This is a genomic window from Kitasatospora sp. NBC_00240 (assembly GCF_026342405.1).
Lineage (GTDB): Bacteria > Actinomycetota > Actinomycetes > Streptomycetales > Streptomycetaceae > Kitasatospora.
The window spans coordinates 1431310-1488980 of record NZ_JAPEMU010000001.1 but is presented as its reverse complement, the minus strand read 5'-3'; the positions used below and the strand labels follow the sequence as shown (position 1 = coordinate 1488980).

Here is a 57671-nt window from a genome sequence, read left to right as displayed (position 1 = left end):
CAGCCAACTCCGGAGAGTGCCCGAATACTGGCTCATACTCCCCATTTATCCCGCTTTGGTGGGGTGCTGGCAAGGAGCGGCCCGGTCGCCGGGACCGCGCGATCGGGTTCATTGATGCACCGGCGGGTGGGTCCTCGACGCGGCCGCCGGCCGGCCCGGCTCGGCCGGCAGGGCTGTCACCAGGCACGATGCGCCGGTGCGGGCCGGCGCCGGTGGCGGCGAGCGCGCTTGCGCGGCCGGGCCGCGGCCGGCGGATTCCTCGGGCAGCGCAATGCCGGAGACCGCGGGTACGTTGCGTGACCGCGGTCTCCGGACGGGGGTGTTCCGGTGCTCCGAACCGGTACCGGAACCCGGGCCCTGGGGCCGGCATCCGGGCTCCCGGACCGAGGTTCCGGGAAATGGGGCCGGGGAGCGGGCCCGGGGAGTGGGCCGGGGAGTGCGTCCGGCTACTCCTCGGTCGGCCCGAGGTCGGGGGCCTCGCGCAGTTCGACGGTGAGGGCGCGGTGGGCGGCGTGCAGCTCCAGCACGACGATCTCGTTCGACCCCTGGCGCAGGACGGGGCCGGGGACGTAGAGCGAGCGCTGGGGGCCGCGGGACCAGTGGCGTCCGAGGTGGAAGCCGTTGACCCAGACGTTGCCCTTGGTCCACCCGGGCAGGTGGAGGAAGGTGTCGGCGACCTCGTCGAGCTGCACGGTGCCGCGGTGGAACGTCGGGCCGACCTGGGCGGGGCCGTCCTCGGTGAAGGAGAGCCCGTCGAGGTCGCCGAGCGGCAGCGGCCGGCTGGTCCAGCCGGTCAGCTCGACGCCGTCCAGCAGGACCCGGCCCAGCAGCCCCTTGCGGTCGTGGATCCCGCTGCCGTAGTTGACCCGGCCCTGGTTCTCCACCAGCAGGCTCAGCAGGCTGCCCTCGCCCGGCACGGTGAAGGCGATGGCGCGCTCGTGGTTCTCGCGCTCCAGCACGCCCACCGGCTGGCCGTCCACGAAGACCTGGGCGCGGTCGTGGACCGTCCCCAGCTCCAGCAGGACGGGGCCGGCGGCCGGCAGGGTGCTCTCGTAGAGGACGAAGCCGAAGTCCTGGCCCAGCTGCTCCATGGTGAGCGGCCGCTCGGAGACGACGGCGGTGCCGAGCGCCGGCAGGTTGGCGAAGAGCGGCGCGCTGGAGTCCAGCCGGATGCCGGCGGCCGCGGTCTTCGGGCCCGGGGCGGGCACCGGTTCGGCCGGGACGGGCGCGTACTTGGCGATGACCTGGCGGAAGGCCTCGTACTTCTCGGTGGGGTCGCCGGCCTCGTCGAGCGGGGAGTCGTAGTCGTAGGAGCCGACGGTCGGCCGGTAGGTGTGCTTGTCGTTGGCGCCGTTGGTGAAGCCGAAGCTGGTCCCGCCGTGGAACATGTAGAGGTTCACCGAGGCACCGGTGGCGAGCAGGGTGTCGAGCTCCTGCGCGGCCTGGGCGGGGTCGCGCACCACGTGGTGGCCGCCCCAGCGGTCGAACCAGCCGATCCAGAACTCGGTGCACATCAGCGGGCCGGCCGGCTGGTGCGCGCGCAGGGCGGCGAGGCCCTGCTCGGAGCGGCTGCCGAAGTTGGCCGTGGCGAGGAAGCCGGGCAGCGAGCCACGGGCCAGGTCGGTGGGCTGGTCGCAGGTGAACAGCGGGACGTCGACGCCGTAGCGGCGCAGCAGCTGGGCGAGGTGGGCCAGGTGCGCGGTGTCGTCGTCGTAGGCGCCGTACTCGTTCTCGATCTGTACGGCCAGCACCGGGCCGCCGTTGGTCGACAGGTGGCGGCGCAGCGGCGGCAGCAACCGTCCGAAGAAGCCGTCCACCGCGGCCAGGTAGCGGGGGTCCTGGCTGCGGAGCAGGATGTCGGGATCGGCCAGGAGCCACGAGGGCAGGCCGCCGCCCTCCCATTCCGCGCAGATGTAGGGGCCGGGACGCAGCAGGACGTGCAGCCCTTCGGCGGCGGCGAGGTCCAGGAACGCCGGCAGGTCCAGCTCGCCGTCGAGGCGGAACTCGTCGGGCCGCGGCTGGTGGAGGTTCCAGGGGACGTACGTCTCCACCGTGTTCAGGCCCATCAGGCGGGCCTTGCGCAGGCGGTCGGCCCAGAGATCGGGGTGGACGCGGAAGTAGTGCAGGCCGCCGGAGATGATCCGGAAGGGCTGGTCGTCGAGGCGGAATCCCTCGTCGGTGATCTGCAGGACGGGCATGGTGCTGGTGCTCCTGGGGGAAGTGGGTGCTCGGCGGGACCGTTCCCGCGGGCGCTCGCGGGGCGGGCTCCGGCCGGCGCCGGCGCGGGGTGGGTCGTACCCCGCGCCGGCGCCGGCGTCGGGTCACGGCGAGGTGACCTTGAAGCCCTGCTGGTTGCCGTAGTCGGTGATGCGCTTCTGCCAGGCGGTCAGGCCGGTGCTGATGTCGGTCGAGATGTTCGGGCCGACGGTGTCCTTGAAGACCGAGTTGGCGTAGAGCTGGTAGGGCAGGTACTGCCAGCCCTTGCCGACGCCCGCGGAGGAGTCGGCGAAGACCTGGTTGGCCTTCTGGCCGCCGAGGCCCGCGACCGGCTGGTCGAGGAACGCCGGGTCCTTCAGCAGTTCGCTGGTGGCCGGGAAGAGGCCGTTGGCCGAGAGCGAGCGGACGGCCTCGGGGTCGGAGTCCAGCCAGATCGCGAAGGCCGCGGCGGCGGCCTTGTTCTTGCTGGTGGTGGGCACCGCGACGGCGGAGCCGCCGTTCTCGGAGGAGACCGTGTCGCCCGCGTTCCACTGCGGGATGGGCGCGGCGCGCCAGTCCTTGGAGGTGTCCGGGATGGTGGAGCCGATGTTGCCGGGGGCCCAGGCGCCGATGATCCACATGGCGTACTGGCCGCTGCCCATCGACTGCCACCACTCGTTGGTCCACCCGGGGGCGGTGTCGACGAGCTTGCGGTTGATCAGGGAGGTCCAGAAGTCGGCGGCCTTCTTGGCGCCGGCGTCCTGCAGGTTCACCGAGACGGAGGAGGCGTCCTTCTGCTGGAAGGGACGGCCGCCGGCCTGCCAGATCAGGCTGTCCACGCCGCCGGCGTCACCGGGGTCGATGGAGGTGATGAACCGCTTCGGGTCCGATTCCTTGATCTTGACGGCTGCGGCCTCGAACTCGGCCCAGGTCTTCGGCGGCTCGATCTTCAGCTCGTCGAGGATCTTCTTGTTGTAGAACATCGCCATCGGCCCGGTGTCCTGCGGGATGGCGTAGACGCCGTCGGCGACCGCGACCTGCGACCAGGCGGAGGCGGCGAACTTGGGCTCCAGGGCGGCCGCGCCGAAGTCCTTCAGGTTGACCAGGCGCTTGGACATCGCCAGCTCGGGCAGGGCGAAGTACTCGACCTGGGCGACGTCCGGGCCGCCGCTGCCGGCCTTCACGGCGGTCTGCAGCTTGGTGTACTCGGCCGCCGACTGGCCGGCGTTGACGATGTTCACCTTGACCTTCGGGTACTTCTTCTCGAACAGGGCGACCGTCTTCTCCATGTTCGGGGCCCAGGTCCAGAAGGTCAGGGTGGTCTCCGTGTCGAGTGCGGCACTCGGGTCGGCGGAGACCACGGGGGCGGCGTCCGAGCCGCAGGCGGTCAGCGTGAAGGCGAGCGCTGCCGCCGGCACGAGTGCCAGGAGTCTGCGGCGCGAGGGGATGCTTGCACGGGTCATGGCAGGACTTCCTTGCTGAGGTGGTGGGGAGGGCCGGAGCTGAGGGTGGAGCGCGTCACTCCTTGACGCTTCCGGCGGCCAGACCGGACTGCCAGAAGCGCTGGAGGAAGAGGAACGCGACGACGAGCGGGATGATCGCCAGCACACTGCCGGTGACCACGAGGGGGTAGAACCCGGTGGTGGTGGCGCCACTGCCGGCCGCCCCGGTGGCCAGGGCGTTCCACTGGTTGAGGCCCACGGTGAGGGGGAACCACTTCGGGTCGCTCAGGACGATCAGCGGCAGGAAGTAGTTGTTCCAGGTGGCGACCAGCGAGAACAGCAGGACCGTGACGAAACCGGGGGCCAGCAGGCGCAGCGAGATGGTGAAGAAGGTCCTGATCTCCCCGGACCCGTCGATGCGGGCCGCTTCGAGCATGGAGTCCGGGACGGCGCCGATGGCGTAGACGCGCATCAGGTAGACGCCGAAGGGGCTGACCAGCGAGGGCAGCAGGACCGCCCAGGGGGTGTCGACGATACCCATCTTGCTGAAGAGCAGGTAGGTGGGTACGGCCAGGGCGGTGCCGGGGATGGCGATGGCGCCGAGGACCACGGCGGCCAGCACGTTGCGGCCGCGGAACCGGTACTTCGCCAGTGCGTACCCGGCGGCGGTGGAGATGAAGGCGGCACCGCCGGCGCCGACCACCGCGTAGAGCAGGGTGTTGGCGAACCAGCGCAGGTAGATGCCGTGGTCGTAGGTGAGGACGTTCCACACGTTGTCGAAGAGGTGGAACCCGTGGCCGAACCACAGTCCGAAGCTGGTGCTCAGGGAGTTGGAGTCCTTGGTGCTCGAGAGCAGCAGCCAGACCAGCGGCAGCAGCGCGTAGAGGAGCATGAGACCCATGGCCACGGTGAGCGCCGTGCTGGATCGCCGGGCGCGCCCTCGGCCGGCCGCAGGGGTTTTGACGCTCACAGGCTCTGTTCCTTCCGCATCGACCTGGCCTGTACGGCGTAGGCGACCACTGCGGTCACCCCGCCCAGGACCACGGCGACGGCTGCCGAATAGTTGAACTGCTGACCGTTGAAGGCCAGGTTGAAGGCGTACATGTTGGGCGTGTAGCTGGTCGAGATCACGTCGGGCGCCAGCGACTGCATCACGTTGGGCTCGTTGAAGAGCTGGAAGGTGCCGATGATCGAGAACACCGTGGCCAGGGCCAGCGCGGGCCGCAGGGCGGGGAGTTTGATGCTCCAGGCCTTGCGGAGTTCGCCGGCGCCGTCGACCTCGGCCGCCTCGTACAGCTCCTGCGGGACGGTGCGCAGCGCCGCGTACAGGATGAGCATGTTGTAGCCCATGAATTCCCAGGTCACGACGTTGCCGATGGAGGCCAGCATCCAGTTCTCGCTGAGCAGCCGGGGTACGTCGACGTGCAGGGCGTCACCGACCTGGCGGATCAGTCCGAAGCGGTCGCCGTAGAGGTAACCCCACATCAGGGACGCCACGACGGCCGGGACGGCGTACGGGACGAAGATGCCGATGCGGAACAGGGCGGGCCAGCGGAGCCGCCCGCTGTCGATGGCCAGTGCGGCCAGCAGGGCGAGGGCCAGCATCACCGGGACCTGCACGAGCAGGAAGAGGGTGACCCGCCACAGGCCGGCCCGGAAGAGTTCGTCCCCCAGGGCGCGGGTGTAGTTGTCGAACCCGACGAAGACGTTCCCGCCGACCAGCCGGTCCTGGAAGAAGCTCAGGTAGGCGGCGTAGCCGAGGGGGGCGGCGATGCCGATCACGAAGACGACCAGGAACGGGGCGAAGAAGACATAGCCGAAGGACCCGTGACCGAGCCGACCGGATCGCGGTGCCGGCCGGGACCGGCTTGTCGGCCGGGCCGGGGTGGACTGGGCGGGGGGATGCGTCGTGCTCACGGGGGTGCCCTTCACGGCTGATGTTTACGCCAACATGAAGCTGGCGTTGAGTCTTGACCGCCGACGGCGGGGGAGTCAAGTGCTCGTCACGGCGTGATGCGCCTTCGTGATGAAACCCGCCGGTAGCTCAGTGCAATCACCAACGACCCACGGCGGCCGGCTCGGAGGAGGGGTGGCCCGGCGCCCGCGTGCGGGGGTTCGCGCTGGTGAGCGGCCCGGGGGAGGTTGTGGGCGGCGGTGGACGAGTCCTTCGTGGACGCTCCTGCCGGGTGGTGCGGTCGCTGACCGTGAGGGCCGCCCGCGTCCGGGTGACCGGCGGGGGTCCGGAGCGGCCAAGTCGAAGGTTACGAGCGGATATCAGTCCGTTTACCGGCTTGACGCACGAGCGCGGGGCGAGTGTCATTGTTCCAACGCGTTGGAATGTGTTTAGTTCTGATCGTTATTTTGGCTCCCTAGCTGGCTCCCCGATGTTCGGCCAGTCCGGTCGCCCGGCCCTCCGGGGCTCGTCCCCGCCTTCCCCTTCACCGTGCAAGCACCACATCCGGTGTGCGCGCTAGGAGTGTCCCCATGTTCCGTACGTATGGCAGCCGGGCTGCCGGCGCCGCCGCCCTCCTTCTGACGCTGGGCCTGGCCACCGCCTGCTCCACCGGTCAGGAGACGAAGTCCGGTTCGGACGCGTCGGTGGCGCCGGTGAGCGGCAAGATCTCGATCACTTACCTGCAGAAGCAGGGCGACCAGGAGTACTTCGTCGGCGAGGCGGCCGGTGCGAAGGCGAAGGCCGCGGAGCTGGGGGTGGACCTGAAGGTCGTGAACCTCGGCAACGACGCGAACAAGACGATCAGCGAGGTGCAGTCGGCGGTCGCGCAGAAGTCCAACGGCGTGATCATCGTGGTGCCGGACCCGGCCGTCGGCCCGCAGGTCGTGCAGACCGCCAAGGACGCCAAGGTCGCGCTGCTGACCTCCGACGACCAGATCTGTGCGACCGGCCCGGACCCGTCCTCCTGTGCGAAGGAGAGCCTGGTGCCGCGGATCGGCTTCAGCGGTGCCCAGATGGGCGGCGAGGTCGGCAAGCGCGCGGCCGAGGAGTACAAGAAGGCCGGCTGGTCGGCCGCCGACACCCGGATCGTCTCGGCCTGGAAGCAGGACGTGACGGTCTGCGGGGACCGCGTGAAGGCCGCGAAGGACGCCTTCAACGGGGCCGTCCCGGGTGTGCAGAACATCGACGTGGCGACGGACAACACGCCGACCGGTGCGCAGGACAAGATCGCCGCGACGGTGACCGCCAACCAGGGTGTGAAGCACTGGGTGGTGTGGGGCTGCAACGACGAGAACGTCCAGGGCGGTGTGACGGCCCTGCAGAACGCGGGCGTCTCGGCGGACAACGTGATCGGTGTCGGCCTCGGTGCCTACCTGGCGTGCAAGAACTGGAGCGGTGACAAGCCCTCGGGCATGAAGGCCGCGCTGTTCATCAACGGCAAGGACGTCGGCGCGCTGGCCGTCCAGACCATGTACGACAAGCTCAAGAACAGCAAGGACTTCCCGGCCGAGGCCTTCGCGCCCACCACCATGGTCGACGCCTCCACCTGGAAGAGCGCCGGAGTCACCTGCAGCTGAGACCAGCCGGCCCCGACGCCCCCCATGCGGGGCCGGCTCCCGTCGCCTCCGACCCACGGCCCCCCGTCCGGGGTCGGAGGCGGCACCCCCGTCCTCCGGCATTCCGTCCCGTACCACTTGTCATCGAGGTGATCTGTCATGACCGCAGCGCACGGCCCATCCAGTCCGGGGTCCCGGCCACCGACCGGAGCGGCCGCCGTCGTGGGGGTCACCAAGAGCTTCGGCGCCGTGCAGGCCCTGCGTGGCGTGTCCCTGGAGTTCCCGGCCGGGCAGGTCACCGCCCTGATGGGCGAGAACGGCGCCGGCAAGTCGACCCTGCTGAAGATCCTCACCGGTGACCACCAGCCGACCGAGGGCCACGTCGCCCTGGACGGCGCCCGCCTCGCGCTGGGCTCGCCCGCCGAGGCGCGGGCCGCCGGCATCCGGATCATCCCGCAGGAACCCGAGATCATCCCGCACGTCTCGGTCGCCGAGAACGTCTACGCCGGCGCCCTGCCCCGCAAGGCCGGCCGCCGCCTGGACCGCGCCGAACTGCGCCGCCGCGTCACCGCCGACCTGGAGCGCCTCGGCTTCGCCGGCGTCCTCGACCCGGACCTGCTCGGCTCCGAGCTGACCCCCGCCCAGCGCCAGCTGGTGGAGATCATGCGGGCCGTCACCGGCGAGGCCCGGGTGATCGCCTTCGACGAACCCACCTCCTCACTCTCCGAGCACGAGGTCGACGCCCTCTTCTCCCTCATCCGGCGGCTGCGCGACCAGGGCATCGCCATCATCTACGTCTCCCACCGGATGAAGGAGATCTTCCAGCTCGCCGACCGCATCGCGGTCCTGCGCGACGGCGCCCTGGCCGGCGTCCAGGACGCCCACGCCACCACCGAGGGCGCCCTGGTGCGCCTGATGGTCGGCCGCGACCTCTCCGCCATGTTCGTCCGCCAGGACGTCGCCACCGACCGCGTCGTCCTCGACGTCCGAGGCGTCACCACCGACGCCGTCCACGGCATCGACCTGCAGATCCGCGCCGGCGAGGTCGTCGGCCTGGCCGGCCTGATCGGCGCCGGACGCTCCGAACTCGCCCTCGCACTCGCCGGCGACCTCCCCATCCACCACGGCACCGTCACCCTGGACGGCGTGAAACTGCGCTCCGGACGCCCGGGCGAGGTCATCCGCGCCGGTCTGGGCCTGGCCCCCGAGGAGCGCAAGGCCCAGGCCCTGCTCCTGCACCGCACCATCCGCGACAACACCTCCCTGGTCGTCCTGGAGCGGCTGCGCCGGCTGCGGTTCGTGCGCCGCGGCGCCGAGCGCGCCCTCGCGCAGGAGTACACCGACCGGCTGCGGGTGCGCACCCCCTCCATCGAGCACGAGGTCCGCAAGCTCTCCGGCGGCAACCAGCAGAAGGTCGTCCTCGCCCGCTGGCTCGCCCGCAAGCCCAAGGTGCTGATCCTCGACGAGCCGACCCGCGGCATCGACGTCGGCGCCAAGGCGGAGATCTACCAGATCATCGCCGACCTCGCCAAGGAGGGCGTCGCCCTGCTGGTGATCTCCTCCGAACTGCCCGAGGTCCTCGGCCTGGCCGACCGCGTCGTCGTCATGCAGAACGGCCGGATCACCGGCGAACTGGGTCGCGCCGAGGCCTCCGAGGAGGCCATCCTCGCCCTCGCCATGGCCGACGACCTCGCCGCCACCACCCCCGCCGTGACCACCACCCTCCCTGGAGCATCCTCATGAGCACCATCACCCCCTCCCAGGCCGTGAAGGACACGCCCGCGGCCAAGCCGGCCCGCAAGCGTTCCCCGCTGGCCTCCCTGGGCGGTCAGAACCTCAGCCTGATCGGTGCCCTGGTGCTGGTCCTGGGCCTGTTCGGCGTGCTGAACGACAACTACCTCAGCGTCTCCAACATGCAGGTCATCGCCGAGGCCGCCACCATCACCGGCCTGCTCGCCGTCGTCCAGACCGCCGTCATCATCTGCGGCGGCCTCGACATCTCCGTGGGCTCCCAGGCCGGCGTCGCCTCCGTCGTCTCCGCCATGGCCTTCACCTCCGCCGGCTCCAACGCCCTCGCCGGCATCGCCGCCGCCGTCGGGGTGGGCCTGCTCGTCGGCATCCTCAACGGCGTCATCATCGTCTACGGCCGGGTCAATCCCACCATCGCCACCCTCGCCGGCCTCGCCGCCTACAAGGGCCTCGCCCAGCTCATCTCCGACGGCCGGGCCCAGGGCTACGTCCTCAACAACGACGTCTTCGTCTTCCTCGGCCGCGGCAAGATCGCCGGCCTCCCCGTCATGGTGTGGATCCTCATCGTGGTCGCCCTCGCCGTGCACCTGCTCCTCAAGTACACCGACATCGGCCGCAACGTCTACGCCATCGGCGGCAACGACACCGCAGCCCGCCTCGCCGGCATCAACATCAACAAGTACCTCGTCGCCGTCTACGCCCTCATCGGCGTCGTCGCCGCCGTAGCCGGCATCCTCCTCACCGCCCGCACCGGCTCCGGCCAGCCCACCTCCGGCAGCGAGGGCCTCGAACTGAAGGCCATCACCGCCGCGGCGCTGGGCGGCGCAGCCCTCAAGGGCGGCAAGGGCGGCATCGGCGGCACCCTCCTCGCCGTCGCCCTCCTCGGCTGCCTGGAGAACGGCCTCACCGTCCAGGGCATCAACGCCTTCTGGCAGAACGTCGCCCAGGGCGCGCTCCTCGTCGTCGCCGTCGTCATCCAGCAGCGCCGCAACGGCGAACGCCGCATCGGCCTCCCCGCCTGACCCCCCACCCCGCGCTTCCGTTCCCCGCCGAGCCGTCCAGGGGCCACCCCGTAGTCGTGGTGGTCCCGGCCGGCGGGGGGACGGATCGGCGGTAGGCCGCCGAGGGTCGGCCGTACCGCCACAGGCTGCCGGTTTTCCCGTCCGCACAGACGGGGAGGCCGGCAGCCTTCCCTTTTGGCCCGCCCACCCGCATCGTGGTCCTTCGCATCCCACCGCTACGATGTTCACGCAGACACGCGAGGAAGGACCGGCATGGAACGAAGAGCGACGACGCCCGGCGACGGCACCCGAGGCAGGCAGCGCCCTCCATCCCAGGCCGATGTCGCCGCCCTCGCCGGTGTCTCCTCGCAGACCGTCTCGCGGGTCGCCAACGCCCGCTCCAACGTGGAGCCGGAAACCCGGGAGCGGGTCCTGTCGGCGATGCGGATGCTCGGCTACCAGCGCAACAGCGCCGCCCGGGCGCTCACGCTCGGCCGCTTCCACGTGCTCGGCGTGGTCACCTTCGACCTCGCCGCCCAGGGCAACGCCCGCACGCTGGCGGCCATCTCGCACGCGGCCCAGGCCGCCGGCTACTCGGTGAACGTGGTCTGCGCGGAGGCCCAGACCGAGGACGCGGTGCAGCAGGCCGTCCGCCAGCTGACCGAGCAGGCCGTGGACGGCCTGATCGTCGTCGAGGCGCAGATCCTCGACCGGCGGGGGTTCACCGTCTCCGGCGGGGTCCCGGTGGTCGTCGCGGACGGCGACCCCGAGCGCCGCTTCCACTCGGTGGACACCGACCAGGCGGCCGGCGCGACGGCGGCGACCCGGCACCTCCTCGGCCTCGGCCACCGCACCGTCTGGCACATCGGCGGCCCGCAGGACTCCTACGCCGCCCGCCGCCGCGCCGCCGCCTGGCACGCCACCCTGAAGGACGCCGGCGCGCCCGTCCCGCCGCTCGCGATGGGTGACTGGACCGCCGCGTCCGGCTACGAGATCGGCAAGGACCTGGCCGCCCGCCCGGACGTCACCGCGGTCTTCGCCGCCAACGACCACATGGCGCTCGGCCTGATGCTGGCCCTGCGCGACGCCGGCCGCAGGGTGCCCGAGGACGTCAGCGTCGTCGGCTTCGACGACGTGCCCGAATCCGCGTTCTTCGCCCCTCCGCTGAGCACCGTCCGGCAGGACTTCGAGGAGGTCGGCCGGAGTTGCGTCGCGCTCCTCCTGGACCAGATCGAGGCGCCGGCCGGCGAGCGCCCCGCCACCCGGCTGATCTCCGTCACCCCGGAGCTGGTCGTCCGGGCCAGCTCCGCCCGCGCCCCGCGGGAGGCGAACGCATAACTGCGGCGCACCCCCCTCGGGGGGTACGCCGCAGTCCGGGACGGCCGGGCCGGGGACGGGGACTCCGTCCGCGGCCCGGCCGTCGCCGTCAGCCGACCTTGATCTGCTGGCTGGTGCTCCCGCTGCACGGGCTCTGGACGAGCGGGGCGTTGTTGTTCAGGGAGCCGCCGGAGACGTCCAGGCACTTGCCGCTGTGCCGGGCCAGCAGGGTCACGTAGCCGGTGGCGGTGGTGCGCACCGACCACTCCTGGTTGGTGCCCCCGTTGCAGCCGTAGAGGAGTACGGCGGCGTTGTCGGCGGTGGAGGCACCCGAGACGTCCAGGCACTTGCCGCTCTGCAGGCCCACCAGGTTCACGTAGCCGGGGCTCGCGGCCCGCAGGGACCACTTCTGGTTCGAGGCGCCGGCGCAGTTGTACTGCAGGGTCGGCGCGCCGTCCGCGGTGGAGGAACCCTGGACGTCGACGCACTTGTTGCTGCTGCGCACCCGCAGAGCCTTCCAGGCGTCGGGGGCGGCGCTGCGCACGTTCCAGGACTGGTTGCTGCCGGTGGTCGCCTTGTACACGCCGACCGTCGCGCCGTCGGCCGTGGAGGCACCCGAGACGTCCAGCAGGGAGCCCGTCGCGCTGTTGATCAGCGTGCTGTGGCCGTTACCGGTGGTGGAGAGCATCCAGCGCTGCTGGGTGGACGTGCCGGAGGTGGCGAAGCCGAGCGTGCCCGCGTTGACGTTGAGCGCCTTGCCGGTCTTGACGTTGGTGACACGGTAGGCGGTCGTGCTCTCCCAGGTGCCCGAGACCTTGGTGAACTTCCACTGCTGGGCGGTGTCGGTGGGGTTGGAGGGGTGCTGGACGGGCGCGGCGGTCGCGGTCGCGCCGGCCGACAGGGCCAGGCCGCCGTTGTCGTTCAGCAACTGCCGGACCTGGGTGGTCGGATCCGTCGAGACCGAGCTGTCGACGCCGGTGGCGCCCGGGATGACGAAGGTGGTCACCGAGCCGGGGCTCACCGTCGCGGTGAGCGTCTTGGCGGCGGTGGCCGTCAGGTCGCCGTCCCGCTGCAGGTTCTTGCCGGCGTCGGTGGTCCACCGCTGCACCGGGGTGGCGGTGTCGACGGTCTGGAAGGCCCCCAGGTCGAGGGTGACGGTCTGGTCGGCGCCGGTGGAGTTGGTGTAGACGGCCACCGCGCCCGCGCCGCCGGGCCGCAGTGCCGCGAGCGTGTTCGTGGAGTCGCTCCCGATCACGTTGGCGCCCGGCCGGATGAACCGGCTGTAGTTGGCCATCGCCCAGTACTTCTTGTTCAGGCGCAGGGGCTCGGCGGCCGGATCGGTGGACTTGAGGTCGGTCTGGATCAGGCCCCAGTTGGAGTCTTCGTGACCGGGCGTCATGTTGGTGTAGTCTTCGACGGCCTGCCACATCACCCAGGCGCTGGGCTCCAGCTCCCTGATGTCGTCGTTGATGTGCTGGGCGAAGGTGAGGGCCGGCGACATGTCGGTGAAGCTCTGCGGGACGCCGCCGCCCAGGTCGACCTCGGACATCCACAGCGGCTTGCCGGTGCCCTTGGCGATGTCGCGTGCCCCGGTTCTGCCACCGGTGCTGTACGTGTGGGTGTTCAGCTTGCCGACGGCGGCGCGGGCCGGGGCGCTGTAGGCGTCCCAGTCGTCCCGGAACAGGTTCGAGTTGGTCTCGTCCATCGCCGACACCGGTGTGCTGAGCCCGGCACCGGTCAGCGCGGTGCGGACGCTGGTGATGATGTGCTCCTGGGAGGCCGCGTCCCAGTGGGAGCCCTCCTGCCCGCCGCCGGCGCCCCAGTAGGACGTCCCCGGCTCGTTCACCGGGGAGAGGGCGTTGAAGGTCACGCCGGTGGCGGCCTGCGCGCGCTGCACGGCCCCGGTCAGGTAGGCGGCGAAGCGGTCGTACTGGTCGGGGCGGAGGTTGTCCTGCCAGCTGTTGGTCGCACCGGAGACCAGGCCGCTGTTGGTCATGAAGTACGGGGCGGAGTTGGAGAACGCCTCGAAGGTGTCGGCGCCGCGGGTCTTGGCGGCCTTCAGCCACCAGAGCTGGTTCGGGTCGGGGTTGGCGTTCCAGTTCGTCGGGTCGGCCGGGTCCCACCAGTTGGCGGGCTCGGTGCCGCCGGGCGGCGGGGCGTCGGCGGCGGGGCGGTTCCAGTACCCCGGCACTGCGGCGCCCGTGCGCAGGTACGGCTGGGTCTCGGGGCTGTCGCCGCCGCCGATGTTGTACCGGGCGAGGGTGAAGCCGAGGCCGTCGGCGCCGTACAGGGCGTCGGCCAGTTCGTTGCGCTTGGCGTCCGGCCAGCCGCCGGTGACGTTGGCGAACCAGGCCAGCGCCGTCCCCCAACCCTGGAAGGGCTGCTGCTGGTAACTGGGGTCGAGGCGGACGGTGACGTGTGCGGCCGCCTCGGCGGCGGTGGCGGGCGGAGCACCCAGGGTGCCGGCCGTGAGGGCGGCGATCGCGACGGCGGCGGCGCCGACTGCGGCTCGGCTCCTGCGGCTACGGGCGGGCGACTGCTTGCGTGGGGACACAGGTCCTCCTGGGCTGGGGGCGGGCGGGTACGACGACGCCCCTCCGCCGTACGGGGGGTGGAGGGGCGTCGGTGGGGGCGGGGCGGCCGGTCAGGGGGTGACGCGGGTCAGGGGGTGACGGTGCGCAGCCACTGCTGGTTGGTGCCGGTGCCGCAGGTCCACTGCTCCAGGGCCGTGCCGTTGGAGGTGGACTGGTTGGTGACGTCCAGGCACTTGTTGCTGTGCCGGGCGATCAGGCGGACGTAGTTGGTGCCGGTGACCTTCTGGACCTGCCACTGCTGGGAGGTCTGGCCGTTGCAGGTGTTCTGCACGGCGAGCGCGCCGTCGGCGGTCGAGGCGTCGCTGACGTCCAGGCAGAGGCCGCTGTGCCGGGCCATGATCTGCACGTAGCCGGTGCCGAGGTTCTTCAGCCAGAAGTTCTGGTTGGCACCGTTGCCGCAACCCCACTGCAGGACCTGGGCGTTCGGGCCGTAGGAGTAGTTGCCCACGTCGGCGCACTTTCCGCTCTGGCGGCCCGTCAGGCTCTCCCAGGTGGCCTTCATCGGGGTGATGACGCCGGTGGCGGCGTTCACGTTGATCTGCGGCGAGGCACCCATGGTCATGGTGGTGTCGGTGGGGAAGGACAGCGGCAGCCAGACGTACTGGGAGTCGTTGACCGTCTTGCCGAAGGAGCCGCCCCAGCGGTCGCCCATGTACAGGTAGCTGGTGGCTCCGGTGCCCTGCACGGGCAGCACGTACGCGGTCTGGGTGCCGTAGGTGACGCCGTCGCCGATGTCCGTCAGGCCGCTCCAGGTGCCGGTGATACTGGTGGCGGTGCCGTACCGCTGCTGGTTGGGGTCCCAGTTGCTGGTGGTGGAGCTGAGCAGGAAGTACACGCCGTTGCGCTTGAACATCGCCGGCGCCTCGCGGGACTGGCCCGCCCAGAGGTTCTGCACCAGGGAGTCGATGCCGGTGTAGTCGGCCGTCAACTTGTAGACGTGCAGGTCCCGGTTCTCGTTGGCGGCGGAGATCATGTAGCCGGTGCCGTCGTCGTCCACGAAGGTGGTGATGTCACGGGACATCTCGTCCAGCGGCCGGAAGCTGCCCTTGTAGCTGTAGTTGCCGTCGACCGTGCTGGAGACGGCCACCGCGGCGCGGGCCTGCCCGTAGTCCGAGCCGTTCTCCTTGTGCATCCACATCACGAACTGGTGCGTCGTGGCGTTGTACATGACCTTGGGGCGCTCGATGATGGCGTAGCCCAGCTCCGGGTCCGCCGCCTGGGTCAGGGCGTGGTTGCGGAACTCCCAGGTCTTCAGGTCCTTGGACCGGTAGACCGAGACGTAGTGGAAGGTGTTGTCGGCGTTCCGGTCCTCGCCGAACCAGTAGTAGTACTGGCCGACCTTGATGACACCGCCGCCGTGCGCCTGGACCGGATTGCCGGCGGTGTCGCTGAACTGGGTGCCGTTGGTGATCGTCACCGTGGCCGCGTGGGCGGTGCCCACTCCCTGAAGGAGCGGAAGGACCAGCGCCAGCACGGCGCTGAACAGGATCGTTCGCAATCTCGGCACGTTCTCATACCTTCGTTCTCCGGTGCATGCGCCGGACGAGCTCCTGGCCGTGGCATCGCAAACATGACAGGGCGGTGGAACTGCTCCGCGGCGTGGGGGAGTGCTGCCCGAATCCCTGTCTCCCGGGCCAGGGAACGAGGTGGGGCGCGCTCCGTGCATGCAACGTGGGTGGGGGTGGGGTTCACTGCTCAAGTCGGGGGCGTGGGGCGGACCTTCTGGTACGGCGCTAGGGAGGGCGGACGCCCTCGTGGGGAGGCCGCGCTTGCCGAACCGGTCGGGTCCGGGCCCACTTCCTGGCAGCCCCCGGTCATCCACCGCCCGCTGAGGCGGGGGATGACCGGGGTGAGTGGCCCCTTGCTGCGTCCGTACGGCCGTCCCGCCATGTTGGCGCAAACAAGTGGTCGACCGAGAGTCTCGAAGCGCGCCCCCGCGATGTCAAGAGATTCGTCAAACTTGGACAAAGTCCGGCAGTACTACCCGTCGGTGTGCGCGGCGCGTGACCAGGCCGACGCAATCAGCCACGGATTGTGGGCCAGGGGGCAGCCGGAAGGTTACGTAGGGATATCGGCGCCGTTGCGGGGCTTGACGCCGAGACTGGATAGCGAGTGTCATTGTGCAATCGGGTTTGAATATGTTCGCTTCTGGTGAATCGCCCGACCGGTCGCAGTTCCCCAGCACCGTCGGAGCACACCATGTCCTTCTCGTCCGGCCCGTTCGTCCCGCGAGCGGAGCACCACCTGTCGCTCCCCGGCACCGCCTACGCGGACCGGCCGACCCGACGGGCCAGCCCCGACGGTTGCTCGCCGTGGATCGTCACCCTGCACATCCGGCACAGCGACGGCCGCGCCGGCACCCACAGCTTCGTCGAGTGGGCGCTGACCTCACCGCAGGCGATCGCCTCCGCACTGCGGCGGGCCTCGACCCCGGCCGCCCGCCGGCACCGCCGGGACGCGGTGGTCGAGGCGGGCGCCACGGCGGTGGCCGAGTTCTGGCAGGACTTCCGCTCACCCGCCCACCCCGCCGAACCCTGCGCCGCCGTGCAGGGCGGCCTCCCCCACCCCCGCCCGGCCGCCGTCGGCGGGGCAGCGCGGGACCACGGCGACCCCCGGCGGTACTGGGCGGGGGGCGCGAACGTGTACGCCCTCTACGCCCGGGCCGGTTCCTGGGCGGAGCCCGGGGGCCCCGGTGGTAAGGGGGCACCCGGGGAGCCGGGCGCGGTACGGAGCACGCGGGGCACGGTCGGGCCGATCGCCCACTGCTGAACCCTGCACCTCTGAATGCCGTACCCCTTGACGCCGCGCCCCTGAACACGGCCCCTCTGAACGCCGCACCTCGGAGCGGCGGGCCCGGATCCCCTGGTCGCCGTCGCTGGGTGGGCCGCCGCTCCGGTGCCGGGGTTGCCCGGCCACGGGGGCCTGGGGGTGCGGTTGCGCGGCAGGGCCTCGCCGGGTGGAGCCCCTGGGCGCGTTCGGACCACCCCCGCCGCGTACGGCAACAGCCCCTCGACCGCCTGACGTTCACCTGCGTACCGGGGGCCACGACCGGCGCTCTCCGGCGACGGGGCTTCGTCCGCGCCCACCCTTCGGCGGGCGGGTCCTGCCCCGTCCCACGACCCGGACCCATGGCCAGGGCGTCGGACGGGGCGGTGCCCGCCCTGCTGGACCTAGCGTCCGTCGAAGAGGTGGGCCAGCCGGGTGGGGCCGAGGCGGATGTCGTCGAACTCGACCTGGCAGCCCTCGCCGACCGGCGACTGGACCTCGACACCGACCCGGGTCACGCCCTGGCCGGTGAGGGCGAACTGGCGGACCAGGCGCCAGGAGGAGCCGTCGTCCGAGACATGGAAGGCGAAGGCCTCGTCGATCCGGCTGATCCGCAGCCACAGCGCGTCGCCCGCGACGGGCCCCGCCACCGCGTCGTCCGACCGCCCGCGGGTGACGACCGAGAAGACGCTCGGTGCCCCGTCCGGCGCCTGCTCGAAGTTGAGCTTGGCCCAGTGCTCCTCGTCCGACCGGACGATCAGGGCGCCCGCGTCCCACGGAGCCTTGAACCCGACCCGGACCCGCGCCGAGAACTGCCAGTCGCCCTCCGGCGGGTCGACCAGCGCCATGGCGGCGTTGCGCTTCACCTCACCGCTCATCGGGTTGGTGAAGATGTCCGTCCGGGCGTCGGCCTGGACGGACAGAACGCCGTCGGTCAACTGCCAGGAGGCCGGGGCGGGGTCCCATCGGGAGAGGAGGGGGGAAACGTCGTCGAAGCTCATGTCATCAATTATCGACAGGATTGACGGCGGATCTCCGGAGAAACCTCAAAGAATCCAACACGGGGATCCAGATTCGATCGGGTTGCTGCTCGCCGAGTGGCGCCTTCGGGCTGTCCCGATGGCTTGAAATGTGCATGCCCCGGACGATGCTCCGCGCTCGGGTCGACGTCGAGGGTGACATTCGCCCGTCCGCCCGTCCGCTCGTCCGTCCGCTCGTTCGTCCGCTCGTCCGTCCACCGCTCGTGAGCCGTGAGCCGTGAGCCGTGAGCCGCGAGCCGTGAGGCGTGTGGCGGGGCACCCCTTACGCACCGCATCCGGCCGTCATGACGTTGGCCACGTGCTCGTCCGGTGGGCCCGGACGGCTTGAAATCATCCGGTCCGCAGCCGAGTTCGGTGGTCGGCCGTACGGCTCCCCGACCCTGGGGTCGATCGGCGCCGGGGTGGCGTGGGCCGCGCTGGGCTGTCCCGTCAGGATCCGTTGGTGGACAAGAACTTTGACGAAACGTCAGGTAAATGTTCGAGGATGCCTTGCCGGCGCTCCTCATGAGACGGCTGCCCGGTGCGGGAGTTGACTCGGGAGGTACGCGCGTTTCGGCCAAGTCGCTGCGGCCCAGATGACATGGCCGCGCAAACATGGAACGCTTCCGCTTGCTCGGACACGCCCAACAGGATGGCGTTTCCGCACAGTTGATGCAGGGTCATCGAGTCTCCCGCTCCACCCGGACGCTGCGGCTCCGCGCGTCCGGGACTGCACCGGCCGACGTCGTAGTCGGCCGCCCCCGATGAGGAGTTCCGTTGAGGCGTTCCCCCCACAAGGCTGTCACCGCGAGCGCGTTGGTAGCCGCGGCCGCGATGGTCGCCGTCGCATTACCGGCCGGCATCGCCACCGCCGACCCCACCCCCGAGCACGGGCCGGCCGCCCAGGGTGCCACCGCCGGTACCTCCCCCGCGCCCAGGGCGGGAGCCCTCGCGGTGGCGCTGGCCCCGGGCGAGCGGTCGGCCCTGCTGGCCGACGCACAGAGCCGGCGCGCCACCACCGCCAAGGCCCTGGGCCTCGGAGCGCAGGAGGACCTGCAGGCGAAGTCCGTGCTGAAGGACGCGGACGGCACCCTGCACACCCGCTACGACCGGACCTTCGCCGGGCTGCCCGTCCTCGGCGGCGACCTGGTCGTCCACACGGCCCCGGACGGAACCACCAAGGGCGTCGACAAGGCCACCCGGGAGACCATCGCGGTCGCCTCCACCGCCGAAACCGCGACGGCCGGCTCGGCCGAGGAGTTCGCGGTGGGCCGCGCCAGGTCCGAGGGTGCGAAGGACGCCAAGGCGGACTCGGTCCGCAAGGTCGTCTGGGCGGCCTCCGGCACCCCGGTGCTGGCCTGGGAGAGCGTCGTCGGCGGCCTGCAGCACGACGGCACCCCGTCCGAGCTGCACGTCGTCACCGACGCGAGGACCGGCGCCAAGCTGTTCGAGTACCAGGACGTCAAGAACGGCATCGGCAACAGCCAGTACTCCGGCCAGGTCACCATCGGCACCGCGGGGTCCGGCAGTTCGTACAGCATGACCGACAACACCCGTGGCGGTCACAAGACCTACGACCTGAACCACGTCGAGACCGACGACGTCCCGGGCACGCTGTTCACCGACACGGACGACGTGTGGGGCAACAGCACCACCGCGAGCGCGCAGACCGCCGGCGTGGACGCCCAGTACGGCGCCCAGCTGACCTGGGACTTCTACAAGAACGTGCTGGGCCGCAACGGCATCCAGAACAACGGTGTCGCCGCCCACAGCCGCGTGCACTACGGCGACTACTACGTGAACGCGTACTGGTGGGACGGCTGCTTCTGCATGACCTACGGCGACGGTGACGGCAACGCCAACCCGCTCACCTCGATCGACGTCGCCGCCCACGAGATGACGCACGGCGTCACGTCCGCCACCGCCAACCTGAACTACAGCAACGAGTCCGGCGGTCTGAACGAGGCCACCTCCGACATCATGGCCACCGCCGTGGAGTTCTGGGCCAACAACGCCGCCGACCCGGGTGACTACCTGATCGGCGAGAAGATCAATATCGACGGTGACGGCAAGCCGCTGCGCTACATGGACCAGCCCTCCAAGGACGGGTGGTCCGCGGACTACTGGTCCTCCTCCGTGGGCTCCAACGACGTCCACTTCTCCTCCGGTGTGGCCAACCACTGGTTCTACCTGGCCTCGGAGGGCAGCGGCGCCAAGCTGGTCAACGGCGTGAACTACAACTCCCCGACCTACGACGGCCTGCCGGTGAACCCGATCGGTCGCGACGCCGCCAGCAGGATCTGGTACCGGGCGCTCAGCACCTACATGACCTCCAACACCAACTACGCCGGTGCCCGCACCGCCACCCTCCAGGCGGCCGCCGACCTCTACGGGACGGGCACCCCCGCCTACAAGAACACCGCCAACGCCTGGGCCGCGGTCAACGTCGGAGCCCGCATCACCCAGGGCGTGACGGTGACCAACCCCGGTGACCAGGTCACCAGGACCGGCACGGCGGTGAGCCTGCAGACGAAGGCCGTCAGCAGCAACCCCGGCGCACTGACCTACACCGCCACCGGCCTGCCGGCCGGCCTGACCCTGAACGCCTCCACCGGCAAGATCACCGGTACGCCCACCACCCAGGCCCTGAGCACCGTCACGCTCACCGTGAAGGACACCACCGGCGCCCTGGACGTGGTGTCGTTCGGCTGGACCACCTACACCGTCGGCCAGTGCACGGTGTCCCAGCAGCTCGCCAACCCCGGCTTCGAGTCCGGCACCACCGCCTGGTACGCGTCGGGACCGAGGGTGATCGACTCCACCAATCCCTACACCCTCCCGCGCAGCGGCTCGTGGAAGGCGTTCCTCGACGGCTACGGCAGCACCCACACCGACACGCTCTCCCAGACGGTGTACGTCCCCTGGGGCTGCAAGGCCACCCTCACCTTCTGGGTGTTCATCACCACCGACGAAGGCACCAAGACCGTCCCGTACGACAAGCTGACCGTCCAGGCCGGTGAGACCGTCCTGGCGACGTACTCCAACCTGAACGCGACCACCGGCTACGTCCAGAAGACGGTCGACCTGTCCGCGTACGCCGGGCAGTACGTCAACGTCCAGTTCGTGGGGAAGGAAGACCTCGCGGCCCGGACCACCTTCCTGATCGACGACACCCAGTTCATGCTCGGCAACTGAGCTTTGAAGCAGACAGTCTGACGCTCCGTCGATCAGGTCCGACGAACCCCGGGCCGGCACCTGGCCGGGCGGCGGTCCGGTAGTTCAGGCGAGGTCCGCCCCCACCAGGGGCGGGCCTCGCCGCCGTCCGGGCCCGGACGCCCAGCGGTGTCCGGACCCGGTCAGACGAACCGCCAGAGGTGGTCGCGGGCGCCGTTGTCGTCCGCCTGCACGATCTGCGCGCCGGCCGCCGTGGAGGCGCCCGTGACACCGAGCACCTTGCCGCTGTTCAGGTTCTCGATCCGGAACGCACCCTCGCCGCCGTGGCGCAGCCGCCAGAGGTGGTCGCGGGTCCCGTTGTCGTCCCACTGGAGCACCCGGGCCCCGGCGGCCGTCGAGGCCCCCTCCACCCCGAGCACCTTGGCGCTGTTGAGGTTACGGAGTCGGAAGGCGCCGTCCGCGTCACGCACCGCGAGCCACAGGTGGTCGGCGGTGCCGTTGTCGCCCCACTGGACGGCGAGGCCGCCGGCCGCCGTCGACATGCCGTTCACGCCGAGCAGCAGACCGCTGCCGAGGTTCTGGATCCGCCGATCGCCGTCGGGCACGAACCACCACTCGTGGCCCGGGCCGCCGTCGTCGGAGTGCTGGACGACCTTGGCGCCGCGGGCGGCCGATGCGCCCAGTACGGCGAGGACCTTGCCGCTGTTGCCGTTGCGCAGCCGGTGCCGGCCGCCGCCGGTGTCGAGCACCGTCCAGAGGTGGTCGGCGGTGCCGTTGTCGCTCCACTGCAGGGCGTCCGCGTCGTCCGCGGTCGACATGTCCCGCACGCCGAGCACCTTGCCGCTGTTGACGTTGCGCAGTTTGAGCGCCGAACCGGTCACCGCCAGCTGCCAGTTGTGGTCGGCGGTGCCACTGTCCTCCCACTGCAGGGCCTGGCCGCCGTCCGTCGTCGCCATGTCCTGGACGCCGAGCAGCAGTCCGCTGGTGGCGTTGACGAGCCGGAAGCTCGCGGTGCCGGCCCGGCCGTCCGCGTTCCAGTACACCGTGTAGTTCTGATGGTGGTTGTCGTAGAACGGGATCAGGTCGACGGTCGAGCCGTCCGCCGCGGCGGTGAACTTCAACGGGGTCGCGGTGGCGGCGATCGAGGCCGTGCTGAGCACGGGCAGCCGGCCGCCGAGGTCCCGGGCGCCGTACGCGCCGCTCAGCACCACCGGCCCGTAGGTGACGGCCTGGACGCCCGCGTCGTCGTTGGCCGCCCGCAGGGCCACCGACATCGGCAGCCGAACGGTGACGGTGTCGCCGGGCGTCCAGGTACGGTCGAGGACCGCGTAACTGCCGGGCGTGGAAGCGACGTTCTGCGGCGCGCCGTTGACGGTCAGGGTGGCCCCGGCGGTCCAGCCGGGGATCCGGACCCGCATGGCCCAGGCGCCCGTGGCTCCGGTCACCGTCAGCGTGGTGGTGTCGGACGCCGGGAAGGCCGTGGTCTGGGTGACGGTCACCCCGCGGGCCGCCCAGGTGAGCGTCGAGCCGATGAACAGGTTGACGTACAGCGAGGTGGCGTCCCAGAAGTAGATCGAGTCCATCAGCTTGGTCTGGGTCTCCAGGCCGGTGCCCTGGCAGCAGGTGAAGGTGTCGTAGTCGCGGCTGTAGAAGCGCTGTCCACCGGGCTTGGTCGGCGTGAAGTAGCAGACGTGGCCGTGCGGGTCGGCCGGATCCTGCTGGGCGAGCAGCTGGTTCAGCAGAGCGTTCTCGTAGTGGTCCACGTAGGCGACCCGCGTCGGATCGAGCTCGAAGAGCTCCCGGCCGAGCTTGAGCATGTTGTAGGTGTTGCAGCTCTCGCAGGTGTTGTCGGTGAGGAACCGTGCGATGGCGTCCGGTGGTTGGAAGAACTCGCCGACACTGTTGCCACCGAACACGTAGCTGTGGCGGTCGGTGACGATGTCCCAGAAGTTGACCGCGATGTCGCAGTAGCGCGTGGTGCCCGTCGCCTTGTACTCGCGGGCCGCACCGACGATCTTCGGGATCTGCGTGTTGGCGTGCAGGCCCGAGAGCTGGTCGGCGTCGCCCGCCAGCGGGTCGATCACTGCGGCGTGGTCGAAGCGCTGGGCCACGGCCAGCCACCGGGCGTCCCCGGTGTACTGGTAGAGGTCGGTCAGCACGGCGTTCATACCGCCGAACTCGGTGCGCAGCGTCGTCTGCATCTGTGGATACCCGAGCCGGCCGGTACGCCAATCGGTCCAGGCCGCCAGCCCCAGCAGCACGTCCCGGGCCTGGGTGAGGCCGGTCAGTCGCCACACGTCGAGCAGGCCGGCCAGGGTCTTGTGGACGCAGTAGTACGGCACACCCTTGCGGTTGCCCGTCTCCACGGTGTCGAAGTCGGACTCCGGGAAGCCCGAGAGGTACCCCGGGTTGTAGCCGTGCGGGGCGGCCTGGCACTTGGCCAGCTCCGCCACCAGGTATCCGGCCTTGTCACGGAACGCGGCCTCCCCGGTCACCGCGTACGCCTGCGCGAGGCCGCTGAGGAAGTGCCCCTGACTGTGCGAGCGGAACTCGAAGTCCGGCGCCTCCCAGCCGTAGCACTGCTCGGCTCCCTGGGTCGAGAGCCCGTGGTTGAGCCGGAAGTTGTAGAGCAGGCGGTCGGCGTCGACGAACCGCAGGTAGGCCAGCGTGCGGTTCATGTTGTCACGCCACCGGCCGGCTGGGAGTTGGACCTGCCCCAGGTCGAACGGCCGGACCAGAGCGCCGAAGTCGGCGCGCACGGGCGGCAGCGGTGCGGCCGGGGCGGTCGGTGCGGCCAAGGGTGCGGCGGCGGGTGCGGCCGGGGCCGGGAGCGGGACCGCCGAGGCGGTGGCCGGTGCGGCGGTGGCGAGCGCGGCGCCGGCGGCGGCGGTGAGGAAGTGCCTGCGATTGAGCTCGGACATGGGCCGAGGACATCCCTTCGTGGCGGGGACCGGATGGCACGGCTTGCTGGGCGGGGCATGGATCCGGACGGGTGACGGGCGTGCCGGGGGCGCCTGCGCGCGGGTCCGGGCGGGTCCCGGTGACCGGACCGCCTTGCACCGCCGGTCGGTCCGGCGGGCCGCGGCGCGCGTCCCCTCGGGTTTCAGCCGGTGCCCCCGTCGGGTGCCGGGGTCGGTCGGGTCAGGCGAGCGGGGTGACGGGGGTGAAGGTGCTGTCGCTCCTGAACAGGTCGCTGCCGTCGGCGAGGTCCACCCGGAGCTGGTAGTCGGCGTGGCGGAGGTAGCGGCCCGGATAGTTCCAGGACTCCAGTCGGACGCTGCCCGCCGTGGCGCCGGGGCGGGCCACGAAGGTGGCGTCACCGGCGAACTGCGCGGTGCCGGCGTCGGGGTCGAAGCGGGCCCGGAAGCCGTAGTGGCGAAGGTGGTTGCCGGCGGAGTCCCGGAAGGAGAAGGCGTTGGCGTCGGCGAGGCCGGGGAGGACCGAGAAGGTCGCCGCCTGCCGCTCGGCGGCACTGCCGGTGGCGCCGACCACCGCGAGATTGAGCAGGTTCGACCGGGTCTGCCAGTACCGGGTGGGGAAGTTGGCCGACCGCAGCGAACGGGTGGTGCCGGGAGTGAGCAGCGGTGACGCGGTGACCTGCTCCTTGAGGATGGTGAAGTGGCGTGCCGTGCCGGAGATTCCCGGCAGGGCCTGCGGTGCCGTCCAGCTGGCGAAGGTGTCGTAGCTGTCACTGAAAAGGTACTGGCCGGCCCCGTAGCCGTCGAAGAACAGCCGCCAGCCGCCGTTGTCGAGCCGGACCAGGGCGGGCCCCTCGCGGTAGCTGCCCCAGCCGGCCCAGTCACCGGTCCTCCTGAGGGTCCAGGGCCCGGCGAGCGACGTGGCGGTGGCGTACTCGATGTACTTCGTCGTCTCGTTCTTGGTGAAGGCGTGGTAGGTGGAGCCGATCTTCACCACGAAGGTGTCGATGTGGTTGGGGCCGATTCCCGCCAGGGGCACAGGTGCGCTCCAGGCGGTGAGCGCGCTGTCGGCCGCGGTCAGGAGGTACGGCGTGAAGTCCCACTCGTCGCTGGTGGGCGAGCACGAGACGATGACGTGCACGGACCCGTCCGGGTCGACGAACCACTCGGGCGCCCAGGCCCGGGAGAGGCCGGCGAGGGGTACGGCGTGGTCGTACAGGTGGGTCCAGGTCAGCCGGTCGCTGCTGCGGGCGAAGCCGATGGTGGTGCTGGTGTCCTGCCAGGCGTGGGTGGTGTAGGTGAGGTAGTAGTAGCCGTCGGTGTGCCGGAACAGGCTGGCGTCGCGGATGCGGTCGGCGGGCGGGGTGTACGCGGCGGCCCTGAGCAGGCGGAAGTCGGTGGCGTCGTCGGCCTGGTAGACGTTCACGGTGGTGTCGCCGGTGTTGGTGAACGCGACGATCGTGTACCGGTCGGCCGTCCCGGCCGCGGGCGCGGCGGCCCGGGCGGTGCCGAGCAGCGCGGGGAGCTCGCCGGCCAGGAGTACCGAGGCGGGCAGGGCGCTCATCGCGCGGAGGAGGGTCCGGCGTGAGGGGGAGTGGGAGCTCATGCTGTTCCTAGCTGTGGGGTCCTAGCTGTGGGGGCGGTGATCGCGGGATGGGGAAGGCTAATTGTTCACGCTCACACTGCTGTTGACGGGTGAGTGTGCTGCGAAGACAGGGTGGCGTCAAGGGTGCGGCCGGGGTTCCGGCGTCCGACCCGGCTCGCCGGGTGAACCGCATCGGGTCTCCGCTCTCCCTGTGCGTTCGTTGCTGATGAGGCGTCAAAGTCATTGTAGGAAAAGAAAATGTGGCGAAGGGAGTCGATGTGTTCGCTGCCGGGCCGGACGCTCGGCCGGTGGCGGGCCGGGTGGCCCTGTGGCCGGGCGACCCGGTTCGCGGAGTGTTCCTACGGATGTGGGTGGGGCCCGCGGAGTACCTCTGCCGGATGTCTTGACGACGACATTGTGAGCGTTAACAATACGGAAACCCGTGGGGAATGTGAACAGGACGGCGCGGACCGATTCGCCGCACCCCCTTGATGCCCGACCCTTGATGCCCGACCCGGGGCGTCCCCGTCCCAGTTGGCCGCACCGCACAGCAACCCCGGCCCACCCCACCGACGGCAGAGCCGGCGCCTCCGGCCTGCCGCCCACCGGCAGATGCAGCGAGGACCTCATCCATGCGCCATCTTCGATCCACCGGCACCGGCCGGCTCGGCGGGCTCGCCCCGGCATTCGCCGCCGCCCTGCTGGCGGCCCCGCTGGCCTCAGTTCCCGCCACCACCGCCCGTGCGGCGACCGCCTACGGCGGTTACGTCATGGGGTACTTCACCGAGTCCAACCAGGGGATCGGCAACAACTACGGGCTCCACCTCGCCGTCAGTGCCGACGGCCTGGAGTGGACCCCGCTGAACCAGAACGCGCCGGTGGTCACGCCGACGGCCGGCACCAAGGGCCTGCGCGACCCGTTCATCCTGCGCAAGCAGGACGGCACCTTCACCGTTCTGGCCACCGATCTCGCCGGCACGGACTTCTCCCAGCCGAACATGTACATCCATGTCTGGGACTCGCCGGACCTACGGAGCTTCACCAACTACCGCCGGGTGCAGGTCCATTCGATGACCACCACGCACGCCCGGGCGCCGGAGGCGTTCTGGGACGCGAGCCGGGGCCGGTACGCCCTGCTGTACTCCGCGAACAACGGCACCCGCAACGTCATCATGGCCGACTACACCAACGACTTCACCACCTTCAGCCAGCCGGTGACGTACTTCGACCCCGGCTTCGACGTCATCGACGCCGACGTCGTGGTGGGCGGCAGCGGCACCAACTACCTCTACTACAAGAAGGAGTCGGACCAGTCGCTGTACGGCGCGAAGGCCACCTCGCTGGCCGCCGGCGCCTTCAACTCCACCACCTACACGGGCCCGCTGGCGCACGGCGGCACCGAGGCCCCGATCCTCGTCAAGTCCTTGACCGGCAACGGCTGGACGCTCTGGGGGGACACCTACACCCCCAACGGCGTGTTCTACGCCTGGCAGACCTCCGCCGTCGACTCGGGCACCTGGACCGCCGCGGACCAGCGGACCTACACCCAGCCGATCAACTCCAAGCACGGCACCGTCACCCCGCTGACCGCGGCCGAGATGAACAATCTCAAGGCCACCTGGGGCACGCCGGGGTGGAGCCGGCTGAAGTCGTACAACTACCCCGCCCGGTTCGTCCGGCACAGCGCCTTCGCCGGCCGGATCGACGCCTTCCCGTTCGACCCCTACCCCGATGCCGAGTGGAAGATCGTCCCGGGCCTCGCGGACGGTGCCGGGGTGTCCTTCGAGTCGGTCAACTTCCCCGGGCGGTACCTGCGGCACAGCGGGTTCGCCGTCGTCCTGGACCCGGCCGACGGAACGGCCCAGTTCGCCTCCGACGCCACCTTCTACCGGACGGCCGGGCTGGCCGACTCCGCCGCCACGTCCTACCGGTCCTACAACTACCCCGACCGCTACCTGCGCCACGCGAACTTCCAACTGCGCATCGACCCGCTCTCGGCCGCCTCGTCGGCCACCGACCGTGCGGACGCCACCTTCCTGGTGACCAGCTGACCCGGGACCGGGACCGGGACCGGGGCCGGGACCGGGGCCCGGGACCCCGCACCCCGGCCCGCACCCCGGCCCGTGTCCCCGGACGCCGTGTCCCCCGCCCGTGCCCAGGGTCCCCCCGGCGCGCCGGGCTGCCCGAGCCGCATGATCGTCGGCGGCGGAGCACCGTGCACCGATCACCTGCTCCGGCCGTGCCCCGGTCCGGCCGCCCCGTAGGCGGGGCCTGAGGCCGCCCCGGGACGGCAGCCCCCGGCCCACGGCCGGGACCGGGCGACGTGCCCCGACCGGTCCCGGCCACCTCACCCGCGACTGCGCGTACTCCGTCCACGCACCCGGTCCGGGCGCCCGTCGACCCCGGCCCGCCCCGACCGCCCCGGCCCGCCCCGACGTACTCCGGGCCCCATCCGCAGCGCACCCAGGAGCACCCCTGACCCGAGACCGGGCCGGGGGTGCACGCCTGCTCGCACCCGTGTTGTGAGCGCAAACAGATCATGTGGCTATCCTGGTGCCGAGACGAGGGAGCCGGCAGTGACGGACGGAAGCGCCAAGCAGGCAGTGCGCCAGGCCGTGATGGCGGACGTGGCCAAGGTGGCAGGAGTGTCGCACCAGACGGTCTCGCGGGTCCTGAACAGTGCCCCCCATGTCCGGCCGGGCACCCGGGACAAGGTCCTCGCGGCCATCCAGGAGCTCGACTACCGGCCCAACTCGGCCGCCCGCGCCCTGGTCACCCGCCGTTCGCAGCTGCTGGGGGTCGTCAGTTTCGGCGGCACGCTCTACGGTCCGGCCCTGATGCTCGACAGCATCGAGCAGGCGGCCAGGGACGCCGGGTACTTCGTCAGCGTCGCCACCCTGCGATCGCTCGACGCCCGCTCCGTCCAGGACGCGGCCGACCGGCTGCGTGACCAGGGCGTCGAGGGGATCGTCGTGATCGCGCCGCAGCTGTTGGCGGTGCGGGCGATCTCCACGCTTTCCTGCGCGGTGCCGGTGGTGTCGGTCTGCTCCGCGGCCCGGTCCAGGATGCCGATCGTCGCGGTGGACAACCGGGCGGGAGCGGCGGCGGCCACCCGGCACCTGCTGGACCTCGGGCACCGGACCGTCCAGCACGTGGCCGGCCCGCGGGACTGGCTGGAGAGCGCCTTCCGGTGCGACGGGTGGCGGGCCGAGCTGGAGGCGGCCGGCGCCCCCGTCCCGCAGCCGTGGATCGGCGACTGGAGTGCCCGGTCCGGTTACGAGGCGGGGCGCCGGATCGCCGAGGATCCGCAGGTCAGCGCCGTTTTCTGTGCGAACGACCAGATGGCTCTCGGTCTGCTTCGCGCCATGCACGAGGCCGGCCGCCGGGTGCCCGAGGACGTGAGTGTCGTCGGCTTCGACGACATCCCGGAGGGCGCGTACCTCACGCCGCCGCTGACCACCGTCCGGCAGGGCTTCGCGGAGCTGGGCCGGCGCGCCCTGGCACTGCTGGTGGCGGAGCTGGACGGCGCACCGCGCGCGCACGGCCAGGTTTTGGTCCCGCCCGAGCTGGTGGTCCGCCGGAGCACCGGCCCGGCCCCTCGCCGCTGACGCCGTCCTGCCGGCGCTTCCTGTCGGCGGCTCCCGTCGCAGCCCCGGGTCGCCGCAGCCGCCGGGCAGGCCCGGCGGCTGCGGCGACCCGGCATCTTGGCTCCGGAGTCGGGCCGGCCAAGACCTCGCCGTGGGCCGTCCACCTGCGAGGTCTTCCCTCGGGGGTCGCCAACTGCCCTCCCTCCAGTGCGAGAAGAGCGCCGCAGGGCCGGCGGCCGGACGTTCATAAAGGTTGAGTAACACGCCACCGGGTCTCTTGACCCGCCAATTGTGAGCGTTAACAATCTCCACATCGGCGGAACGGCAACGAAACCCTCCGTTTACCGGCCTGGTGCCGGACCTCCGACGGACACCCCACCTGACCTCGGTGCGTGACCCGGCAAAGGGCCCCGCCGAACCTCATTCCATCCCGGTCGTCGCAAGCGTGCTGCGCGGACGACCGTGCCCCCGTCGAGCGGCCCGGAGCAGGCGGCCGACGGTGGCCACCCGAGAGGAAACAACAATGTTCAAGAGAGCTGCGGCGGCCCTGGCGGCCGGCGCGATGGCCGTGGTCCTCAGCGCCTGTTCGAGCGGCGGCGCCGCCAACGACGCTGCGGCGGGCGGCGGTTCGGACAAGATCACGATCGGCTTCGCCCAGGTCGGCGCGGAGAGCGGCTGGCGCACCGCGAACACCAAGTCGGTCCAGGACGCGGCGAAGAAGGCCGGCGTCACCCTGAAGTTCTCGGACGCCCAGCAGAAGCAGGAGAACCAGATCAAGGCCATCCGCTCGTTCATCCAGCAGAAGGTCGACATCATCGCCTTCTCGCCGGTGGTCGAGTCGGGCTGGGACACCGTCCTCAAGGAGGCCAAGGCCGCGAAGATCCCGGTGATCCTCACCGACCGCGCGGTCGACTCCCAGGACGAGTCGCTCTATGTCTCCTTCCTCGGTTCGGACTTCGTCGAGGAGGGCAAGAAGGCCGGCGACTGGCTGGTCAAGGAGTACCAGGGCAAGACCGACCCGGTGAACATCGTCCAGCTGGAGGGCACCACCGGCTCCGCGCCGGCCAACGACCGCAAGTCGGGCTTCGCCGACGTCATCAAGGGCGACCCGAAGTTCAAGGTCCTGGCCTCGCAGACCGGTGACTTCACCCGGGCCAAGGGCAAGGAGGTCATGCAGGCCTTCCTGAAGTCCCAGCCGAAGATCGACGTGCTCTACGCGCACAACGACGACATGGCGCTCGGCGCGATCCAGGCGATCGAGGAGGCCGGCAAGCAGCCCGGCAAGAACATCAAGATCATCTCGGTGGACGGTGTCAAGGACGCCTTCACCGCGATGACCCAGGGCAAGATCAACGTCGTCGTCGAGTGCAACCCGCTCCTCGGTGACCAGCTGATGGAGCTGGCGAAGAAGGTCAAGAAGGGCGAGAGCGTCGAGCGCCGTATCAAGACCGAGGAGGGTGTCTTCACCCAGGACCAGGCCGCCGCCGCCCTGCCGACCCGCCAGTACTGACCGGCCCCCGGGTGGCCTGGGTCCCTGCGCGGAGCGACGCCAGGGGCCCCGGTACCCACCATGAGAGGAGGACTGCGATGCTCCGGCAACCGGTCCTGGAAGTACAGGGGATCCGTAAGGAGTTCCCGGGCGTGCTGGCGCTGGACGGGGTCGACTTCCGGCTCTTCCCCGGCGAGGTGCACGCGCTGATGGGTGAGAACGGCGCCGGCAAGTCGACCCTGATCAAGGTGCTCACCGGGGTCTACGAGTCGGACGGCGGCCGGGTGCTGCTGGCGGGCGGGCCGACCACGATCACCGGCCCGCTGCAGGCCCAGCAGGCCGGCATCTCGACGGTCTACCAGGAGGTGAACCTCTGCCCGAACCTGTCGGTGGCGGAGAACATCCTGATCGGCCGCGAACCGCGCCGGCTGGGCCTGATCCACTGGGCGCAGGTGCGCCGCCGGGCGGCCGAGGCGGTGGCGGCGCTCGACCTCGACCTGGACGTCACGATGCCGCTCGCCGACTGCTCGATCGCCGTCCAGCAACTGGTCGCGATCGCCCGTGCGGTGGACATCGACGCCAAGGTGCTGATCCTGGACGAGCCGACCTCCAGCCTCGACCGTGACGAGGTGGCCCAACTGTTCGCCGTGATGCGGCGGCTGCGCGAGCGGGGCGTCGCGATCCTGTTCGTCTCGCACTTCCTCGACCAGATCTACGAGATCTGCGACCGGATGACCATCCTGCGTAACGGCCGGCTGGAAGGCGAGTACCTCACCTCCGAGTTGAGCCAGATGCAGCTCGTCGCGCGGATGATCGGCGCCGAACTCCAAGGCCTGGAAGGCCTTTCGGGCAGCGCCCGCAAGCAGCCCGCCGAGCTGGGGAGCGCCGGGCCCTTCCTGCGCGCCACCGGGCTCGCCCGCCGGGGTGCCGTCGAGCCCTACGACCTCACCATCCGCCCCGGCGAGGTGGTCGGCCTCGCCGGCCTGCTCGGGTCGGGGCGCACGGAGGCCGCCCGACTGCTGTTCGGAGCCGACCAGGCGGACGCCGGGACGGTCCGGGTCGACGGCGAGGAGACCGCGCTGCGCAACCCGCGCACCGCGATCGGCCACGGCATCGCCTTCTGCTCGGAGAACCGCAAGACCGAGGGCCTGGTCGGCGAACTGACGGTGCGTGAGAACATCGTGCTCGCCCTGCAGGCGGCCCGCGGCTGGACCAGGCCGCTGAGCCGGAGTGTCCAGGACGAACTCGCGATCCGCTGGATCCGGGCCCTGGACATCCGCCCGAACGACACGGAGGCGCTGGTTCGCAACCTGTCCGGCGGCAACCAGCAGAAGGTGCTCCTCGCCCGCTGGCTGATCACCGACCCCAAGCTCCTCATCCTCGACGAGCCCACCCGGGGCATCGACATCGGCGCCAAGGCCGAGATCCAGAAGCTGGTGGCGAAGCTCGCCGGCGAGGGCATGGCGGTGCTCTTCATCTCCGCCGAGTTGGAGGAGGTGCTGCGCCTCAGTCACAAGGTCGGTATCCTGCGCGACCGCCGGATGGTCGCCCAGCTGCGCAACGACGGCGGCCTCACCCCGGAGCTGATCATGGAGACCATCGCGAGCGGAGCACAGGGATGACCAAGCACCGCCTGTTCTGGCCGGCCGCGATCCTCGTGGCCCTGCTGCTGGCCAACGTGGCCTTCACCCCGGACTTCTTCGCCGTCCGGATCAAGGACGGCCACCTCTACGGCAGCCTGATCGACATCCTGCACTTCGGCGCCCCGCTGATCCTGGTCGCGCTCGGCATGACGCTGGTCATCGCCACCGGCGGGATCGACCTGTCGGTCGGCTCCACCGTCGCCATCGCCGGCGCCCTCGCCTGCCTGCACATCAGCGAGTCCGCCGACCCGGGCAGCGCGGGCACGGTGCTGACCGCCGTGGGCCTCGCCCTGCTGGTCGCGCTGGTGCTGGGAGGCGTCAACGGCTTCCTGGTCTCCAAGGTGGGGGTGCAGCCGATCATCGCGACGCTGATCCTGATGGTGGCCGGCCGCGGCGTAGCCCAGCTGGTCACCGACGGGCAGATCATCACCGTCACCAGCGGCCCGTTCCAGCTGATCGGCGGCGGCTACTGGCTCACCGTGCCGTTCGCCGTCGTGCTGGCGGCGGCCATGGTGCTGCTGACCGCGCTGCTGACCCGGTCGACGGCGCTGGGCATGCTGCTGGAGTCGGTCGGCGGCAATCCGGTCGCCAGCCGCCTGGTCGGCATCCGGGCGCAGCGGCTGATCGCCCTGGTGTACGTGTTCAGCGCGGTGTGCGCCGCGGTCGCGGGCCTGATGATCAGCTCCAACGTCTCCGCGGCGGACGGCAACAACGCGGGCCTGTGGATCGAGCTGGACGCCATCCTCGCGGTGGTGATCGGCGGCACCTCGCTGGTCGGCGGCCGGTTCTCCCTCGGCGGGACGGTCCTGGGCGCGCTGGTCATCCAGACCCTGGCCACGACCATCTACACCATCGGGGTCCCGCCGGAGACCACGCTGGTCTTCAAGGCCGTCGTCGTGATCGTCGTCTGCCTGGTCCAGTCACCCAAGTTCCGTGCCACCTTGGTCCACCGTCGCCGGTCCGGGGGCCGACGCAGCCGGTCCGAGTCCGCCGCACCCGCCAACCTGGAGGTGGGCCGATGAACGCCACCCTGACACGCCGGTTCCGTGAGCACATCCCGCTGCTGGTCACCGCGCTCCTGCTGGTCACCATGTTCAGCGTGGGCTCGGTGAGCTACGAGGGCTTCTTCTCCGGCCAGGTGCTGCTCAATCTGCTGATCGACAACGCCTTCCTGCTGGTGGTCGCCGTCGGCATGACCTTCGTGATCCTGTCCGGCGGGATCGACCTGTCGGTCGGTGCGGTGGTGGCCCTGTCCACGATGGTCTCCGCCTCGCTGGTGGAGCACCACCACTGGCCGATCGTCGCGGTCGTCCCGCTGGTGCTGGCGATCGGCGCCGCGGCGGGCTGGGTGATGGGATGGGTGATTCACACCTTCGAGATCCAGCCGTTCATCGTCACGCTTGCCGGTATGTTCCTGGCCCGCGGCCTCTGCTACACGATCAGTGTGGAGTCGATCTCGATCACCGACGCCGGCTACACCACGATGGCGCAGGCCCGGATCCCGCTGCCGGGCGGCATGTTCGTCTCGCCCAGCGCGGTGATCGCGCTGCTGGTGGTGGTCGCGGCCTTCGTGCTGCTGCACCACACCCGGTTCGGGCGCAACGTCCACGCGCTGGGCGGCAGCGAGCAGTCGGCGTTGCTGATGGGCCTGCCGGTGGCCCGGACCAAGATCGGGGTCTACGCGGTGAGCGGCTTCTGCTCGGCCCTCGGCGGTGTGCTGCTGACCTTCTACATGCTCTCCGGCTACGGCCTGCACGCGGTGGGCCTGGAGCTGGACGCGATCGCCGCGGTGGTCATCGGCGGGACTCTGCTCACCGGTGGCACCGGCTATGTGCTCGGGACCGTTCTGGGTGTGCTGGTGCTGGGGCTGATCCAGACGGTCATCAGTTTCCAGGGCACGCTGAGCTCCTGGTGGACCAGGATCTTCATCGGGGCGCTGCTGTTCGTCTTCATCGTGCTCCAGCGCCTGATCGCCCTGCGCCGGCGTTCCTGATCGCCCTGGGTCGGCGTTCCTGACCGTCCGGCACGGGGTGCACCGGGCCCGCCGGGGCGGACGCGCCGGTCAGGGTGTCGGGGTGCACCCGACGGACTTCCCCGGGGGCTCTTGCGCGAAGCGTTGTTAGCGTTAACAATTTGCTTCGGGCCCCACCGGAAGTCCCCCAGAACGCCGGTACGGGCGGCCTTCCCCGCTTCGGTCCGCCCGCACCGGCGGCCGCCGCCGCGCCTCCTCCCGAGGGTGAGGCCGGCGCGGCGGCGGCCGGCCGCCGGACCCCCGCAACGGAGCGGGACCGGTCCGGCGGCCCCGACAACAGAGACCGGCCCCGACAACAGAGACCGGCCCCGACAACAGAGACCGGCCCCGACAACCGATACCCAAGCCGACAACCGAAACCGGGCCCACCACGGACACCGGCCCCGACAACCGACACCCCCGCAGCGTGACCGCCCGCCGCCCGCACCCGCGGCAGGCACCACGCACCCGCCAGTAAGGACGAGACAGTGACCGAGACTTCCCCCGCCCCCGACACGGAGACCTACGTCGTCGGCGTCGACTTCGGTACGCTCTCCGGCCGCGCCGTGGTGGTGCGCGTGCGGGACGGCGAGGAGATCGCCAGCGCCGTCCACCCCTACCCGCACGCCGTCATCGAGGAGCGGCTCCCCGGGACGGGCCGGCCGTTGCCGCCCGACTGGGCGCTGCAGCACCCCGAGGACTGGCGCGAGGTGCTGCGCACCGCCGTCCCCGCCGCGCTCGCCGCGGCCGGCGTCGACCCCGCCGCGGTGATCGGCATCGGCACCGACTTCACCGCCTGCACCGTCCTGCCCGTCCGGGCCGACGGCACCCCGCTCGCCGAGACCCCCGCCTGGGCGGCCGACCCGCACGCCTGGCCCAAGCTGTGGAAGCACCACTCCGCGCAGGCCCAGGCCGACCGGATCAACGCCCTGGCGCACGCCCGCGGCGAGAAGTGGATCTCCCGCTACGGCGGGAAGATCTCCGCCGAGTGGCAGTACGCCAAGGCCCTCCAGGTGCTGGAGGAGGCCCCGGCCGTCTACGCCGCCTGCGAGCGCTGGATCGAGGCCGCCGACTGGATCGTCTGGCAGCTCACCGGCGCCGAGACCCGCAACACCTGCACCGCCGGCTACAAGGGCATCCACCAGGACGGCCAGTACCCGAGCGAGGACTTCCTCGCGGCGCTGAACCCGGGCTTCGCCGACTTCGCCCGCACCCGGCTGGAGCACCCGCTCTCCCCGCTGGGCGCCCGCGCCGGCTCCCTCACCGCCCAGGCCGCCGCCTGGACCGGCCTGCCCGAGGGCATCGCCGTCGCCGTCGGCAACGTCGACGCCCACGTCGCCGCCCCCGCCGCCCGCGCAGTCGACAACGGGCAACTGCTCGCCATCATGGGCACCTCCACCTGCCACGTCCTGAACGGCGCCGCCCTCGCCGACGTCCCCGGCATCTGCGGCGTCGTCGACGGCGGCATCGTGGAGGGCGCCTACGGCTACGAGGCCGGCCAGAGCGCGGTGGGCGACATCTTCGCCTGGTGGCTGCGCCAGGGCGTCCCCGCCGACTACCGCGACGAGGCCTCGAGCACCGGTGAGGACCTGCATCAGCTGCTCACCCGCAAGGCCGCCGGCCAGCCGGTCGGCGGCCACGGCCTGATCGCCCTCGACTGGATGAACGGCAACCGCTCCACCCTGGTCGACCACCACCTGAGCGGCGTCATCGTCGGCCTCACCCTCGCCACCCGCCCCGAGGAGATCTACCGGGCGCTGCTGGAGGCCACCGCCTACGGCACCCGCACCATCGTCGAGGCCTTCGAAGGCGCCGGCGTCCCCATCACCGAGTTCGTCGTCACCGGCGGCCTCAAGAAGAACGCCCTGCTGATGCAGATCTACGCGGACGTGCTGCGCCGGCCGGTCTCGCTCGCCGAGTCCGAGCAGGGGCCGGCGCTGGGCTCCGCGATCCACGCCGCGGTCGCCGCCGGCGCCCATCCGGGCGTCCGTGCCGCCGCCGCCGCGATGGGCCGGGTCCGGCCGGGCGCCTACCTGCCCGACCCGGCCCGCGCGGACGCCTACGACGCGCTCTTTGCCGAGTACCGCCTGCTGCACGAGCACTTCGGCACCGGCCCCGACAAGCAGCTGCACCGCCTACGCGCCATCCGCAACACCGCCCTCGGCCAGGCCGAGACCGGCGCCGCCGCCACCGACCGGAACAGCGAGGTCCGACCCGCATGACCGACCCCATCGACCTGATCCGCCGGCAGGTCAGTGACCTGCACCAGGAGCTCGTCCGCTACCAGCTGGTCGTCTGGACGGCCGGCAACGTCTCCGCCCGGGTCCCCGGCGAGGACCTGATGGTCATCAAGCCCAGCGGCGTCTCCTACGACGAACTCACCCCCGAAGCCATGATCGTCTGCGACCTGGACGGCAAGGTGGTGGACGGCGCGCACAGCCCGTCCTCCGACACCGCCGCCCACGCCTACGTCTACCGGCACCTTCCCGAGGTCGGGGGAGTGGTGCACACCCACTCGACGTACGCCTGCGCCTGGGCCGCCCGCGGCGAGGCCGTGCCCTGCGTACTCACCGCGATGGCCGACGAGTTCGGCGCCGAGATCCCGATCGGCCCGTTCGCCCTGATCGGCGACGACTCCATCGGCCGCGGCATCGTCGACACCCTGCGCGACCACCGCTCGCCCGCCGTCCTGATGAAGAGCCACGGCGTCTTCACCGTCGGCAAGGACGCCAAGGCCGCCGTCAAGGCCGCCGTGATGTGCGAGGACGTCGCCCGGACCGTCCACATCTCCCGCCAACTCGGTGAACCCCTGCCCATCGCGCAGGCCGACATCGACGCCCTCAACCACCGCTACCAGCACGTCTACGGCCAGCAGCCCGCGGCCCGGTGAAGGAGAACCACCCCATGACGCACAGCACCGAAGCCCGCGAGATCTGGTTCCTGACCGGCAGCCAGGGCCTCTACGGCGAGGACACCCTGCGCCAGGTCGCCGAGCAGTCCCGTGAGGTCGCCGACACCGTCGCCGCCGCCGGCATGCCCGTCCGGATCGTCTGGAAGCCTGTCCTCACCGACGCCGCCGCGATCCGCCGCACCTGTCTGGACGCCAACGCCGACGACACCTGCGTCGGCCTGATCGCCTGGATGCACACCTTCTCCCCGGCCAAGATGTGGATCGCCGGACTCGACGCCCTGCGCAAGCCCCTGCTCCACCTGCACACCCAGGCCAACGTCCACCTGCCCTGGTCCACCATCGACATGGACTTCATGAACCTGAACCAGGCCGCCCACGGCGACCGCGAGTTCGGCTACATCCAGTCCCGCCTCGGCGTCGCCCGCAAGACCGTCGCCGGCCACGCCTCCGACCCCGCCACCGCCCGCCGGATCGCCGCCTGGGCCCGCGCCGCTGCCGGCCGCGCCGAACTGGCCACCCTCAAGCTCGCCCGCTTCGGCGACAACATGCGCGACGTCGCGGTCACCGAGGGCGACAAGGTCGAGGCCCAGCTGCGCCTCGGCGTCTCCGTCAACACCTACGGCGTCAACGACCTGGTCGCGGCCGTCGACGCGAGCACCGACGCCGATGTCACCGAACTCGTCAAGGAGTACGAGGACAGCTACCGCCTCGCCCCTCAGCTGCGCGCCGGCGGCGAGCGCCACGACTCCCTGCGCTACGCCGCCCGGATCGAACTCGGCCTGCGCGGCTTCCTCGCCGAGGGCGGCTTCGGCGCCTTCACCACCAACTTCGAGGACCTCGGCGGCCTGCGCCAGCTGCCCGGCCTGGCCGTCCAGCGCCTGATGGCCGACGGCTACGGCTTCGGCGGCGAGGGCGACTGGAAGACCTCCGTCCTGCTGCGCACCCTCAAGACCGTGGCGCAGGGCCTGCCCGGCGGCACCTCCTTCATGGAGGACTACACCTACCACCTGGAGCCCGGGCGGGAGTTGATCCTCGGCGCGCACATGCTGGAGGTCTGCCCCTCGATCGCCTCCACCACCCCGTCCTGCGAGATCCACCCGCTCGGCATCGGCGGCCGCGAGGACCCGGTCCGCCTGGTCTTCGACGCCGCCACCGGCCCGGCCGTGGTGGTCGGGATGGCCGACATGGGCGACCGGTTCCGCCTCGTCGCCAACGAGATAGACGTCGTCGAGCCGAACGAGCCGCTGCCCAACCTCCCCGTCGCCCGGGCGGTCTGGCAGCCCCGCCCCGACCTGCGGACCTCCACCGAGGCCTGGCTCACGGCCGGCGGCCCGCACCACACCGTGCTCTCCAGCGCGATCGGCACCGAGGAGCTGGACGACCTCGCCGAGATGATCGGCACCGAGCTGGTGGTGATCGACGCCGGCACCACCATGCGGCAGTTCACCCGCGAGCTGCGCTGGAACCAGGCCTACCACCGCCTCGCCCAGGGCTTCTGAGCGATCGCCTTCGTGCTGGGGCCGCCCTCGGATTCCGGGGCCGGCCCCAGCAGCCTTTCGGGCCCCCGCGCCCCGCGCGCGGGTACGCCCCTCCCCTCCCGCGCACAGAGGACGGACGACCACCCCATGACCATCCCCGCCATTCGCCGCGAGCACTGGGCCACCCTCCCCGACGGACGGACCGTGGAGCGCTGGACGCTCGGCGCGGGCGGGGCGGTGACCGCCGAGGTGCTCACCCTCGGGGCCCGGCTGCAGGCCCTGCACGCGCCGGACCGCCACGGGCGGCGCGCCAACGTGCTGCTGGCCGGCCCGACCATGGCTGAACTTCTCGGCGGGGCGGCCTACTTCGGGGCGACGATCGGCCGGTACGCCAACCGGATCGCGCACGGCCGGCTTCCGTTGGACGGAGTCCTGCACAGCCTGCCGGACCAGTCCGGCGGTCACGGCGGCCACACCCTGCACGGCGGCCCGGACGGCTTCGCGACCCGGCTCTGGGAGGCCGCCGAGGCCCACGGCCCGGCCGGCTCCGGGGTGCGGCTCACCCTGCACAGCCCGGCGGGCGACCAGGGATTCCCCGGCGCCCTCACCGCGCAGGTGACCTACCTCCTCGACGCCCACGGCGCTCTCACCGTCGAGTACGCCGCCGTCACCGACGCGCCGACCGTCGTCAACCTCACCAACCACGCCTACCTCAACCTGGCCGGCGAGGGCGACGGCACCGTCCTGGACCATGCGCTGCAGGTGGAGGCCGACCACTACCTGCCGGTGGACGCCGGAATCGTACCGCTGGGGCCGCCCGCACCCGTCGAGGGAACCCCCTTCGACCTCACCCGGCCTCGTACGCTCGGGCGGATCCTGGCCGCCGCCGATCCCCAACTGGTCTTGGCAGGAGGTGGGTTCGACCACAACTGGGTGCTGCGCGAGCCCGCAGACGGCGCTCTCCGCCGGGTGGCGACCCTGTGGCACCCGGCGAGCGGCCGCCGGCTGGAGTGCCTCACCACCGAGCCCGGCCTCCAGGTCTACACCGGCAATCTCTTCGACGGCTCGCTGCGCGGCCCGTCCGGGCGGCGCTACCCGGCCTTCGCCGGGGTCGCCCTGGAGACCCAGCACTTCCCCGACTCCCCGAACCGCCCCGATTACCCCTCCACCGTCCTGCGCCCGGGGGAGCACTACCGCTCCACCACGGTCTACCGCTTCGCCGTGGGGGATTTCGGTCCGCTCTCTTGACCGACAAAGTGTGAGCGTTAACAATCGTGGAGAGCCGCCGCCCGGGCGATGAACCCGGGAGTGCGGTCCCGTACCGACCGGCAGCCCGACGGCTGCCCCTGGCGCGAATCCCGGATCGGGCACGTCCGGCTCGCGTCCTCTCCCGCCTCCCGGCAGGGCAGCCACCGGCGCCCGCGCGGAGGCGACCGCCGCGCCGGACCACACCCCGTCGCGTCCCAGCGGAGCGCCGCACCCCCATGCGCGGGCGGCGCCCGAGAGCCCGAAAGGCACACCTGTGACCCGCCCCCACCCGCGCACCTGGATCGCCGCGGCGATCGCGCTGCTCGCCCTGCTCTGCGCGCTGATCGCCCAGCCCGGCACGGCCGACGCGGCCGCCGGCCGCACCTACACCAACCCGGTCAAGTCCCAGAAGGGCGCGGACCCCTGGCTGGAGTACTGGAACGGGAACTACTACCTGATCAGCACCTCGTTCTCGGACACGCTGACCATGCGCAAGTCGCCGACCCTGGCCGGGCTCGCCGCCGCCCCCAGCGTCCAGGTCTGGCAGGACTCCACCCCCTCGCGCGGCACCAACATCTGGGCGCCGGAGATCCACTTCTTCAACGGCCACTGGTACCTCTACTACTCGGCCGGCGCGGTGGGTGCGAGCTGCTGCGACTCGCAGCGCACCCACGTGCTGGAGAGCGTCGGCACCGACCCGACCGGCCCGTACGTCTACCGGAACACGCTTACCGGGCCGCAGTTGAACCCCGGCGGCTGGCTGATCGACGCCAGCGTGCTCACCGTCGGCAGCTCGCTCTACGTGGTCGGCAGCGGCTCCGTCAACGGCAGCCCGCAGAGCCTGGTGATCGCGCCGATGTCCAACCCCTACACGGTCAGTGGCGCCTTCACCGTGTTCTCCTCGCCCACCCTGGCCTGGGAGACGGTCGGACTCGGGGTCAACGAGGGCCCCGAACCGCTCTACCACGACGGCCGGACCTTCCTGACCTTCTCCGCCAGCTTCTGCGGCACCCCGGACTACAAGCTCGGCCTGCTCGAACTCACCGGCACCGACCCGCTGTCGGCCTCGTCCTGGACGAAGAAGCCGACCCCGGTCTTCCAGCGCAACGACGCCGCCGGCGTCTACGCGCCGGGCCACAACGGCTTCTTCACCTCCCCGGACGGCACCGAGAACTGGATCGTCTACCACGCCAACGACTCGGCGACCGGCGGCTGCGGCAACGGCCGCACCACCCGGGCGCAGAAGTTCGGCTGGAACGCCGACGGCACCCCGAACTTCGGCACCCCCGTCGGCACCGGCACCTCCCTCGCGGGCCCGGCCGGCGAGAGCGCCGCCACCCCGGTCTCGTACACCTTCACCAACCGGGCCACCGGCAAGTGCCTCGACCTGGCGGACGGTTCGGCCGCGGACGGGGCGGACGTCCGGCTCTGGACCTGCAACGGCGCAGGTGCGCAGAGGTGGCGCGTCGAGGACCAGGCGGACGACACCAGCCGCCTGGTGAACGTCGCGAGCGGCAAGGTGCTGGACGTCGCCAACTGCTCGGCCGCGGACGGCGCCGACCTGCGGCAGTGGTCCTGGCTGAACAACACCTGCCAGCGGTTCCGCCTGATCACCAGCGACACCGGCGGCTGGGTGCGGATCGCCGGCGCCGGCAGCGGCAAGGTCGCCGACGTCGCCAACTGCGGCTCCGCGGACGGCACCGACGTCCGGCAGTGGACCTGGCTGAACAACGCCTGCCAGCAGTGGCAGATCACCGCGAACTGACCGCCCTGCCCGGCCGTACCCCACCCCTGCCCGGCCGTACCCCTGTCCGGCCGCCCTGCCCGGCCGTACCCCTGTCCGGCCGCCCTGCCCGGCCGTACCCCTGTCCAGCCGGCCCCGAAGCGGGCCGGAGGCCCCAGGAGGGGAGCCTCCGGCCCACCGGCCGGGACCGTGCGACGTGCCCCGACCGGTCCCGGCCGCCCCACCCCACCTCGTCACGGCACCCGGCGCCACTGCGCCCGACCACCCGCCCGTACGCCCCTGGCCGGCCGCCCCACCCGCCGAACCCGCCCCGTGGCCCCGACACCGCGGACCCTCCGAGGAGCCCCCCATGCCCGCACCGCGCATCCTGTCCCGAACCTCCGCCGCAGCCGCGACCGCGGTGCTGGCGGCCCTGCTGCTGCCCCCGCCCGCGCTGGCGGCCGTCCCGGCCTCGCCCGCAGCCGTCTACACCAACACGATCGCCGCCCAGCGCGCCGACGCCCAGATCTACAAGCACACCGACGGCTACTACTACTTCACCGCCACCGTCCCCGAGTACGACCGCATCGTGCTGCGCCGCACCACCACCATCCAGGGCCTCGCCACCGCCCCCGAGACGGTCGTCTGGACGCACCACGCCACCGGCCCGATGGCCAATCACATCTGGGCCCCGGAGATCCACTTCATCGACGGCAAGTGGTACGTCTACTTCGCCGCAGGGTCCTCCACCGACCAGTGGCGGATCCGCAGTTACGTCCTGGAGGGCACCGGCGCCAACCCCCTGACCGCCGCCTGGACGGAGAAGGGGCAGATCGCCACCCCGATGGACAGCTTCACCCTCGACGCGACCACCTTCACCGTGGGCGGCGTCCGCTACCTCAGTTGGGCGCAGCAGGACCCGGCGATCGCCACCAACTCCAACGTCTACATCGCCAAGCTGGCGAATCCGTGGACGATCTCCGGCACCCCGGTCAGGCTCACCGTGCCCACGCTGAGCTGGGAGACGGTCGGCTACAAGGTCAACGAGGGCCCGGCCGTGATTCAGCACGACGGCAGGGTGTTCCTCTCCTACTCCGCCTCCGCGACGGACTCCAACTACTGCCTGGGCCTGCTCAGCGCCTCCGCGACCGCCGACCTGCTCAACCCCGCGTCCTGGACGAAGAGCCCCACCCCGGTCTTCACCAGCAACGCCGCCACCGGCCAGTACGGGCCCGGCCACAACCAGTTCACCGTCTCCGAGGACGGTAGGAGCGACATCCTCGTCTACCACGACCGCTCCTACAAGGACATCACCGGCGACCCGTTGAACGACCCGAACCGGCGTACCCGGGTGCAGAAGCTGTACTGGAACGCCGACGGCACCCCCAACTTCGGCATCCCGGTCGCCGACGGCGCCACACCCGTGCGGCTGTCCTCCTACAACTTCCCCGGCCTCTACATCCGGCACTTCGACTACCGGGCGAAGCTGGAGTCGAACGTCACCAACCTCGCCGACTCCCAGTTCCGGACCGTCACCGGCCTCGCCGGCAGCGGCACCGTCTCGCTGGAGTCCGCCAACTTCCCCGGCTACTACCTGCGCACCCGCGCGGGCGGCGAGGTCTGGGTCGACAAGAACGACGGCACCGCGGCCTTCGCCAACAGCGCGAGCTTCTACCAGCGCGCCGGACTGGCCGACGCGGCCGGCGTCTCCTACGAGTCCTACGCCGCCGCCGGCCAGTACGTCCGGCACTACGACTACCTGCTCCGGACCCAGGCCCTGAGCACCGCCCTCGACAAGGCCGACGCCACCTTCTACCAGCAGTGACATCCCCCGCACGGCGGAGCGCCCCGGGCCGGGGCCCGGGGCGCTCCGCGCCACCGCGGGGATGTGCGCGGGCGGCCGGTCGTCGGCCACGGCGTCCGCACAGCGCGGGGGGAGGGCTACTTCACGGCGGGGATGAAGAAGACGTTGTCCGGCGTCACCAGGCTGGTCAGGGCCTTGCCGAAGAGGGTGCTCGGCTCACTGCCCTGGGTGAGGATGTCGGTGTTGAGGACGACCACGAGGGTCGCTCCGGTCTCCGGCATGTAGAGGGTGAGGCTCTCGTAGCCGGGCAGCGAGCCGTTGTGGCCGATCCACCCCTGGATGTCGAAGAGGCCGAGCCCGTAGCCCGCGCCGGCAAGTGGGGTGGGCAGGAACTTGGTGCGCTGCGCCTGCGTCTCGGGGGAGAGCAGCTCGCCGGTCGCGACGATCTTGGCCCAGCGCTTGAGGTCGTCCAGGGTGGAGATCATCGCCCCGGCGGCCCAGCCCCAGCTCGGGTTCCAGTCCGTGGCGTCCACGACCGCGCCGGTCGGGGTCTGGTCGGTGTAGCCGTGCGCGTGCGGCGACGGGAACTCGGCCCCCTTGGGGAAGAGCGTGTGCTCCAGGCCGCTCGGCCCCGTCACCCGGTCGTGGATGAACTCGGCGAGCGGGGTGCCGCTCACCTTCTCGACCACCAGGCCGAGCAGGATGTAGTTGCTGTTGTTGTAGACGAACTGCGTCCCCGGCCCGCTGAGGTTGGGGTGCTTGTACCCGTAGGCGAGCAGCTGCTCGGGGGTGAAGGGCTTGGTCGGGTCCGACTCCAGCGCCGTGATGAAGTCCGGGTCCGCGGAGTAGGGGAACAGGCCGCTGCGCATCTCGGCCAGGTTGCGGATGGTGATGTTGTCACCGTTCGGGACGCCGCTCACGTACCACGAGATGGGGTCGTCCAGCCCGACCAGGCCCTCGTCGACCAGCTCCAGCAGCGCGGTGGCGGTGAAGGTCTTGGTCTCGCTGCCGATCCGGACGTAGAGGTCCTCGGTCATCGGGGCGCCGGTCTTCTTGTCGGCGACACCGAAGGACTTGACGTAGCGGCCCTGGCCGGGCAGCCAGATCCCGACGCTCACCCCGGGGACACCCGTCTGGCTCATCGTCTGCTGGATGGCCGCGTCCAGCTTGGCGACCAGTTCCGGGCTCAGTGCGCCCGACGTGCAGTCCTCATCGGTAGCGGTGTCCGGGGCGCTCACCTCCTCGGAGCTGACGTTCTCGCCCCGGCGGTGGTCGCCCCGGCGGTGGTCGCCCCGGTGGCTCTCGTGCCGGGCCTCGCCGTGCCGGTGTCCGTGGGCGTGTCCGTGGCCGTGGCCGTGGTGGTGTTCGTGCCCGTGCGTGCCGACCAGGTCGGGCACGGCCGCGTTCGCCGGTGTGGCGGCCATCGGGAGCAGTCCGGCCATGGCTATCGCAGCCACGACCAGGCCTCGGTGGGCGGTCGTGTTCCGTCGGTGGTGAAGCGGTCGGGTCATCGCGTCGGTCCTCGTTCCGGGTAGCGTCCAGCTCTTGGAGAGATCGTCAGCGGCAACGGCCCGCGGTGACGACTCTGACGAGCTGTACGGGTGACGCGGCATCGGATCCCGGCGCACGCACCGCCCGGTGGCGCCGGCGGCCGGGCGGTGGGCGCTGGGCCATCAGGTGCCACCCGGGTGGGGGAACGAGGACACCCGGCGACCGTGCCGCACCACGGGCCACCGCCCGGAGCCGCCCCGGCACGACGACGGAGCCGCAGCCTCAGGGCTGCGGCTCCGCGCGGAACGGGTGGCGCTCAGGGGTGCTGGATGTCCTCCAGCATCTCGGTGACCAGGGCGGCGATCGGGGAGCGTTCGGAGCGGGTGAGGGTGATGTGGGCGAACAGCGGGTGGCCCTTCAGCTTCTCGACGACGGCGACGACGCCGTCGTGGCGGCCGACTCTGAGGTTGTCGCGCTGGGCGACGTCGTGGGTGAGGACGACGCGGGAGCCCTGGCCGATCCGGGAGAGGACCGTGAGCAGCACGTTGCGTTCCAGCGACTGGGCCTCGTCGACGATCACGAAGGCGTCGTGCAGGGAGCGGCCGCGGATGTGGGTGAGGGGGAGGACCTCCAGCATGCCGCGGGAGATGACTTCCTCGATGACGTCGGGGGTGGTGACGGCGGAGAGGGTGTCGAAGACGGCCTGGGCCCAGGGGCTCATCTTCTCGGACTCGGAGCCGGGGAGGTAGCCGAGTTCCTGGCCGCCGACGGCGTAGAGCGGTCGGAAGACCATCACCTTGCGGTGCTGCTGGCGTTCCAGGACGGCTTCGAGTCCGGCGCACAGGGCGAGGGCGGATTTGCCGGTGCCGGCGCGTCCGCCCATGGAGACGATGCCGACGTCGGGGTCGAGGAGCAGGTCGAGGGCGACGCGTTGTTCGGCGCTGCGTCCGCGCAGGCCGAAGGCTTCGCGGTCGCCGCGCACGAGGCGGACGCGGCCGTCGCCGGCGACGCGGCCCAGGGCCTTGCCGCGCTCGGAGGTGAGGACGAGTCCGGTGTGGACGGGGAGCTCGTCGACGCCGTCGACCTCGACGGTGTGGTCGTGGCCGGCGCCGAAGAGGGCGTCGACCTGGTCGCCGGAGACGTGGAGTTCGGACATGCCGGTCCAGCCGGAGGTGGAGGCGAGTTCGGCGCGGTACTCCTCGGCGAGCAGGCCGACCGAGCTGGCTTTGATGCGCAGCGGGAGGTCTTTGGAGACGACGGTGACGTCGTAGCCCTCGGCCTGGAGGTTGCGGGCGACGGCGAGGATGCGGGTGTCCGCCTCGCCGCCGCCGATGCGGTAGCCGGCGGGCAGTATCGACGTGTCGGAGTGGTTGAGTTCCACCCGGATGGTGCCGCCGAGTTCGCCTACCGGGATCGGCTCGTCGAGGCGGCCGTGCCGGATCCGGTAGTCGTCGAGCAGGCGCAGTGCCTGGCGGGCGAAGTAGCCCAGCTCGGGGTGGTGGCGCTTGGCCTCCAGCTCGGTGACCACCACCACCGGCAGGACGACTTCGTGCTCCTCGAAGCGCGTCATGGCGAGAGGGTCTGCCAGGAGCACGCTGGTGTCGAGAACGTACGAGCGCCGGTCGCCCTTGCGGGACCGGGATTCCCGATCGGATCCGGTGGCCATGAAGGCTCGGTCGTCCATGTGCTCGTCTCCTCAGGCAGCTGGTCTCGGTCCCTCGGAAACTCCGGGACCGTCGTTGGGTCGCCGTGTGCTCCGGTCGCTGTCCGGAGCGCTTCTCGGACGGAAGGACCGCGCTTCGCGGGAAGCGACGGTCGGCTGTGGCGGGCCTCCAGCTGGTCGCAGGGCGGCATGGCTGCCGTTCGGGTGTCGGGCGGGTGGCCCACCGTTCGATGAACTTCGCCCTGATCAGCGAGTTGACGCTGTCGCCGGTGGGGCTGTCAAGGGTCGACCGGAGGTGTTCCGGAAACCGTGACCGGAGGGTGCTCTCCCGGCCCCCGGCCCCGGTCGCTCAGGGTGTGCGGCTGCTCTCCGGGGGTGCCCGTTCGACGGCGCGGCCGCGCCGGGGGCCGTGTCGCCCGGAGAGCTGACGGGCGTCTCAGGAGGGGGCGGAGGCGACCGGCACCGTGGTGGCGGCGGGCGTCGTGGACGGGACGGCCGTCGGCGACGGCGACGGGGCCGGGGCCGGGGCCGGGGCCGGGGACGGTGTGGGGGACGGCGATGCGGCCGTGGTCGGCGCGGGCGGGCCGGACGGGGTCGGTCGGGTGGTCGTCGTGGGAGCGGGGGTGGGAGTCAGGGCCGGGGTGCGGGTCGGTGTCGAGGTCGGGCCCGGCGTCGGGGTCGGGCCCGGCGAGGGGCTGCCGGTCGGGGCGCGGGTGGGCACCGCCGTCCGGGCGGCGGGTGCGGTGCCGGACGGCGCGGACTTCGAACGGTCCCGTGCTCCGGTCGGGGCGGCGCTGTCGCTCGGCGGCGCCGCGACGGCTCGGGGGCCGGCAGGCGCCGCGGGTGCCGGGGCCTCTTGGGCCTCTTGGGCCTTTTGGGCGGACTGCTCGGGGGAGGGCGGTGTGCCGGCCGGCCCTTGGGCCTGTTCCTGGGTCTGCTTCCGGGCGGGTTCGGATGTGGGGGCGCTGGTCGGGGCGGCGGCGGTCGGGCCGGCGGCGGTCGGTGGCGACGGAGGCTCGGGAGTGGCGGCCGGCACCGGGGGCGTCGGGCCGTTCGATCCTTGGGCTTGGGCTTGGGCCGGGGTCGGGGTCGGCGCCGGGGTCGCCGTCGGCCTGACGGGTGCGCGGAGGCTCGGGGACGTGGCGGAGGGCCGCGCTCGGGGCGTGGCGGCCGAGGCGGCGGACACCGAGGCCGGGGCGCTCGCGCTCGGCGTCGCGGTGGGCGACGACCAGATGGCGGTCGACGCGGGGGAGAGCGCGCCGGCGCTCGCGCTCGCCGAAAGGGACGAGGTCGAGGGAGCGGCCGACGGGGGCTGGTCCGTCCCGCGGACCTGGAAGGTGCCGGACGCGGTGGGAGCGGCCGGGGACCCGAACGCCGCCGGGCCGCCGGAGGGCGACTGCAGGGCCCAGCTCAGGCCGGCGGCGGTGACGGCCACGACGGCGCCTGCGGCACACAGCTTCCGGCTCAGGGTGGGGTTACGCCGATGCTTCGCCTGGGTGTTCATGGTGGCAGGGCCTTTCGTCCGTCCCCGGGCCGGGCCGGAGCTGTGTGGAGCGGCCGACGACCGGTCGGCCCGGGGACCGTGCGCGCCGGTACCGCGCCCGGCCGGTGGGGTCCCGTGACTTCGGTGGCCGGGCGCGGCGGCGGCTCAGTCGAGGTCGTCGTCCAGGTGGAAGCCGCGGAGCTGGGCCGGGACGGGGACCTTCAGCGGCACGGGGACCGTCGGCGGTACGGGGGAGGGCGGCGGTACGGGGGACGGCGGGGACGGCGGGGCGGTGGCCGGCCGGACGGCGGGCGCGGGCGGGCCGTCCACGGGCGTCTCCAGCTGGTTCAGCTGCAGTGCGACGAAGGACTTCAGGCGGATGCGGTACTCCTGCTCGAAGCTGTGCAGGGCGTCGATCCTGGCCTGCAGCGCGGACCGGGCCGCCTCCAGCGCGCCGATCGCCGACCGGTGCCGGTCCTGGGCGTCCCGGTCCAGGGCGTCGGCCTTGGCCCGGGCGGCCCGCTCGATGCTCTCGGCCCGGCCGCGGGCCTCGCCGACGACCGCTTCGGCCTCCCGGCGGGCCGTCTCGGTCGCCCCGTCGGCGACCTGCTGGGCCAGTTCCAGCAGCCGGGCGGCGTTGCCGGCGTCCGGGGCCGGCCGGGGCGGGAGCTGTGGGGGAGGGGCTGCGGCCCGGTCGGCCGGGGGCGCCGCCGGGTGGGGCCGTGCCACGTCCGGCCGGCTCTGCTGTTGCGCGCGTTCCCTGGTGGCCGCGGCGAGTTGGGCCCGCAGGGCTTCGTTCTCGCCGCGCAGGCGGGTCAGTGCGGCCTCCACGTGGTCGAGGAAGTCGTCGACCTCCTTCACGGCGTAGCCCTCGCGGAGGCGGACGATCGTGAACTGCTGGGCGCGGATGTCTTCGAGGGTCAGTGTCATGTGGTTCACCCCGGCGTGGTGCTGGTTCGGCGTGCGGAGGTTCGGGCGTGCCTTCGGCGGAGGGACGGCCGGGGCGGCAGGACCCGTCGTCTGACCCGATGGCTGATCGGGGCAGCTGTGGGGGCCGGTGCGGTGGGGGCGGCGCGAGGACGGGCCGGCCCGCTCCGGGCGGCGGACGGGGTGCAGTCGTCGTGGGGCGGCGAGCCAGGGGTGGCGGCAGGGAGCCGGCCGACGGCGGTGTGTGCACGAATTTTCCGTGCGGGCTTTCTATCCCATCCCACGGTCGTCCGTCCAGTGCTTCTCGCCCCCCCGGATTCCGGTCCGGGTCCTCGGTCGCCCCCCGCTCCGGAGGCGGAGTCGTCACCCTGCCGCGGAGTGTCGACGGAGCGGGAGGGCTCTGGTTGCGGCCGATTGGGTACTGGGTCGGGGCGGTGGCTGAGAAGTTCGGTGTGGCTGAAAGTAAACACAATGCGTCAATGTAGAACAGTCGATCTGGCGAGCGTGTTGCTACCTGAGGCGGGCTGGTGCGGCCGGGCGTGCCGTCCGCGGGAGTGTCGCACAGCTGCGCCCGACCCATGGCGTAGCCCGTTGCCCGGTCCCAACATACGGGTTTGGCGCGTCGCTTGTAACGGAGAGGTTGCGAAAGCGGGTGCCTTACCGGAACGGCTTGACTCGGATGTCGGCTTGACGCTTTCCTTGCCCCACGCCGTTGGAAAACGGTGGTTTCTGATTGGTTCTGATGTCGGAGTCGGTCGGCCCTCCCCGTCCCTGGAGCATCCCATGCACACCTCCCGCAACCGCCTCGCCTCGGCCGCCGCGCTCGGCCTGGCCGTCACCCTCGGCCTGAGCGCCTGTTCCACCGGCCAGCAGTCGTCCTCGGCCGCCGCCGGCCCGGCCGCGCCGGTGGACGGGAAGGTCTCGATCACCTACCTGCAGAAGCAGGGCGACCAGGAGTACTTCATCGGCGAGGCGGCCGGGGCGAAGGCGAAGGCCGCGGAGCTGGGGGTCGACCTGAAGGTGGTCAACCTGGGAAGTGACGCCAACAAGACGATCAGCGAGGTGCAGTCGGCGGTCGCGCAGAAGTCCAACGGCCTGATCATCGTGGTGCCGGACCCGGCGGTCGGCCCGCAGGTGGTCCAGATCGCGAAGGACGCCAAGGTGGCGCTGCTGACCTCGGACGACCAGATCTGCACCACCGGCCCCGATCCCAAGTCCTGCGGCAAGCCGGACCTGGTGGCCCGGATCGGCTTCAGCGGTGCCCAGATGGGCGGCGAGGTCGGCAAGCGGGCCCTGGAGGAGTTCAAGAAGGCCGGCTGGTCGGCTGCCGACACCCGGATCATCTCGGCCTGGAAGCAGGACGTGACGGTCTGCGGCGACCGCGTCAAGGCCGCGAAGGACGCCTTCGCCGCGGGCGGCGGCGCGGACGTGAAGAGCATCGACGTCGCCACCGACAACACCCCGACCGGTGCCCAGGACAAGGTGGCCGCCACGATCACCGCGAACGCGGGCGTCAAGCACTGGGTGGTCTGGGGCTGCAACGACGAGAACGTCCAGGGCGGCGTCACCGCGCTCGAGAACGCCGGCGTCACCGCGGACAACATCGCCGGTGTCGGCCTGGGCGCCTACCTGGCCTGCAAGGACTGGGGTTCGGGCAAGCCCTCGGGCATGAAGGCCGCGCTGTTCATCAACGGCAAGGACGTCGGCGCGCTGGCCGTCCAGACCATGTACGACAAGCTCAAGAACAGCAAGGACTTCCCCGCCGAGGCCTTCGCGCCCACCACCATGGTCGACGCGACCAGCTGGCAGGCCGCCGGCGCCACCTGCAGCTGACGCTGCCCCTCGACCGGGCCGGTGCGGTGAGAACCTCCCGGACACACCGCACCGGCCCGCCCGCCCACACCTGGTACGCGCAGACCTGGTACACGCATGCCGCAGCCCACGCCCTGCAGCTCACGCCCTGTGGGCGTAGCCCGTACCGCTCTCTGTCCGTCGAGGGGGCACCGAGCACTTCGGCAGTGTCCGGGCGTTCCACGGCGTCACCCTGCACCTCCCGTCCGGGCGGGTCGTCGCCCTGATGGGGGAGGCCGCGCCCGGCAAGTCCCCGCCCTGCTGCCCATCCTGACCGGTGATGACCGACCCATCGAGGTGGACGGTGCGCCGCTCGCCCTGGGCCCGCCGATCGCCGCCCTGCCGGACGGCCTCACCGTCCAGGGCATCAACAGTTTCCGGCAGAACGTCGCCCAAGGCGTCCTGCTGGTGGCAGCCGCCGTCATCCAGCAGCGCCGCGACCGCGAGCGCGCGATCGGCCTGCCGGCCTGACCGCCCCGGGCCGCCCGCCGACCTCCCCGGCGGCCGGCGGCCCGGGGTGCCCCCATCGACCGCATGGCCGGCCGCTCCGCCGCCCGTGTCCCGCCGACCGGCGCCACCACGGCGGCGAACCTCGTCGCCGGCGCCGCGCTGACCGCCACCTGGAACATCACCGTGCCGAGCGGCCCGCTCCCGCCGCTCCGGCAGCTCGGCACCACCGCCACCTACCAGCGGCAGAACGCCGACCAGCGGATCTCCGACAGCAGGATCGTGCGGAACCCGCCCACCGGCCCGCAGGCTCCCACCTCGGACACCGACCTGAGCGCCCTGCCGTTCCTCGGCGACGTGAAGAACGGCTACGGCCCGGTCGAACGCCACAGCGGCAACGGCAACCAGAACCCCGGTGACGGACGGCCGCTGAAGCTCGCCACACTCCCCGGACGGCCCGGTCCGGAGGCAAGCAGCCTCCGGGCCGCGCTCCAGGCGGTCCTGATCGTGGTGCTCGTCGTCCGTCGTCGCAGCATCGAACCCGCCCGCCCGGACACCCGTCAGCCCCTCGCACCCACCCGGCGCACCCCGTAGCCGTCCCGCCGCGCCGCGCAGGCCGGGACGGAGCCGCCCGTCACCGGCGGCGCCGCCACGACCCGCCCGTGCGCCGACGGCAGTTCCAGCACCTCGCACCCCGAGGCGGTGAACCGGCGGAGCAGGCCGCGCGCCTCGGTGTCGTACAGGGAGAAGACGAACGGCCCGGGGACCAGCACCGTGCGGTATCCGCCGCCGGCGGTCAGGCGCAGCAGGTGTTCCAGTGCCGGCAGCGGCGCTCGCGAACGGAACCCGTTGTCCAGGTACAGGTGGGGAAGGCCGAGTCCGAGCCGAGCGGCCTGCCGGAGCAGGGCCTCCCGGTGGCAGGCCATGTGCCAGGTGTCGTACGGGTAGCACCGCAGGTACATCGCGGCGGGTCCGGTGTCCCGCGACCGGCCGCCGGCCGGATCCTCCTCGTGGACGGCCCCGCCGGGGTGTCCGACGACCCCCGAACGCGGGCCCCGGGCCGCGGCCCCCGACGACGGGCCCGCCCGGTTCATGACCCCGTCCTTCCGTGCTCGGTGCGCAGGTCGCCCGCCGGCGGCGCCGATTCGCCCCCACCGGGTGCGGGCAGCGTCAGGATGCGGCGGCAGCCGGCGGCCGTGAGCAGGCGAACCGCCAGCCGCGCCTTCGCGTCGTCCACGGAGAAGACCCACGGCCCGGGCACGATGAGCACCCGGTGGACGCCGTCCAGCAGGGCGTGGGCCAGCTGTTCGAAGCCGGGCCGCGGGCCGGTGGAGCGGCGGCCGTTGTCGAGGTAGACCGCGGGGGAGGGCAGGCCCAGGCGGCGGGCGAAGCGCTCCAGGGCCTCGCGGTGGCGGTCCACCGCCGAGCGGTTGTGCGGGTAGTACCGCAGGTACGCGGCCGGGGGCAGGAGCAGGTCGGAAGTGGCCATGCGAATCGTCCCTGGGTAGTAGGGTGGCCCGGCCGGGGGTGGTCGACGCCGTTCGGGCAGGGGCGCGGGCCGGAGGCCGGCCCGGGAGTCAGACGGTGGTCAGGTCCGCCCAGTGGCTGGTGCCGGACGCGAGCGGGCGGCTGCCGTGCGCGGAGGTGAGGACGTCGATGATGCCGCCGCCGCGGCCGCCCTCCTCCGGTGCGCGGCCCGCGCACCACGACCCCTGCACGGAGGCCGGCCCGCCGTCGTCGACCTCGATGTGCAGGGTGTCCCCCGTACGGCGTTCCACGTGCAGGGCGACGGGAGGCAGCGCGTGTTCGACGGCGTTGGTGACGAGTTCGGAGACGACCAGCAGCGCCTGGTCGGTGGTGTCCTCGTCCACGCCCCACTCCAGCAGGACCGTACGGGTGATCCGGCGTGCCGCGCGCACCGACCCGGGGTGGTGCGGAAGGGCCCGGACGACGGGCGGCGCACCCGCAGGGGCCCGGCCGCGCCCCTGGGGCAGGTCGTCGACGGTGGTGGTTGCCCCGGGGATCGGGCCCATGATCGCCTCCTGGAGGGTGTAGATGAGGCGCTGATCCGCATATCGTCGGCAGTTCAATGTCCTCTGATTCCAGAAAACGGCACAGGACGGGTCAAAAGCCACGGGAAAGAGGCTCGTCCGGATAACAGATCGAGCCGGTGGCGGGCGTCCGATGGGTAATTTTGTGGCCAGGTATAGGGGGCACCTAGGTAGTGGTGCGTACCGCCGGCAGGGATGGGTAGGTAGTCGCGCCGCCCGGGGGCGGCCCGCCGCAGAACCCGGCCGGCCGGTCACCGCGCCAGGCGGAGCCGCGGCTGGACCGCTGCTCCCCGGCAGGCCGGACGGCCACCCCCACGTGGGCCGATGTTACTCGTGGGCGGCAGCTCCGGCTCGGCCGGCGCCCGGCCGGCGGGCGTCGGGCCGCCGGTCCGACCGCGAGGGCGGCCCGGCGGCGGCAGCCGCGTGCCGGCACCGGGAGGGGCGGAATCCGGAAATCCGTCGAACTGCCGCCGTGGATTACCGTCCGGGAATGCGAAATGACGGCGGAGAACGCGGAGGCGATATTCCGGCGGGCGGACCGAACGGCGATCCCGCGGAAAGGAAGACCCGGACGGTCCGGCCCCGCGGGGCTGCACCTACGCCGGGTCGTGCCCGTCCGGTGGGCCGCTCGCCACGATCAGCTCCCCCACCCGGTCGGCGAGCACCGACTGGGCGTGACTGTCCAACCGGTCGTCGGTGACGAAGTGGTGGACGGCTCGTAGCTCCGCGAAGCCGTTCAGGCCGACCACGCCCCACTTGGTGTGGTCGGCCACCACGGCGACCCGCCGGGCGCACCCGAGCAGGGCCCGGTTGGTCTGCGCCTCGGCGAGGTTGGGAGTGGTGAGGCCGGCCCGGTCCGAGACGCCGTGGGCGCCCATGATCAGCAGGTCGACGTGCAGCGACTCGATCGTCAGGTTGGCGAGGGGCCCCGCGAGCGCCGCCGAACGGGTGGGGGCGCCGCCGGTCACCAGCACCGCGGGAGAGGTGTGCGTCCGCTCCCGGTCGGCGGCCCGCAGGAGGCCGGCCACCGGCAGGGAGTTGGTCACCACCGTGAGGTCCGGCCGGTCCAGCAGCCTGGTCGCCACGGCGAAGGTGGTCGTCCCCGCGGAGAGGGCGACCACGCTGCCCGGTTCGACCAGCAGGGCCACGGCGTCGGCGATGGCCGCCTTGGCGGCCGACTCGCGGCTCGACTTCACCTCGAACCCGGGCTCGTCGAGGGCTCTCCCGGTGAGGGGGACCAACGCGCCGCCGTGCACCTTCTCCACCGCACCGGTACGGGCCAGGGTGTCGAGGTCCCGGCGGACCGTCATGTCCGACACGCCGAGCTGCTCCACCAGGTCGGCCACCCGCACGCCGCCCTCGGTGTACACCAGATCGAGGATGACGGCCCGTCGTTGATAAGCGAGCAATCCCTGGTCTGCCACTGCCTTACTTTCTGATCGTCGGTCGGTCGCCGGCCGGGCCGCGTCGGGTCGTGACGCCGGGTGGAGGGGAGCGGCCGCGGGTGCCCCCACACCTCGTCGGCCCGGGCGTGCCGGGGCCGACGGTGGTCGTGCTCGGTCACCGCCGTGGTCGTCGGCCGGCCCGGGTGCCGAAGGTGCGCACCCGGGCCGGCCGCGCCCGCTCAGCGGCAGGTCAGAACCGGGGCCGCCCAGTCGGCGTGGTCGTAGTCGGACGACCCGTGCGGGTCGACGTGCAAGCGGAGCCAGGTCAGGCCGGTCAGGTTCGCGGTCAGGGCGACCGGCGCCGAGGCCCCGGTCACCGCGCCGCTGTCGGCGATCTTCGCGTCGTCCCCGTAGACCTGGAAAACGACGTCGCCCGGGTGGCCGGCCATCTCGTCGTCGACACCGACGGTGCCGGCGAACGAGGAACAGGCGCCGCCGAGGTAGTACACGATGTCGCTGGTGGCGTTGGTCCCGAGGCCCTTGGCGTAGGCCGTGCCACGGATGCTCAGCGGCTTTCCGTCGCCGGCGGCCTTCCCGCCGTTGCTCCGGTCCTTCTCCACCGGGCCCCAGCCGTTGGCGGCCGACACCCAGGTCACCGCCGACAGCCCGACCGTGCCGGTCGGCGGGGCGGGGAGCACCTGGACGCCGACCTCACGCCGGGCCACGGTCACCGTGTGCCCGTCGCCCCAGGCGTAGGTGACGACGAGCGGGATCACGTAGCCGCCCGCGGCCGCTCCGGCCGGCGCGGTCACGCTCCAGGTGGTGCTGAGCGTCTTCTCGGTGCCCAGGGTGCCCTTCGACCACGCGCTCGAAGAGCTGACGGCCCAGCCGCCGGACGGGGCACCGGTGACGCGGACGTCGGACAGGGTCGCCTTCCCGTAGTTGGTGACCGCGCTGGTGAAGGTCGCCGACTGGCCCGGGGCGACGGCGAGGTCGGTCCCGACGGGGTTCGCGGGCGCCTGCGCCGACACCACGACGAGCGGTTGGACGGTGGAGAAGTCCCCGATCGCCTTGACCCGGTAGACGGCGGTGCCGTGCGCGGGCACGTCGGCGCTGATCGTGCCGGCGGTCTCGAAGGTGCCCTTCGACCACAGGTCCTTGACCCGGTAGGCCGCCGAGGCCGGCAGCCCGAGCTGGCCGCTCCGGACGCTGATGCCGGCCGGTGCGTCGGTGGGGTTGTAGAGGGCCACCGCGCGGTCGCCGTTCGCCAGCGGCTTGCTGAGCACCATGGTGCCGTTGGTGGAGGCCACGATCTGTCCCTGGACACCCAGGCTGTCCTGGTCGACGGCGATGAGATCTGTGTTGGTGAGGATCGCCATCGTCTCGGGGGTCGCGGTCCGCAGGTCGGTACCGATCAGCAGCGGTGCCGCCATCACCGCCCACATGGCGAAGTGGGTCCGGTACTCGGTGTCGGTCATCCCGCCGTTGCCGACCTCCAGCATGTCAGGGTCGTTCCACGCGCCGGGGCGTGCGTACTGGCTCAGCGGGGCGTTGGCCGCGATGATCTTCTTCAGGCTGGCCCAGTTGTCGGAGATGTCCCCGGTGGTGCGCCACAGGCTGGCCATGGAGCTGCCCCAGGTCCAGGGGCTCTGCTGACCCCACTGGCACAGCGAGTAGACGATCTTCCGGCCGGTCTTGGTGAGCGCGTCGGCCATCGCCTGGTAGCGGGCCACGTGCTGCGCCTGGGTGCTGGTGTTCTCCTTGGTGGTCCCGCAGTTGTCGTACTTGAGGAGGTCCACGCCCCAGGCGGCGAAGTCGTTGGCGTCGGTCTGCTCGTGGCCGAGGCTGCCCGGGTAGTGCTGGCAGGTCTCCGTCCCCGCCGACTCGTAGATGCCCAGTTTGAGACCGAGGCCGTGCACGTAGTCGGCGGTGCCCTTGATCCCGTCGGGGAACTTGACCGGGTCGGGCACGAGGTGGCCCTGGGCGTCGCGGGTCTTCGTCATCCAGCAGTCGTCGATGTTGACGTAGGTGTAGCCGGCGGCCTTGAGGCCCTTGCTGACGAACAGGTCGGCGGTCTGCTTGATGAGCTGCTCGTCCACCTTGCACCCGAAGGAGTTCCAGTCGTTGAACCCCATCGGCGGTGTCTTGGCGTAGCTGACCGGGACCGCCGCCGCGGCGGACTGGGACTGGACGACCTGGAGCGTGCCGACGGCGCCGAGTGCTGCCAGCGCCATGGCCCCGGAGGTGAGGACGGCGGTCCACCTGCGGCGGGCCGGCACCGGCGGGCGGGGTTGGTCCGGCGGGAGCGGGTGGGGATCGGCGGCGGCTGCTGCCGCCCGGAATCTGTCGGCCCGGACTAAGCGCATGGGGACTCCTCTAGTGGGGGCCGAGCGGCCTGGTGGGCCAGGGGTGGCCGGACCCCGGGGGCGGACGTGGGTGAGGCGTCGCGACCGGGGCCGGGCCTGTGGCAGCCGCTCGGGTGCGGATCCGGCCGGGATCGTTCCTGGCCGCGATCTGATCTGTTGCTTTCTGTGCACTTGCCGATGCTCTGCTCCGCCGCCTTGCTCCGATCACCTGATCGGTCACCGCGGCGGCGCCGGCCGGCGCCCGGCGCTCCGAAGTGGGTCGGAGGTCCTGCGGCCCCGCCGCCGACGGCGGGTGGGAACGCCAGCGGTCCGCCTCCGGCAGGCGCGGTGAAGCCGGCAGGGCTCGCTGCTGACGACCCGTCATCGCGTACGAACGAGGTGGTGGGGCAGGTGCATCAGGCGTCGGTGGTGGCGGTCGGTGTTGTCGGGGGGCCCGTGCGGGGCTTCCAGGTGTGGCCGGTGCGGCCGGCGGCGACGGCTGTCGACGGCCTGGGGTGGAGCGGGGGTCGACCGGGCGACGCGCTCGCCCTGGTCCTGGTCCCGCCTCGTAGTGCTCCTTGGCCGGCGTCCCCTGGAAGCATTCGCAGACCTCTCGCAAGAGTCAACATTAACCGTCGAATACCGACAGGAAGAGACGGTATTCCCATCGGGATCGCTCAGGCAAGGGGGTCTCGCGGGCCGATTCTTGGCATTCGTTGTTGATTTCCGTTCGGATTGGCTGAATCAGCAGCTTGCTGCGGCGGCAGTTGTCCAGCCAAGTCGGCGGTGGATCCGATCCGTCCACCGCCCGTCCGCCGGACGGCAGCGCGGCGCCGTCCCGGTCGGCACTCGGCCGGCCGGGA

39 protein-coding genes are annotated in these 57671 nt (G+C 71.8%); 22 read left to right on the top strand and 17 right to left on the bottom strand.

What is annotated here, in order from left to right:
• Window positions 1-446: 446 nt before the first annotated feature.
• From OG689_RS06140 to OG689_RS06125, 4 genes are all read right to left on the bottom strand, one after another.
• Complete coding sequence (locus OG689_RS06140) at window positions 447-2198, bottom strand: beta-galactosidase family protein (RefSeq protein WP_266318430.1); 1752 nt, start codon at window positions 2196-2198, stop codon at window positions 447-449.
• A gap of 123 nt (window positions 2199-2321) precedes the next feature.
• The gene (locus OG689_RS06135) at window positions 2322-3659 is read right to left on the bottom strand and encodes a sugar ABC transporter substrate-binding protein (protein ID WP_266318428.1); all 1338 of its coding nucleotides are present in this window, start codon (window positions 3657-3659) and stop codon (window positions 2322-2324) included.
• A 55-nt stretch (window positions 3660-3714) separates the two neighbouring features.
• Window positions 3715-4608: a carbohydrate ABC transporter permease gene (locus OG689_RS06130; protein WP_266318426.1), complete on the bottom strand. Its 894-nt coding sequence runs from the start codon at window positions 4606-4608 to the stop codon at window positions 3715-3717.
• Window positions 4605-5432 (bottom strand): carbohydrate ABC transporter permease, encoded by an 828-nt coding sequence (locus OG689_RS06125; RefSeq protein WP_266326893.1) that lies wholly within the window; start codon window positions 5430-5432, stop codon window positions 4605-4607. Before OG689_RS06125 ends, OG689_RS06130 begins: the two co-directional genes overlap by 4 nt.
• A gap of 690 nt (window positions 5433-6122) precedes the next feature.
• Between OG689_RS06125 and OG689_RS06120 the strand changes: the two genes are divergently transcribed.
• The 4 genes from OG689_RS06120 (at window position 6123) to OG689_RS06105 (ending at window position 11236) form a co-directional block, all read left to right on the top strand.
• Window positions 6123-7169, top strand: a complete 1047-nt coding sequence (locus OG689_RS06120; protein WP_266318424.1) for a substrate-binding domain-containing protein — start codon at window positions 6123-6125, stop codon at window positions 7167-7169.
• A 138-nt stretch (window positions 7170-7307) separates the two neighbouring features.
• The gene (locus OG689_RS06115; RefSeq protein ID WP_266318423.1) at window positions 7308-8891 is read left to right on the top strand and encodes a sugar ABC transporter ATP-binding protein; all 1584 of its coding nucleotides are present in this window, start codon (window positions 7308-7310) and stop codon (window positions 8889-8891) included.
• Complete coding sequence (locus OG689_RS06110; protein ID WP_266318421.1) at window positions 8888-9919, top strand: ABC transporter permease; 1032 nt, start codon at window positions 8888-8890, stop codon at window positions 9917-9919. The genes OG689_RS06115 and OG689_RS06110 overlap by 4 nt, the downstream gene beginning before the upstream one ends.
• A gap of 252 nt (window positions 9920-10171) precedes the next feature.
• Window positions 10172-11236: a LacI family DNA-binding transcriptional regulator gene (locus OG689_RS06105; protein ID WP_266318419.1), complete on the top strand. Its 1065-nt coding sequence runs from the start codon at window positions 10172-10174 to the stop codon at window positions 11234-11236.
• Window positions 11237-11324: 88 nt separating this feature from the next.
• On the opposite strand, the gene OG689_RS06100 is transcribed toward OG689_RS06105, so the two are convergent.
• On the bottom strand, window positions 11325-13769 hold the full coding sequence (locus OG689_RS06100; protein WP_266318417.1) for an RICIN domain-containing protein: 2445 nt from the start codon (window positions 13767-13769) through the stop codon (window positions 11325-11327).
• Window positions 13770-13876: 107 nt separating this feature from the next.
• Window positions 13877-15307 (bottom strand): RICIN domain-containing protein, encoded by a 1431-nt coding sequence (locus OG689_RS06095; protein WP_266326891.1) that lies wholly within the window; start codon window positions 15305-15307, stop codon window positions 13877-13879.
• A gap of 701 nt (window positions 15308-16008) precedes the next feature.
• Here OG689_RS06095 and OG689_RS06090 point away from each other — a divergent pair.
• Window positions 16009-16578, top strand: a complete 570-nt coding sequence (locus tag OG689_RS06090) for a hypothetical protein (RefSeq protein WP_266318415.1) — start codon at window positions 16009-16011, stop codon at window positions 16576-16578.
• Between the two features lie 401 nt (window positions 16579-16979).
• On the opposite strand, the gene OG689_RS06085 is transcribed toward OG689_RS06090, so the two are convergent.
• Entirely contained in the window at window positions 16980-17576 is a 597-nt protein-coding gene (locus tag OG689_RS06085) for a DUF1349 domain-containing protein (RefSeq protein ID WP_266318414.1), read from the bottom strand.
• A gap of 852 nt (window positions 17577-18428) precedes the next feature.
• Here OG689_RS06085 and OG689_RS06080 point away from each other — a divergent pair.
• Complete coding sequence (locus tag OG689_RS06080; protein WP_266326889.1) at window positions 18429-20789, top strand: M4 family metallopeptidase; 2361 nt, start codon at window positions 18429-18431, stop codon at window positions 20787-20789.
• 161 nt (window positions 20790-20950) lie between these two features.
• On the opposite strand, the gene OG689_RS06075 is transcribed toward OG689_RS06080, so the two are convergent.
• Together OG689_RS06075 and OG689_RS06070 are read right to left on the bottom strand one after the other, a co-directional pair.
• Window positions 20951-23689 carry a beta-L-arabinofuranosidase domain-containing protein gene (locus tag OG689_RS06075; RefSeq protein ID WP_266318413.1) on the bottom strand — a complete coding sequence of 913 codons (2739 nt, stop codon included), beginning with the start codon at window positions 23687-23689 and terminating at the stop codon, window positions 20951-20953.
• A gap of 220 nt (window positions 23690-23909) precedes the next feature.
• Window positions 23910-25292 (bottom strand): glycoside hydrolase family 43 protein, encoded by a 1383-nt coding sequence (locus OG689_RS06070; RefSeq protein WP_266318411.1) that lies wholly within the window; start codon window positions 25290-25292, stop codon window positions 23910-23912.
• Between the two features lie 611 nt (window positions 25293-25903).
• On the opposite strand from OG689_RS06070, the gene OG689_RS06065 reads away from it, so the two are divergent.
• From OG689_RS06065 to OG689_RS06010, 12 genes are all read left to right on the top strand, one after another.
• Window positions 25904-27322, top strand: coding sequence for a glycoside hydrolase family 43 protein (locus tag OG689_RS06065; protein WP_266318409.1), 1419 nt, complete (start codon window positions 25904-25906; stop codon window positions 27320-27322).
• A gap of 567 nt (window positions 27323-27889) precedes the next feature.
• Window positions 27890-28879 carry a LacI family DNA-binding transcriptional regulator gene (locus OG689_RS06060; RefSeq protein ID WP_266326888.1) on the top strand — a complete coding sequence of 330 codons (990 nt, stop codon included), beginning with the start codon at window positions 27890-27892 and terminating at the stop codon, window positions 28877-28879.
• Window positions 28880-29381: 502 nt separating this feature from the next.
• On the top strand, window positions 29382-30368 hold the full coding sequence (locus OG689_RS06055; protein WP_266318408.1) for an ABC transporter substrate-binding protein: 987 nt from the start codon (window positions 29382-29384) through the stop codon (window positions 30366-30368).
• A 77-nt stretch (window positions 30369-30445) separates the two neighbouring features.
• Window positions 30446-31969 (top strand): sugar ABC transporter ATP-binding protein, encoded by a 1524-nt coding sequence (locus tag OG689_RS06050; RefSeq protein WP_266318407.1) that lies wholly within the window; start codon window positions 30446-30448, stop codon window positions 31967-31969.
• The gene (locus OG689_RS06045) at window positions 31966-33012 is read left to right on the top strand and encodes an ABC transporter permease (RefSeq protein ID WP_266318406.1); all 1047 of its coding nucleotides are present in this window, start codon (window positions 31966-31968) and stop codon (window positions 33010-33012) included. The genes OG689_RS06050 and OG689_RS06045 overlap by 4 nt, the downstream gene beginning before the upstream one ends.
• The gene (gene yjfF, locus OG689_RS06040) at window positions 33009-33983 is read left to right on the top strand and encodes a galactofuranose ABC transporter, permease protein YjfF (RefSeq protein ID WP_266318405.1); all 975 of its coding nucleotides are present in this window, start codon (window positions 33009-33011) and stop codon (window positions 33981-33983) included. Before OG689_RS06045 ends, yjfF begins: the two co-directional genes overlap by 4 nt.
• A gap of 506 nt (window positions 33984-34489) precedes the next feature.
• Complete coding sequence (locus OG689_RS06035) at window positions 34490-36223, top strand: ribulokinase (protein WP_266318403.1); 1734 nt, start codon at window positions 34490-34492, stop codon at window positions 36221-36223.
• Entirely contained in the window at window positions 36220-36891 is a 672-nt protein-coding gene (locus tag OG689_RS06030) for an L-ribulose-5-phosphate 4-epimerase (protein WP_266318401.1), read from the top strand. The genes OG689_RS06035 and OG689_RS06030 overlap by 4 nt, the downstream gene beginning before the upstream one ends.
• Before the next feature lie 14 nt (window positions 36892-36905).
• Entirely contained in the window at window positions 36906-38411 is a 1506-nt protein-coding gene (gene araA, locus OG689_RS06025) for an L-arabinose isomerase (RefSeq protein ID WP_266318400.1), read from the top strand.
• Window positions 38412-38537: 126 nt separating this feature from the next.
• Window positions 38538-39638: an aldose epimerase family protein gene (locus tag OG689_RS06020; RefSeq protein WP_266318399.1), complete on the top strand. Its 1101-nt coding sequence runs from the start codon at window positions 38538-38540 to the stop codon at window positions 39636-39638.
• 274 nt (window positions 39639-39912) lie between these two features.
• On the top strand, window positions 39913-41403 hold the full coding sequence (locus OG689_RS06015) for a family 43 glycosylhydrolase (protein ID WP_323189253.1): 1491 nt from the start codon (window positions 39913-39915) through the stop codon (window positions 41401-41403).
• Window positions 41404-41731: 328 nt separating this feature from the next.
• Entirely contained in the window at window positions 41732-43186 is a 1455-nt protein-coding gene (locus tag OG689_RS06010; protein WP_266318398.1) for a family 43 glycosylhydrolase, read from the top strand.
• Window positions 43187-43302: 116 nt separating this feature from the next.
• Here OG689_RS06010 and OG689_RS06005 read toward each other — a convergent pair whose 3' ends face one another.
• Both OG689_RS06005 and OG689_RS06000 read right to left on the bottom strand, forming a co-directional pair.
• A complete protein-coding gene (locus tag OG689_RS06005; protein ID WP_266318396.1) occupies window positions 43303-44676 on the bottom strand; it encodes a serine hydrolase domain-containing protein in 1374 nt (457 codons plus the stop codon).
• Window positions 44677-44972: 296 nt separating this feature from the next.
• Window positions 44973-46340: a PhoH family protein gene (locus tag OG689_RS06000; protein ID WP_266318394.1), complete on the bottom strand. Its 1368-nt coding sequence runs from the start codon at window positions 46338-46340 to the stop codon at window positions 44973-44975.
• A gap of 1118 nt (window positions 46341-47458) precedes the next feature.
• Between OG689_RS06000 and OG689_RS05995 the strand changes: the two genes are divergently transcribed.
• The gene (locus OG689_RS05995; protein ID WP_266318392.1) at window positions 47459-47941 is read left to right on the top strand and encodes a hypothetical protein; all 483 of its coding nucleotides are present in this window, start codon (window positions 47459-47461) and stop codon (window positions 47939-47941) included.
• 26 nt (window positions 47942-47967) lie between these two features.
• Here the strand turns inward: OG689_RS05995 and OG689_RS05990 are convergent, their stop codons facing one another.
• Window positions 47968-48732: a DivIVA domain-containing protein gene (locus OG689_RS05990; RefSeq protein WP_266318390.1), complete on the bottom strand. Its 765-nt coding sequence runs from the start codon at window positions 48730-48732 to the stop codon at window positions 47968-47970.
• Between the two features lie 780 nt (window positions 48733-49512).
• On the opposite strand from OG689_RS05990, the gene OG689_RS05985 reads away from it, so the two are divergent.
• From OG689_RS05985 to OG689_RS05975, 3 genes are all read left to right on the top strand, one after another.
• Window positions 49513-50562, top strand: coding sequence for a substrate-binding domain-containing protein (locus OG689_RS05985; protein ID WP_266318389.1), 1050 nt, complete (start codon window positions 49513-49515; stop codon window positions 50560-50562).
• A 315-nt stretch (window positions 50563-50877) separates the two neighbouring features.
• Window positions 50878-51051, top strand: coding sequence for a hypothetical protein (locus tag OG689_RS05980; RefSeq protein ID WP_266318387.1), 174 nt, complete (start codon window positions 50878-50880; stop codon window positions 51049-51051).
• A gap of 63 nt (window positions 51052-51114) precedes the next feature.
• Entirely contained in the window at window positions 51115-51621 is a 507-nt protein-coding gene (locus OG689_RS05975; protein ID WP_266318385.1) for a hypothetical protein, read from the top strand.
• On the opposite strand, the gene OG689_RS05970 is transcribed toward OG689_RS05975, so the two are convergent.
• The 5 genes from OG689_RS05970 to OG689_RS05950 all read right to left on the bottom strand — a co-directional run bounded on the left by OG689_RS05970 (window position 51588) and on the right by OG689_RS05950 (window position 56697).
• On the bottom strand, window positions 51588-52121 hold the full coding sequence (locus tag OG689_RS05970) for a hypothetical protein (RefSeq protein WP_266318384.1): 534 nt from the start codon (window positions 52119-52121) through the stop codon (window positions 51588-51590). The two genes, OG689_RS05975 and OG689_RS05970, sit on opposite strands and share 34 nt — an antisense overlap.
• Complete coding sequence (locus OG689_RS05965; RefSeq protein ID WP_266318383.1) at window positions 52118-52516, bottom strand: recombinase family protein; 399 nt, start codon at window positions 52514-52516, stop codon at window positions 52118-52120. The genes OG689_RS05970 and OG689_RS05965 overlap by 4 nt, the downstream gene beginning before the upstream one ends.
• Window positions 52517-52604: 88 nt before the next feature.
• Entirely contained in the window at window positions 52605-53060 is a 456-nt protein-coding gene (locus OG689_RS05960; protein ID WP_266318381.1) for an ATP-binding protein, read from the bottom strand.
• A gap of 614 nt (window positions 53061-53674) precedes the next feature.
• Window positions 53675-54502 carry a DeoR/GlpR family DNA-binding transcription regulator gene (locus OG689_RS05955; protein ID WP_266318379.1) on the bottom strand — a complete coding sequence of 276 codons (828 nt, stop codon included), beginning with the start codon at window positions 54500-54502 and terminating at the stop codon, window positions 53675-53677.
• 200 nt (window positions 54503-54702) lie between these two features.
• Window positions 54703-56697 (bottom strand): NPCBM/NEW2 domain-containing protein, encoded by a 1995-nt coding sequence (locus OG689_RS05950; protein WP_266318377.1) that lies wholly within the window; start codon window positions 56695-56697, stop codon window positions 54703-54705.
• Window positions 56698-57671: the final 974 nt, after the last annotated feature.

What these genes read in the sequence shown, in the direction of transcription:
- OG689_RS06140 (WP_266318430.1), bottom strand. Translation starts at nt 2,198, where the DNA reads ATGCCCGTCCTGCAGATCACCGACGAGGGATTCCGCCTCGACGACCAG.
- OG689_RS06135 (WP_266318428.1), bottom strand. Translation starts at nt 3,659, where the DNA reads ATGACCCGTGCAAGCATCCCCTCGCGCCGCAGACTCCTGGCACTCGTG.
- OG689_RS06120 (WP_266318424.1), top strand. Translation starts at nt 6,123, where the DNA reads ATGTTCCGTACGTATGGCAGCCGGGCTGCCGGCGCCGCCGCCCTCCTT.
- OG689_RS06115 (WP_266318423.1), top strand. Translation starts at nt 7,308, where the DNA reads ATGACCGCAGCGCACGGCCCATCCAGTCCGGGGTCCCGGCCACCGACC.
- OG689_RS06110 (WP_266318421.1), top strand. Translation starts at nt 8,888, where the DNA reads ATGAGCACCATCACCCCCTCCCAGGCCGTGAAGGACACGCCCGCGGCC.
- OG689_RS06105 (WP_266318419.1), top strand. Translation starts at nt 10,172, where the DNA reads ATGGAACGAAGAGCGACGACGCCCGGCGACGGCACCCGAGGCAGGCAG.
- OG689_RS06090 (WP_266318415.1), top strand. Translation starts at nt 16,009, where the DNA reads ATGTCCTTCTCGTCCGGCCCGTTCGTCCCGCGAGCGGAGCACCACCTG.
- OG689_RS06085 (WP_266318414.1), bottom strand. Translation starts at nt 17,576, where the DNA reads ATGAGCTTCGACGACGTTTCCCCCCTCCTCTCCCGATGGGACCCCGCC.
- OG689_RS06080 (WP_266326889.1), top strand. Translation starts at nt 18,429, where the DNA reads ATGGTCGCCGTCGCATTACCGGCCGGCATCGCCACCGCCGACCCCACC.
- OG689_RS06075 (WP_266318413.1), bottom strand. Translation starts at nt 23,689, where the DNA reads ATGTCCGAGCTCAATCGCAGGCACTTCCTCACCGCCGCCGCCGGCGCC.
- OG689_RS06070 (WP_266318411.1), bottom strand. Translation starts at nt 25,292, where the DNA reads ATGAGCTCCCACTCCCCCTCACGCCGGACCCTCCTCCGCGCGATGAGC.
- OG689_RS06065 (WP_266318409.1), top strand. Translation starts at nt 25,904, where the DNA reads ATGCGCCATCTTCGATCCACCGGCACCGGCCGGCTCGGCGGGCTCGCC.
- OG689_RS06060 (WP_266326888.1), top strand. Translation starts at nt 27,890, where the DNA reads ATGGCGGACGTGGCCAAGGTGGCAGGAGTGTCGCACCAGACGGTCTCG.
- OG689_RS06055 (WP_266318408.1), top strand. Translation starts at nt 29,382, where the DNA reads ATGTTCAAGAGAGCTGCGGCGGCCCTGGCGGCCGGCGCGATGGCCGTG.
- OG689_RS06050 (WP_266318407.1), top strand. Translation starts at nt 30,446, where the DNA reads ATGCTCCGGCAACCGGTCCTGGAAGTACAGGGGATCCGTAAGGAGTTC.
- OG689_RS06045 (WP_266318406.1), top strand. Translation starts at nt 31,966, where the DNA reads ATGACCAAGCACCGCCTGTTCTGGCCGGCCGCGATCCTCGTGGCCCTG.
- yjfF (WP_266318405.1), top strand. Translation starts at nt 33,009, where the DNA reads ATGAACGCCACCCTGACACGCCGGTTCCGTGAGCACATCCCGCTGCTG.
- OG689_RS06030 (WP_266318401.1), top strand. Translation starts at nt 36,220, where the DNA reads ATGACCGACCCCATCGACCTGATCCGCCGGCAGGTCAGTGACCTGCAC.
- araA (WP_266318400.1), top strand. Translation starts at nt 36,906, where the DNA reads ATGACGCACAGCACCGAAGCCCGCGAGATCTGGTTCCTGACCGGCAGC.
- OG689_RS06020 (WP_266318399.1), top strand. Translation starts at nt 38,538, where the DNA reads ATGACCATCCCCGCCATTCGCCGCGAGCACTGGGCCACCCTCCCCGAC.
- OG689_RS06010 (WP_266318398.1), top strand. Translation starts at nt 41,732, where the DNA reads ATGCCCGCACCGCGCATCCTGTCCCGAACCTCCGCCGCAGCCGCGACC.
- OG689_RS06005 (WP_266318396.1), bottom strand. Translation starts at nt 44,676, where the DNA reads ATGACCCGACCGCTTCACCACCGACGGAACACGACCGCCCACCGAGGC.
- OG689_RS06000 (WP_266318394.1), bottom strand. Translation starts at nt 46,340, where the DNA reads ATGGACGACCGAGCCTTCATGGCCACCGGATCCGATCGGGAATCCCGG.
- OG689_RS05990 (WP_266318390.1), bottom strand. Translation starts at nt 48,732, where the DNA reads ATGACACTGACCCTCGAAGACATCCGCGCCCAGCAGTTCACGATCGTC.
- OG689_RS05985 (WP_266318389.1), top strand. Translation starts at nt 49,513, where the DNA reads ATGCACACCTCCCGCAACCGCCTCGCCTCGGCCGCCGCGCTCGGCCTG.
- OG689_RS05975 (WP_266318385.1), top strand. Translation starts at nt 51,115, where the DNA reads ATGGCCGGCCGCTCCGCCGCCCGTGTCCCGCCGACCGGCGCCACCACG.
- OG689_RS05970 (WP_266318384.1), bottom strand. Translation starts at nt 52,121, where the DNA reads ATGAACCGGGCGGGCCCGTCGTCGGGGGCCGCGGCCCGGGGCCCGCGT.
- OG689_RS05965 (WP_266318383.1), bottom strand. Translation starts at nt 52,516, where the DNA reads ATGGCCACTTCCGACCTGCTCCTGCCCCCGGCCGCGTACCTGCGGTAC.
- OG689_RS05960 (WP_266318381.1), bottom strand. Translation starts at nt 53,060, where the DNA reads ATGGGCCCGATCCCCGGGGCAACCACCACCGTCGACGACCTGCCCCAG.
- OG689_RS05950 (WP_266318377.1), bottom strand. Translation starts at nt 56,697, where the DNA reads ATGGCGCTGGCAGCACTCGGCGCCGTCGGCACGCTCCAGGTCGTCCAG.